The organism is Paraburkholderia panacisoli, assembly GCF_008369935.1.
GTDB classification, from domain to species: domain Bacteria; phylum Pseudomonadota; class Gammaproteobacteria; order Burkholderiales; family Burkholderiaceae; genus Paraburkholderia; species Paraburkholderia panacisoli.
In genome coordinates this window covers 1-57,671 of record NZ_VTUZ01000038.1, presented here as the reverse complement: position 1 = coordinate 57,671, position 57,671 = coordinate 1, and the positions used below count along the sequence as shown (strand labels likewise).

Genomic DNA, 57,671 nt, shown 5'->3' with positions numbered 1-57,671 from the left:
ACGACCCACGTTTCCATCGAGCAGTTGCGGCCAGCTCACCTCTTCGCTTGTCTGATCGATCGGCTTCTTCTCTTCGGCGGTTTGCGTAGCGTCGAGACGTTCGCGGTAGTCGTGAACATATTTCTCCACGTCTTGCGCCGTCAGAATCTGAGCGTCCACCAGTTTTCTCGCGTAGAGAGTTCGGACGCCAGGGTGCCCCGCGATCGAGCGATACATCAACGGTTGCGTAATGTTCGGCGTGTCCTGTTCCTGATGACCATGACGGCGGAAGCAAACCAGATCGATAACGACGCTCTTCTGGAACGTCGCACGAAAATCGATGGCGAGGCGCGTGGCGGCGACAACCGCCTCGGGATCGTCGCCGTTCACATGCAGCACCGGTGCCTCGATCATCTTGGCAATGTCGGTGCAATAGAACGACGATCTGACATCTCGCGGGTCGGACGTGGTGAAGCCCACCTGGTTATTCACCACCACGTGTATCGTGCCGCCCGTGCCATAGCCCCGGGTATTCGACAGGTTCATCGTCTCCATCACAATGCCCTGCCCCGAAATCGCGGCATCGCCGTGGATCTCCACCGGCAGCACCGCACTCGCCCCTTGCCCCAATACTTCGGCGCGCGCGCGAGCAATACCTTGAACAACCGGATTGACGATTTCAAGGTGCGACGGGTTGAACGCGAGTGTCACTTCCGCTGGCCCACTCGCCGTCGGGAGCAAACCGGTAAAGCCTTTGTGATATTTAACGTCGCCTGCCGGAAGGAGATTCGCGGTTTTCCCCTCGAATTCGTCGAACAGCGCGGCCGGCGGCTTCCCGACAATATTGACAAGAACATTCAGACGTCCGCGGTGCGCCATCCCGAGAATCGAGCTTTTGACGCCCTTCGTGGCGCCATACGCAACCAGCTCATCGAGCAGGACAATGAGCGACTCGCCACCCTCGAGCGAGAAGCGCTTCTGCCCGACATAGCGGGTATGCAGGTATTTTTCGAGTCCCTCGGCAGCCGTCAGCCGTTCGAGAATATGCAGTTTGTCACCGCGATCCAGGGTAGTTTTTGAACGCGAGGATTCGAGACGCATTGCCCACCAGTCACGCTGCGCCGGATCGGCCAGATGCACGAACTCAGCACCCAGCGTGCCGCAATACGTCCCTCTCAGCGCCTCCATCAAATCGCCGAGCGTTGCATCGTCTTCCGAAAAATACGCCCCCGACATGCTGAACTTCGTGCTCATGTCCGCATGGGACAGATCGTAGTAGCTGGGATTCAATTCAGGCACCGGCACCGGGGCGGTCCAGCGCAGTGGATCCAGATGCGCATTGCGGGTACCGACCATCCGATAGGCCGAAATCAAGGCCTGCACGGCAACCTGCTTCCGGGCGAAACTCAGTACATCGCTCTCCGAACGCCCGCCGGCCCGCGTCTGCCTCGCCAACTCGACAAACCGTGACACGACCGGCGCGTGCGCGACGTCGTCTGCATCCGATCCATCGACCGCCGGCACACCTTGTAACGCGTCGAAATACCCGCGCCACTCATCCGACACCGTGTTCGGATCAGCAAGGTATGCCTCGTATTGTTCCTCCACATAAGGAGCATTGCCTCCAAACAGAAAGGAGGTATTCCGGTTCCGCATCATCATGATGACTTCGTCCTCAGTCGGGCTCACGCCCGGTATCTGTCACAATTCAGCGAGGGCTGCACCCGTTGCCGCCCAGGCCGCGCCAATGCTTTCACAGGTACACGAAGACAAAGATCCGACTACGGAAGGAGGCAACATCCGGTGCCATCCGGTCCACGTCAACTTGTGCAAAACCTCGTGACTTCTGCCACCAGGTCCCTGTGCTCGCCAGGATCAGCAACCTCCTGGTCGCTGATAAAAACAGTGTATGTTTTGCGGGCCTCTATAGAGACGCTAGCTGCGACGGATTTGGGACATTCTCCGTCCATATCTGGCCATCACGTCAAATGCGTGGCTACGCTTCGGCAATCCTCACGTCGTAGTCCTCGTCGGCGAATGCAATCAGAAACTCTTCGGGCATCAACCATGAGTCAACGCTGACCGTTCTCGTGCCGATGTCGACGTTGACCTTCGCGTCGGCATCGACGCTCTTCATCACATGTTCGATAGACGCAACATCGTCAGAGCGAATTTCGTCTTTCATCGAAAATTTCATGACACTTCTCCAGTAGAGAATTAACGCTGGCAGCACCTGAAGACAGTGGTTACAGATGCAACCTGATATGTGCCGTAAAGGCACGAATAACCTCTTCATTCCGCGATAGAAACATCCATTGCCCGAAGCGAGTCGAAACAAGCAGTCCCGCGTCGAGCAAAACCGCGACATGCGCCGAGACGCTCGACTGGGACAGCCCGCTGCGCGCGTGGATTGCGTTCGCCGGCACTCCGCAGCCAGGATTGGTAGGTCCCCGCACGAAGTATTCGTCTGGCGCCTTTAACCACCTCAAGATCTCGCGTCGGAAAGGGTTGGCGAGCGCCTTATGAATCAGATCTTCATCAAACATGGGTGTCGACGAACACGAGTTCATCTTCGTTAGAACATATCTGGCGCACTGCTCGGTCCCGCAGACTGAATCTGCGTTTCCCGCCCGGTTCGCGACGAAATAAAGGGACCCGTGATCATTCGCGAGTAGCTTTGGCCCGGACCCACCATGGGAAATACATCGGCGTTTTCGTCGATGATCACCTCGAGGAAGGCCGGTCCGTCAAATTCCACGAAGGCTTTCAGTGCGGCCTCAAGTTCGCCGGCCGTTTGAACGCGACGGGCAAATTCAAAGCCATCGGCCTGTGCCGCCATCACAAAGTCCTTGCGGTGCAACGACTTGTCGCTGACGAACATCCGCCCTTCATAAAAGAGACGCTGCCACTGCCGGATCATTCCGTCACCGCGATTGTTGAGCAGCAACACTTTGACGGGGATGCCGTAGGTGCTTGCGGTCTCGAGTTCTCCGGCATTCATCCGAATGCTCCCATCGCCGTCTATGTCGATCACCAGCGCGTCCGGTCGCGCCAGCTGCGCGCCAATCGCCGCAGGCAGCCCGAAGCCCATCGTTCCCATACTTCCAGAGGTCAGAAAGCTTCGAGGTTCGACAAACGAGAAAAACTGCGCCGCCCACATTTGATGCTGGCCGACCCCCGTGCTGATGATTGCCCGTCCGCCCGTGATCTCGCTGAGTTTTTCCACAACCAGCTGCGGCTGTATCACGGGATTGTTCCGGTCGTAGTTCATTCCATACGAGCGCTTGAGTTCCATCACGCGATCGAGCCAGTCCAAACCAGGCAGCGGCGCTGGACTGTGGTCCATCAAAGACCGTAACGCGTCTTTTGCATCGCCCACATGACTCCAGTGCACGCGTTTGACCTTGTTGATCTCCGCTTCGTCGATATCGATGTGAGCGACATGGCGCGCAGCAGGGGCGAATGTTTCAGGCCGGCCGCCGGCGACGCGATCGTCGAATCGGGCGCCCACCGCGATCAGGAAGTCGCAGTCTTCAACTGCGTAATTTGCGCAAGCTGCACCATGCATGCCGAGCATGCCGAGACACAGTGGATGCCTGGCAGGGATCGCACCGAGACCCATGAGCGTCGTCACAATCGGAATGCCGTGTCGCTCGGCGAACTCGCGAAGCTCGGCAGTCGCGCGAGCCGTGATCACACCGCCACCGATATAGAGCAGCGGCCGCTTGCTCTGCCGCAGGAGATCAAAGAAGGCGGTGGCCTTTTCCTCTTCCAGACGCGCAGCTTTCGCCACCATCCGCAGACGATCGGAATAGCCGCGAAAATGCAGCGTTCCTTGTCCGTGATAGGGGCCCGTCCAGTTCTGGATATCTTTGGGCACGTCCACGACCACCGGGCCAGGTCGGCCGCTGCGGGCAACTTCGAAGGCGGTTCGCAGTGTTGGCTCGAGCCTGGTCGGATCGGTTACCAGAAACACGTGCTTCGCGCACGCCGACATGATGTTGAAGACGGGCGCTTCCTGAAACGCATCGCTGCCGATCGCTGCACGCGGCACCTGTCCGCAGATGAGGACAACCGGTATCGAATCGCCATTGCAGTCAGCGATAGGCGTCACGGCGTTGGTCGCGCCTGGGCCGGAAGTCACCATGAAAACGCCCACTTTGCCGCTGGCTCGCGCATAACCCGCGGCCATGAAGCCCGCAGCCTGTTCGTTGGAAGGGACGACGAACCGGATTTGACGCTCGGGATGCGCGGCGTTCATTTCGTTAAAGCGAAATACGGCATCGTACGTCGGCAGAATCGCACCACCGCTATACCCAAACAGCGTGTCGACACCCTGCTCGGCCAGTACACGCAAGATGATGTCGGCCCCCGACAGCGTCTCATTCAGATTCGTTGGCGCCAGATCGGCTGGTGAAGCAATGTTGGGGTTTCGGGTCATAGTTGGCTCTCGGGTAAATCGGCGCTGCCTGCAGCAGCGTCCACAATCAAAGGACGATTTCCTTTCCGACTCGAGAACAGCGTATGTTCGACACCCGCTTATGGACGATCACTCAGACGGGTTCTCCGTCGCTCGCCTGGTCCATCGAGCACGCTTATGAAGGGCTTTTCTTCTGGGTGAATCGTGAGAAAGGACATAACGATTCTGCCAACAATTGCAACGGTGCGGTCTTTTCTTGCGGTGACGTACGGGCCAAATTGAGCTGGATCTGGGCCATGACCGGTGCTCGCGAAATGAACCGAGCGCAAAGAGCAGCCCACCGCATCATTGCAAGCGGGCTACTCTTTACGCTCAGTTGCACTCAGGTGCGCTGCGTAGACAATGACGTTGCAATACGTCTGGCAAACGATTCACCCATGTCCTCGCCGACCAGAGCCAATGCCACCTCGATACCGTCACTGACACCCCGCGACGAGTACAGGTTGCCGTCCCGCATGTAGCGCTGATCGCTGATGACGTGCACCAGCGGATATTCAGCAGACAGACGGTGCGCGTCGCGCCAATGCGTGGTCAACGCACGATGGTCGGCAAGACCCGCGCGCGCAATCAGAAAAGCCCCGTTGGACACCGACGCGAGCCTTCGCACGCTGCGTCCCGTGTCACTGAGCCAGTCCACCAATGCGCGATGCTCCTGACCAGAGCCCACGACCGGAGAGCCAGGCACGACAACGATATCGAATGAGGCATGTGCATCCGACAGGCAATCGGTCGTCCCCACGGCCACGCCATTCGAGCACAGGACGGGCCCCGGCGACGGACCCACCAGATGCTGCTCGTACAACGCCGCGCCGCACAGACGGTTCGCTTCGTGGAAGACGTCCATCGGACCCGTCACTTCCAGCAGACGAAATCCTGCGTAAAGCATCATCGCAACATGCATGTGTTCTCACTCCGTCCGTATCAACGTAAACTGCCATGTCGGGCGAGGCGACTGGTGCCGCGTCCATGAAACCGAGTCTAATCAGCCGGCTCGCGAGAAGAAACACGAGGCTGCCGCGATACCAGGCCAATCAACGCGAGATTTGGGCCAACGGCCCCGCCAGCGCTCACTCATTACACGGATGCAAAAGACAATTACCGGCCCATGCATCCCCGTTTTCAGGCGATTGCGGTAAGCTCGGTCGTCGCTCGTCAATACAGGCCTGTCGGCTCGCTCCGGTCACTCGGGTGAGGCCAGCCGAAGACGCCGGTATCGGGAACGGGCCTACCAACTTCACGAAGGTCACGGCATGAAAGTCGCCATTGTCATATTCGATGGTGTGCAGGCGCTCGATGTTGCGGGGCCTCTCGACGTGTTTGCGGAAGCAAACACGATCCTTTCCGAACAGCAGAAGTACGAAGTTTCCCTTGTGGGCCCTCACGCCGGCACGGTGACCTGTTCGAACGGGATGCAACTTTCGGTGCCGTTCGGCTATACGGATGTCGACACGCAATGGGACCTGCTGCTGGTCGCAGGCGGCCCACATCTGCCCGACGCTCAACCGTCCGGCGACTTCCTGGCCTGGCTGCAAAATCAGGCACGAAACGCGACGCGGTTCGGCTCCGTTTGCAATGGCGCATTCGTGCTTGCCCATGCGGGACTGCTCGACGGCAAGGAAGTGACGACGCACTGGGCGGACGCGGGCCGCCTCGCCCACGAATTCCCGCAGGCATGTGTGCAGCCCGACAAGATCTTCGTTCGTGACGGACGCCTCTTCACATCGGCAGGCGTGACGGCCGGCATCGATCTGTGCCTGTCACTGGTCGCCGAGGACTGGGGGCATGAACTGGCGGTGCGTGTCGCCAAGCGTCTTGTCGTTTACATCCAGCGTGAAGGCGGCCAGTCGCAGTACAGCCCGTACATGGGGACAGGCAGGGACGAAGATCCGATCATCGGCAAGGTGCATCGCTATGTGACTGAGCATATAACCGACGCGCTATCGATCGAACAACTCGCGGGCGCAGTGGCGGTGAGTCGGCGCACTTTCTCGAGAGTATTCGCAAAGTATGCGAAGGTGACGCCGTCCGCATTTGTCGAGCAGGTTCGTGTGGACACCGCGAGAAAGTTGCTCGAAGACACCGATGCACCGCTGAAGACCGTCGCGTTTCAATGCGGTTTCCGCAGCGCCACCCATATGCGCACGACCTTCTCCCGGCGTCTGGACGTCACGCCCAAACAGTATCGCCAACGATTCCGCGGCGAGCCCGGCAATCAGCCGTGGGCAAATACCGGTGTCGACAGGCAAGTTGCTTTTCAACAACTCTCTGCGCTGTGACTGACGTCGATTCACTTCAATGCCTGCCCTCGCTTCCTGATCTTCTGGAACCGGGCCTGTCGGTGATATTTTGCGGAATCAACCCGGGTATGCGCGCGGCGTCGACAGGTCATCACTTTGAAGGCAGAAACAACCGGTTCTGGCGGGTCCTGCATCTTGCAGGTTTTACGCCGGAACAGATTCGTCCGCAAGACGACCACACGGTTATTCAATATGGTTGCGGTCTCACCACCGTGGTCCCGCGAGCGACCGCGCGCGCCGCCGAGTTATCGCGCTCGGAGATCGAACTGGCTGGCGACGCGTTTCGGCGCAAGATCGGGCACTACGCGCCACGATACGTTGCTTTCCTCGGCAAGATGGCTTTCTCGGCCATCACCGGCGCGCGCAACATCGAATGGGGACGACAGGCAGAGCCATTCGGCGGCGCACACGCGTGGGTGTTACCCAATCCAAGCGGACTGAACAGAGCGTTCGACCTCGACGCGCTGGTTACTGCCTACCGGGAAGCTCGCGTTGCCATTGCGTCCACGCCCTGAAGATGCGCGTTTTTGCGCAGCGTGTCGGTCGCGTGTTCCACGAACGCGCGAATCTTGCCGCTCGTGCTTCGCCGCTCCACATGAAGCAGGTTCACCGGGGTCGACTCAGGCTCGAATGACGTCAGCACAGGTTGGAGCCTGCCATCGTCTACTTCAGGCGCTGCCTGGTATGACAGCAACTGGATGATCCCCACGCCGTCGACGGCCGCAAGAACGGCAGCCGCTCCAAGGTCGACAATCATCCTTGGCTGAAGTCTGACACACAGCCTCGAACCGTTGTCGTTGAACACCCACTCGAGCGGAGCCGAGACGCCCGTAAAGGATACGCAGTGGTGCTGCGTCAACTCCTTCGGATGGAGAGGCTCTCCATACGCGGCCAGATAAGAGGGCGCCGCATACGTCCGACGCCGCACGGAGCCCAATGGAATGGCAAATGCCGACGAGTCGCCGAGGTGCCCGATGCGGATCGCAATGTCCACACCTTCTTCCAGAAGCCGCGTGGTTCGATCGATATACACCGCGTTGACACTGACATCCGGATAGCGCAACAGGAACGCGTCGACCAGCGGCGCCACATACCGCTGGCCAAACAGGACGGGGGCGGAAACGGTCAACGTGCCGACGGGATGGAGTGGATCTGCTGCAATATTGGCTTCTGCGTCCGTGATGGTGTCCAGCACCTTCCGGCAGGCTTCGAGGTAGGCCATGCCCGCGTCTGTCGGACGAACCGACCGGGTCGTCCGCGCGAGCAGATGGGTGCCCAGGCGCGATTCCAGAGAATGAACCGCCCGCGACACCGCAGGGGCCGACAATCCGAGTTTGTCGGATGCACCGGTAAAACTGCCCCGGTCGACGATGGCAACGAAAACCTCCATCTCACGTAATTTGTCCATTTCACTTCCCACCTGGATTACCGCATCTACACAGATCGATCTTATGCGCTGTGATCGGCTTGGTGACGGCTTGCATGACCGAATGGCTAATAGAAGACCCAAATTGGCCAACATAGAATGCTTCCGGAATGCCGGAAAGCGATCTCCGATTCATTCAAGACCGTAACACCGGTCTTGCCCCTTTCGAAAAAGACTCTTTCGCGCCGTGATGGTTATCTGGCTGCGAATCGCGATTTGGCAAAAATCGCTTACTCATTGGCCCAATACTCACTCGCTTGGGCGCCTATGAATTCGACCGATCCCGGACAATGACTCCGATCGCCAGGCGTGGGCGATGCAGCGACGAATCGGCCAACGGTTCCGGGTTGCGCGCTCACCAGATCACGTCGTGTAGCCAATCAAACCAAAGAGGTGTCCATGTTTTCCGCCATGCTTGAAGTCAATCCCATTCGCGAACAGTTCGACGCTTATCTCGGCATGGCCAGAATGTTGCGCCCCGAACTCGATAAGGTCGAGGGGTTTATCGACAACACCCGCTATGCCAGTCTGACACGCCCAGGATGGCTTCTTTCGCTGTCGAGCTGGCGCGACGAGAAGTCTCTGGTGCGCTGGCGTACCACGACAGCGCATCACAAGATCCAGCAAGCTGCGCGCGATCGGATATTTTCCGACTATCGCCTGCGCATTGGCCAGATCGTGAGCGACACCCACCTGCCCGCAGGACAAGTCCTGCTCGAGCAACGTCTGGACGTCACTGAGACAGGCCAGGGCACAGCGGTGATGCTGCTCGATGCGAAATGCTCGCCGGAATGGCTCAAGCAGGCTGGTGCAGAACAGGTTGTGGAGTCGCTCGGCGTCGATCTGAGTGCGCCTGGCCTCGTTTCATGGGACGTATTCGACGCACTGCTGGTGCCCGGCGACGTGATCGTGGTGGCGACGTGGCTCGATCAGGCCGCATTTGAGACGTTCGAGCGCGACGCGGTGATCGCGGCCGATTCGCGTCTGCGCAGTATCCGGGTCGTCAGGGAATACGGAATGTTTGATCGCAGGGAAGCGCCGCAATACTTTGAAGAAGTGCGGCCTGCGCGGAGTTGATCGAGGTTGGGATACGAGGTTCGACTGGCGTGCAATTCATTCCGTAATACGAACGATCATGTGTTTCGAAAAGCCATGACGTTGGCACGATTCGCCAACGAAATGGCTCGTGACGCCACCTGGTTTGACTTTCAAAAGTTGCCCCTCCTCTCCACATTTGATCCTATCGAAACATGAGTAGAAACAGGATTCCCATGACTACTGGCAACCCCTCGGCAAGCGGAACGCAAGCGCTGGCCGTCGCACAGGCGCCGGCAGCCCTGCCGGCCCGGGTGACACAGGCTCCCGCGCAGCCGGCGCCCAAACAACACCCAGCGCTGACGCTTCGGCTTGCGTCAGGCCTCGTTGGGATGCTGCTCGCGTCGCTATTGGCCATTCTCAACGAACAGGTCACCGCAGTGTCGCTGGCCGACATTCAGGGTGCGCTGTCGATTGGGCATGACGATGGAACCTGGCTGACCACGCTGTTCGAAGCGGCCAATGTCGCCACGATGGTGTTTGCTCCGTGGTTTGGGATCACGTTCACGCTCAAGCGCTTCACGATAGGCGCCGTACTCGCGACGATGCTGCTTGGAATTCTTTGCCCGTTCGCACCGAACCTGGTGACGCTCTACGTGTTGCGTGTGATGCAAGGCATTGCCGGTGGTTGCCTTCCGCCGATGCTGATCATCGTGGCGCTGCGCTATCTTCCACCCAGAGCGAAGCTATTCGGCCTCGCTGGATACGCACTCACGGCAACCTTTGGACCGGCGCTCGGCACACCGCTCGCAGCGTTATGGACCGAGTATGCCGGATGGCAAATGGCGTTCTGGCAAATCGTGCCGCTGGGCATCATCAGCTGCGTGGCGATTGTGCGCGGACTGCCGGCAGATCCGCTGAAACTCGAACGGCTCGGCGCATTCAACTGGAGCGGTTTTCTGACGGGGTTTCCAGCCGTCGCCATGCTGGTGACCGGTCTTCTACAAGGCGATCGTCTTGACTGGTTCAACTCGGAGTTCATTCGCGTGATGTTCCTGGGTGGCGGATTGCTGCTGGCAACATTCTTTGTCAACGAGTGGTTTCATCCGCTGCCTTTTTTCAAGCTGCAAATGCTGTCGCGCAGAAACTTTGCGCACGGACTGACGACGCTCATAGGCGCAGTCATCCTGCTGGTCGGCGTCGCGGCGATACCCGGCCAATATCTGGCCAGGGTTCACGCATACAGGCCATTGCAAACTGCGCCCCTGTCGTTGCTGGTCGCGATCCCGCTGCTGATCGTGCTGCCTCTGACAGCGGCCGCCCTGAATCTGCGCCGGGTCGATCATCGTTGGGTCATGGCCGGCGGGTTATGCCTGATGATCATCACATGCGTGATGGGAAGCTTCATGACATCCGAGTGGATACGCGAGAACTTCTACCTGCTTCAATCAATCCAGATCGTCGCGCAACCGATGGTGATCCTCGCGATCCTGATGGGTGTCACCACAGGCTTGCCACCGACAGACGGCCCCTTTGCCTCGGCGATGTTCAATTCGATCAAAACGTTTTCAGCGGCCGTGGCAACGGGTCTCATCGAAGGGCTGGGTACGGGCCGCGAACGTTTTCATTCCAACGTGCTCGTGGATCAACTGGGCAATCACGCGCTTGTAACGGGCCAAAGCATCGACCGGGTTCATGGCATCGGCGAACTTGCTCACCGGATCCACGTGCAGGCGCTGGTACTGACCTCGGCGGATCTCTATCGAGTGATGGCAGGTGTTGCCATCGCCCTTCTCTTACTCGTGCCAGTGTTGCCCGTGCGCATTTACCCGCCTTGGTGCACTACGCCTCCCTCTTCCCATTAAGGGGCGATATTCATGACATCCATTACTCGATCGCATCTGAAGACTATTCGTGTTGGCGCTCTGGCTGTCGCCGTCGGCGTTGGCGCATGGGCCTGTTCAGCATTGGTCGGCGGCTCGGCTGCCGAGTCCACCAACGATGCTTACGTCGAAGCCGATTTCACGCTGGTGGCGCCACGTGTCGCGGGCCAGATATCCGCTGTGTTCGTTGAAGACAACCAGTCGGTCAAAGCCGGGCAATTGCTGGTGCGTATCGATGACCGCGACTTCAGAGCGGCACAGTTGAGCGCGGAAGCGGACGTGACGGCTGCAAAGGCGTCCGTTGCCAACTACGACGCCGAGATTGCGCGGCATCCTGCGCTCGTCGATCAGTCGCGCGCGACGCTTAAAGCCGACGACGCGTCGATTCAGTTTGCGCGAGCCAATGCCGCGCGGTATCAGAATCTGTCGGACGCGGGCGCGGGAACGACTCAGGAACAACAGCACGCTACGAGCACGCTCGCCGGGCAACTCGCGCAACAGGCTCGCGACCAGGCCGCGCTGGTCGCGACCGAGCAGGAACTGGACGTACTGCGCACCCAACGCGACAAGGCAGCCGGTGCGCTCGCCCGGGCCGAGGCAGCACTCGACCAGGCCAGACTCAACCTGTCCTACACGGAGATTCACGCGCCGGTCGACGGCAAGGTCGGACGGCGTTCCGCGCGGGTTGGCGCGTTCGTGACGCCGGGGGCACCGATGCTGGCGATCGTGCCGCTTTCCGATGCCTATGTCGTTGCGAACTTCCAGGAAAACCAGATCACCCAAATGCGGCCTGGCGAGAGTGTGCGGATCAAGGTGGACAGCCTTCCCGGCGTGGTGATTCGCGGCCACGTCGACAGTCTTGCTCCGGCAACCGGCGTCAGCTTCGCGCCTATCGCGCCCGACAACGCGACGGGCAACTTCACGAAGGTCGTCCAACGCGTACCGGTCAAGATAAACATTGACCGGGATCAGGAAGCAGCGTCTGCGTTGAGCGTGGGGCTTTCAGTTGAAGCGGAAGTCGCTGTTGGTCGGCACGGCGATGCGTCGGCGGAAGCGGGAGAGAGAAAATGAATGCGAACGGCCTTTCACTCCGAACGTTGGCATTGGAGATACTGGCATGCCTGGTCATGGTGGGTTGCACCCTCGGACCGAATTTCGAACCGCCAATGTCGGCCACGCCGCCGCAAGTGTTCGAGCGCACGCAATCAGCGCAAGCATCGAGCAAAGCCGTCGAAGCCGGGTTCAGTCAGGATTGGTGGACGCTGTTTGACGATCCCGCGTTGAACGCGCTCGAACAGCAACTGGCTGACGCGAACCTCGACGTGGCCGCAGCGTCGGCGCGCCTTCGCCAAAGCCGCGCGGAACAGCGCGTGGCGGGCGCGGCGGAATATCCCACGCTAGATGGCGCTGCGTCGTACAACCGCGAGCGTGGAAGCCCGAACGGCATTCTGTCGCTGCTCGGCGTGACCCCGACCGGCACGCAATCGCAGTCCGCGTCGGGCAACACGCCGCTTGGCGTCGCACCGTTGCCGGGCGCCAAAGGCTCGCCGGCTTACAACCTGTATCAGGCCGGCTTCGACGCATCGTGGGAAATCGATATCTGGGGCCGTGTCCGGCGCGGCGTAGAAGCCGCATCCGCGTTATCCGATGCCTCGTACGAAGACCGGAATGCCGTGTTGTTGTCTGCGCGTGCCGAACTCGCGCGCGACTATATCGAGTTGCGCGATACACAGGCACTACTGCGAATCGCGAGAGAAAACCTGGATATTGCCCGTAATACCACGAAGCTCACGCAGGTACGGGCGCGTGAAGGTGTGACGACGGATCTGGACGTGGCCAATGCTTCCGCACAAGTGGCGTCGATCGAGAGTCTGATTCCGACGCTCGAGTCGCGATCCGACACCACGATCAACGCGATTGGCGTGTTGCTCGCCGAGGAGCCCGGCGCGCTAAAGCAAACGCTCGGCGAACCGCATGAGGTGCCCGAGTTGCCGGGACAGGTGCCCATCGGCTTTCCGTCGGAGCTTGTTCAGCGGCGACCCGACATCAAAAAGGCAGAAGCGGAGCTACATGCGGCGACGGCGTCGATCGGCATGGCAAAAGCCGATTTCTATCCGCGCATATCGCTGAATGGCAGCGCAGGGTTCCAGAGCCTTCAGCTTTCGAGTCTCGCCAATTGGGCATCTGGACAGTTTGTTGTCGGACCTTCTATCACGATGCCGATCTTCGAGGGCGGGCGGCTCAAGGGAACCTTGAATCTGCGCGAAGCGCAACAACAGGAAGCCGCGATCGTCTATAAACACACTGTCCTTGAGGCCTGGCGCGAGGTCGACGATGCCCTCGTTGTCTACGATGCCGAGCAACTACGCCGCGACAAGCTGACGGCAGTCGTTACGCTGAACCAGCGTGCGCTCTCGATCGCGCAGCAGCGCTACAAGGCTGGGGCACTGGACTATCTCGACGTGCTGAATGTGCAGAAACAATTGCTCGACGCACAGAGTCACTTCGAACAAAGCAAGGCGGTGGCGGCCGCGAACCTGATTACCCTGTGTAAAGCGCTTGGCGGTGGGTGGGAGTCGACTTACGGCAATTCACAGGCGTCGCGTTGATTCGAGGGCAGTGGGTTGGTGAACATGTTCCGAGACTATGTATAGGTGATCAAGCGCCAGATAACCGTCGACAAACTTCGTCGCGACAAATCCGCGCAATTTTCTTCTCGCCGATCATCCAGGCAAGCGTCGCTGCTGAGCCATACGCAGTGTCGCCTGCAAGACGTCGAGGTTTGAGATCATGCCGCTGCTTTGGCATTCAAGTGGATACGGATCCGGTACCGCTGCTGGCAGGCAAGAACACTGTACGACAAGAGCGTCTATCTGAATGCCCTGAGGAAGCGGGGCTCGCCTCTCCTCGGTAGCCTGGCGCTTCCTCTCCCCGGAGCTCATAAAGCCAGGTTTCGTCGTCCAGCATCTACAGAAGTTCGACCGCGAGTTAGCAACGCCTCGTGCAGCGTTGTAGATGTCGCCGTTCATCATTCCGTCCGATTAACAGGTTCGGGATAACCATCGATCCAATGAAAAGTTCTGGTGAAAGTTACTTTTGTCCGAAGCGGTGAAAGTCACCCCGGAGATAGTATTCCGGCAGACAAAAAGCCCTCGACGAAATCGGGTCATGGGTTATGGTCAATTACATAATCTTGGAGATAATCACATGAGAGTTGCATTGAGTGTGAAGAAGTATAAATGCCTGGCCGCATGCATGATAGTTGGATTGGGGCTCTCTGGCTGCGGTGCTGGCAATTCGCTGACAAGCACAACGATTAAGGCCGACGACGCCATTTCAAGCGTCTCCACGATTTCGTTTGCAGACCTGGACGGCCCCAAAGTTCAGGCAATCGTCGTAAAGTACAACAACACGCTGAAAGCAGGCAGGCTCTGTGGGCTTGGGCACCTACGACGTGTTTAATTACGCCAATCTTCCGATCGTTTATGACGTGGCGAGCTCGAATGGTGGGCCAACAACGGGAGCTGCGGCAAATGAGCCCTATACAGGATATCCTGGCTTCACGCGTAAAAACGGAACGCCCGGCGCCGCCACGAAGGTCTATGTGAGTTCCACCCCCGCGATCGACCCGAACGGCGTTGGTAATGCAAGCGGCAATTATGTCATTATCGAACTTAACACCGACTACCAACTGTCTGCTTCTGTCGCTGACTGGAGAGAAGGCGTGGCTGGCGGTGTAGAACAGAAGACGGCCATTAGCGTCAACGACAACACCTCCATTAGTCCCAGCACAACACTGAAAAGTAACTACCAGCCCGGCTATTACTATAATATCAGCCCGTTTGGCGATAGCCATTCGGCTACCATGTATAAGGTATATGACGATACCTCATATACTCTCGACGACATTAAAGGCTACAAGCTCTATACGGATAACGTCACACCGTCATATACAGGAACGGCACCAAACGGTCATTCAATCACGTACGCGAACGCAACCATACTCTCTATGGTTGCAGGGAGTTCCTTTCAGGCCACCAACTGCTTCAGCGAGTACGACGGCAAATACCATAATGTCAGCCTGAAGTACAGCATGTACTTACCCCCCGACTATGATCCGAGCAAGAAGTACATGGTCGTACTGCACATTGAGGATGCTGGCGGCTTGGGCGATGACCCGGTGATAAGTCTGACAGAGGCTCAGGCTGCGACAAACTATGCTTCAGACAGGGTACAGCAGCTTGCCAAGGCTCAGGGTTACGGCGGACTGATCGTAGTGATTCCGCAGATACCCCAAGCAGGCCAGAGCATGGCTGACAACCTGACAGGCAACGAATACGTACCCGCGACCTGGCAGCTCATGGATTACATTACCTCGAAATACAATATCGATAGTAATCGCATCTATGCGTCCGGCCAGTCCATGGGCGGTATGCAATTACTGGATATGGCAGCGCAGCGCGACAACTACTTCGCGGGCATTTGGGCGATTGGCTCGCAGTGGGGCAACAACTACAACAAGAGCACCACTTATAACGGCCAAACCTACTACACGTACCCCTACGACGGGAAAATTATCACCAACCCGGATTGGCAAAACTGGTACTACTCCATTTCCGACGACAACATTCTTGCCACCAACATGACCGGCGACGCCACAGCTACCGGGTATTGGAATCAGGCCCAGACTCTCTTCAGCACCCTTGCGAAGGTAAAAATCCCATATACGAGCTGGGATCCGACGACCACATCCACGGCAAACGAGAGCGCCCTGCTTAAGACTTTGGTAGAGACGCCCAGTACTCTGGGCATCTACTGGAATGCGCTTGCAAACGGAGACCATAAATCGACGTGGATCTACGCCCACGGCATCTCTTACAGCTACGATTGGCTCCTCAGTCAAACCAAGCAAAGCGAGGATGCCCGTGGCAAGCTGAATCTCAGCGGCTCCTACGCAAATGGGCTCGGCACCTATGGTTACAACAGCATCAGCTATTAAGCAGATTGTAGTGACGGTCTCATAGAGCAGGCGGCTGTAGCAAAAAGCCTTTCAAAAGGTAAGCAGCGTTCAGGTTCATCGTGGATTTGAACGCTGCTTTTCGTATTCGATCTGCGTTCCCCAACATCCGTTGGGCAGACTGCGACGCCTGGGCCTCGCTCGCAGAGCCCGACGCTGCATCACCCTCTCGATCAGGTGCAGCCGCAGCGGCGCCACCCGCGATGACGTCACGCCGGACACACCTGGTGCCGTACGTTCGATTCGCTGTCGATAAAGCGCTGCTTAGCACCGGCTTCATTATTGTCGCGTCTTCAAGGGCTGCGTAGATAACCACGGGATCATAGATCTTGAAAAATGTCTTGCCGATCTCATCGCATCGGCGCGTCGTGTGCCCGATCATCTGTCCGCAAATGATCCAGAAACAAGATGGCGGATTGGCGGTACATCGATGCCGATCGTGAGCAGGTCTACCGTACGCACCTTCACCGCGCCCGTGCGGCAAGGCGCGCAATGATCCGGTCAGCCATCGCGCGGTCGATGATTTCGAATGAGCGACTCGTGCGCAGGTAGGCATACATGTCGCCAGTCGCGATGTCGAACCACCAACCGCTCAATACCAGCGCACCGGCAGTGACTTGCTGGCGGACGATCGGGTAAGTCATCAGATGCTCAAGCTGCACAAGTACGTTGAGTTGCGACAATTGATCGTGCGGTTTCAGCCTGTCATCCAGCGGACCTTCGTGTTCGAGGCGAAACGCTGCGTTGTTGGCGTGGCACAGCCATTTATCGAGGTTCGGCGTTTTCAGCTTGGCGTTGCGTGTAGACAAGGCCTTCATCGCGCCGCACTCGGAATGCCCGCACACAACAATATTCGCGACTTTCAACACTAGTACTGCGTACTCGATCGCGCTTGCCTCGGAGAGGTCACCGGTTGAAACGCCCTCTGCGGTCGCCGGCGGTACCAGGTTGCCGACGTTGCGCATCGTGAACAGATCGCCCGGATGGGTCGAGGCAAGCAGATCAGGTACAACCCGGCTGTCCGAGCACGTGATGAAGAGCGCGTCAGGCGCTTGCGAAAGTGCCAGTTTGCTGAACTGCTCCGCGTATTGCGGCAGCATTTTCTCGCGGAATTCGACGATGCCCATGATGAGCTTGCGCATGGCTTGCCTCCGAAAGGGCTAGTTGTTTGCCGTCGAGGCCGCCGAACCTCCAAGCCCTTGCGAGTCGGGGATGCGGGCCAACGCCAGGTCCTCCGGAAACGGATGCTTCAAGTCGATCGCGCGATCGAGCAGTGTCAACTCGACGCGCAATGCGTCATGACGATGCTCCGGCAGGGTCTGGATGAGGTTCTCTATCGCCGCGCGCAGACGCCGCGCGATTTGAATGCTGCCCGCGCCGTTTTGTCGTATCTCGCGGAAACTAATATGTACGAAGTCTTCCCAATTGGGTGTCCGCAAGATCACGCGCACCCGCCCCGACCTATCCGCTATCTCTTCGATATGCAAAGACCGTTTGCCCACCATGCGCAATAGTCGATGCAACTGGTCGGTCGCAAGCACCGCCGTGGTGGGATCGTTGATCGCCGCCGACAGCGCCTTCAGCGCAATATCCACCAGGATGCGAAACGCGAACATAGGGTCCTGCTCCATCGTGCGTTCCGTCCCGAAAGCGACAAGTGTGCGCAGGCTGCTGTCGTCGATTGCGTCAGAGTTCCCATACAAATAAAACAAGGGTTCGTCCACCGCGACGAAATCACCGACTTGCGGCACGAATTCGATGACGATGTCAGCACGCCGCGCCTTGGCCACCAGCATTTTCAGATTCACGGCCAGAACGATGCCGGATTTACCGCGCTGACGAACAATGCGCTCAGGTGCGCCTCGCTCTTTGTTTCGTTCCGGCGAGGTGGTTACACCCGTAGCCGGGGCAGGATACACGTCCTCGATGACCGCGATCCCTTGCTCCCCAACGCGAGCCACGAGGCTAACGGGACGCAGAAACTTCGCGGCGTAGTCAATGAGGAAAAGGAAAGCAACGACGGAAGCGAATCCGAACAGCGCTGTAATGAACACTTGAAGCTGGTGTACCTCATTCTCACCCATCCAGCTTAGCGTTCTATTGGCGAACAGCAGCGTGAAAACGAATAGTCCCGAGATGCCACGGATGATGTTATCGCGCAGCAGTGTCGTCGCGATGATCCGCGGGGTGTACTGCCCGCCTGCCACCTGAATTGCGACGAGCAGTGAACCGAACGTAAATACCAGAAATGCCAGGTCTGCGGAAACGATGTCACCGAGCAACGAGCGCGCCCCAGTCATGGACAGCCCAAGAAAGCCGGTTTTCGGATCAAGGGTCCCGTGTCTGATCATCCACCTTCCCACCATTTCAGTCACAGGCTTCACCACGGCATAGATCGCGACTGCGATGAGCGGCACAGTCCACAGCGAAGATCTTAGGTAGCTCTTTAAGCTGTACCAGCGATTCCAGTCCATGCCTGCTCTCTCCCTACGATTCGTATTGCAGCGCACACCAGGGTTGCCCGCGGTTCGCCAGGTGGCAGGCAGACGAGGCTTTCCGGCCAGGGCGCGCACTGCTACCTCTACCCTGCGGTGGCGTCCTTCGGTCGTCGGCTTGACGACCCGTCGGTGTTCAGGCCAGCGCCGCTGGAATGCCCACACCGTCCTGCTTTTGCCGCGATGCACAACGTGCACCGGCGCAAGCAGCGTCGCTTCTGTCGACACCCGCGGCATCGAAGATCCAGCACAGCCAGCAGGTGAGTCGATCAGCCACTCCAGTATTGCCGGATCACGCGGGTCGAGGCCGGATTAATACCGGCCTCGACCTGCTCGATGAACCGAATCCGCCGGTCATGGGTCGAGTTCCGAGGGCGCGGACCAGACTACGGACACGTGAACCTCCCCGATAAAATATGACCCCTGAACTTCAGGCCGGTCAATGAGACCTTAGGCCAACAGGTCACGAACATCGGGCTTCCAGGATGGCGCCTCGATGGGTTCCGGAATGTCGATGGCTGACGGCGTCCGGATGCGAGCAGGGAAGCCACGCTGATCGCAGCGCCGCGCTACGGCCTGGGTCGCTTCAGAGCTTGCGATCGACCTACGACAGCATTCTGCAAATAGCGGTGATGGGCAGTGATTTGCCAGCCGGCCTGAATGTGCGGATGGCCGTTCAACAGTGCGGACTCTTTTGTATGTCGATACCTATTGTCGCCGCACAAAAAAGTGCGTACCCCGAGGTCAAGCGGGTTTAGGCTGTCAAACTTGGTGGCTGTCGCTCATGACTGTTGAAAGTCTGTGCGTGGAATTCCTAGAGTTGTGGTGTCCGCGAAAAAATACATTTAAATGGAATCGGGCAACCTGTGAAATTGAGTGTCGTCGTGCTTGCGGCGATAACGCCGCATATCACGGCCAGCGCGCCGCTGCGGCCGGCCCGGGGACCGCGCCACGCGGCACGCGCCCCCCTGCTCAGGGCCGCCGCCTCCGGCCGCGGTGCCGCCGTCAGCGTTTGTTGCACCGTTTTGCCACCGCGAGCGTGCGAAAGATCGATCCAGGGTTTATACTGAGCCCGTCTCCTCCATGGCTCCACATGGATTCCGGCCCGCCCCAGTGCGGGCTTTTTTCTTGTCCGGGCGTGCGCGCGTGACCGCGCGGGTATTCGCCTCATCGGCGGCTGTCGGACCCGTTGCAGCCGTCCGCCTCACGACGGATTCGGCGTTAGCGTCGAAAGCACAGAGGTCATTCAGTGCTTCATCACAGCCGGCCATTCATCGGCCATTGCCGACGTTCAGGCGTCGCCGTTCGCGAGGCGGCTCCAGGCCGCTTTTCTGCCATTCGGATCTCCGTCGCCCTGAATGTCGCGTTCACTGCCAGCGGATGCGTACTCTCGACCCCATTCAGACGTACGACGGTCTTTAGCATGAGTGACAGAAAACTGAGCTACAACTGCCGTTCACCTTCATGTTGGCGTTCCGCCTCACGGCGTCGTGCCACTCAGCACAGCGTGAAAGAACTTTTCCGCGTCTCTCGGTCGGCAACCAGACTGACCACGACAGTAAAAATAGCCGTACATAGGCTGATAAGACTGTCGAAGTTTCCTCCATAGACAGCTTGTTCCGACTCGAGCCGATCAGCTCGACGGGCTGCCGTTCAGAAAACTGACACAATCATTCAGAAAAGCAATCTCCAATGTGACAATATTTCGCTCCGCATCTTATTGGCGGGCTCCTCCCGTCACAGCAGCGACGAGTCGCCAAGCCCACGTTTTGCCCAATAGTGAGAAAGTTAGGACTCCGTTACAGATATTGATCTTGTCGGACATCATCATTCAATTCGAAAGAGGCCGAAAGGCTTTCGTCGGCTGCGTCACATGACTCACGCGACATGGACATTTTTCCGACCCGTGTTGGACACACAGCAAGCCTAACTTTCTCTCCGTTGTAACGCGCGGTAATACAAAGCCGCACTCGGCAAGCGACGCATCACGCTCGTCGCCGCTCTCGGCGTGCCTGTGTCAATCCCCGTTTGGAGAGATCCATGAAGCCTATTGATAACGTCCCACGAAAGGCCCTCCTGCAAGCCCTTCTGACATGCGGCGCAGCTGCGCTCGCGGTCGGCACCGCACTCTACCCAACCATTTCCGCCAGTCAGCAGGCTGATGCTGCCTCCATTCACACAGCCTCGCCGATCAAGCATGTGATCGTCATCGTGGGCGAAAATCGTACCTTCGATCATGTGTTCGGCGCCTATACGCCGCGGCGTGGGCAAACAGTCTCGAACCTTCTCTCCAAAGGCATCATCACGCAGGACGGCAAACCCGGGCCCAATTTCATTGCAGCCGCACAGTACACCGCTCACGCCGACAACTCCAACCGTTTCGAGCTGAGCCCTCCCGGCAAGAAGCCTTATAACGTACTGCCGGCACCCAATACGGGCTTTGTGGCGACCGCTCCGAGCGACACCAGTCCTCCGCCTTTCGCCACCCTTGTGGCGGCTACGGCCGCGGAGGGGGCCGCACTCAAGCCGCAGGATCTCGTCCATCTGACGACCGGCGCTTCAGGCTTGCCGCAATTGGTACCGGATACACGTTTCGGCGCAAACACCTTCAACCTGCCGAACGGTCCCTATCAGATTTCCCGTGTGGGGCCGGACTATGATCAGTACATGAACAGCCCCGTGCACCGCTTCTATCAGAACTGGCAGCAATCGGACTGCAACGTCTCGCATGCGACGTACGACAACCCAAGCGGCTGCAAAATGGACCTGTTTGCGTGGGTCGAGACGTCGATCGGCGCCGGCTCGAACGGCAAGCCGAAGGCAGCCAACTTCACGGACCAGACCACGGGAGAAGGCTCGACAGCACTCGGCTATTACAACGTGAATACCGGCGACATGCCATATTTCAACGAGCTCGCGCGTCAATATACGATCAGCGACAACTACCATCAGCCGGTGATGGGTGGCACGGGTGCGAACAGCATCATGATTGGTACGGCTGACGCGCTCTACTATACCGACGGCAACGGTCACGCCACGACCCCGCCCGCAGATCAGATCGAAAATCCGCATCCGCTGGCAGGCACCAACAACTGGTACACGCAGGACGGTTACTCGGGTGGTACCTACAGCAACTGCTCCGACCCGAAGCAGCCTGGGGTCGGCGCGATCCGCCACTACCTCGGCACGCTGCCCTATCATCCCGACCCGAACTGCGCGACCAATACTTACTATCTGCTCAACAACTACAACCCAGGCTATAACGGCGACGGCAGCGTAAATACGAGTAGCGTCTTCACGATTCCGCCTTCACCGGTACGCACGATCGCGGATTCCCTGCTGGCAAAAAACATCTCGTGGAAGTATTACGGTGAAGGCTGGAAGACGTTCGTTAGCAAGCCATCCACGAGCGTCTACTGCAATATCTGCAATCCGTTCCTCTACGAAACTGCGATCATGAGCAATCCGTCGCTTGTCGCTGCACACTTACAGGACACGACTGATCTCTATTCGGATATCACGGCCGGAACATTGCCGGCCGTGTCGTTCGTGAAGCCGGGCGGTCTGCTCGACGGACATCCCGAATCGTCGAAGTTCGGGCTGTATGAGGCGTTCGTGCACAAGCTTGTCGAAGCGGTCCAGGCCAACCCGGCGCTGTGGGCGTCCACAGCGATCCTGATCACCACCGACGAAGGCGGCGGCTACTACGATTCGGGCTACATCCAGCCGGTGGATTTCTTCGGCGACGGTCCCCGCATTCCGCTGATCGTGGTGTCGCCGTATTCCCGCGGTGGCCGCGTGGTGCATGAATATTCGGATCATGCGTCGATCGTCAAGTTCATCGATCGCAACTGGTCGCTGGCTCCGATCACGCAGCGCAGCCGCGACAATCTGCCGAATCCGGTGCAACTCTCGGGCAACCCGTACGTACCGACCAACGCGCCGGCCATCGGCGATCTCTTCGACTCGTTCCAATTCGACCGACACCAGGACGATCATCACAGCGACAATGGACAGGGTAATAACGGTGGCTTCGGCTGGTGGCCGTTCTGAAAAGACTTGAACCCGTCAAAGCAGGTGGCAAATTCCGCGGCATGGCACGTGGCTGTGCCGCGGAAATCGTCGCGGTGGTTTCTGCCCGGTGGCCATGCCTTTGTTCCACGCATGTGATCTGTGGTCATGACGCCTCCGGTTTCGACGGCCGCCTTTTTCAATTGATGACCATCATCGGTTTCTTGCCGACGACTTGCGCGCTCAATCCAGGCGCGACCGAACAGGTCACGCAGCTGGGTCAATATGCGTCCAAGACCACGCCGCTGATCGCTCAACATGGCGACGATATGAAGGCGCAGGGCCTGCGTCCTGCGCAAGCGCTGCAGCGCGCCCAACCCGCCCTACAGCGTGAGGCGCATGAGCTCGATGCACGCGAGGCCTTACAGGACGGCGAACGCGCGGCACGCTCGCAATTGCGCGGATACGTGTACGACATCCGCTCCGAGATGAAATACGTCAGCCAGCAGAAAAACGTGCCCGGACCGCAGCGCCAGCAAGCTTCTGCATTGCTCAAATCGATGAGCTCACAGGTTGAGTACGCACCGTGGTGGGTGCGCATACTCAGTGCAGTGTGCCTTGGTGCTGAAACTATGGTCGGATCCCGGCGAGTCGTTCGAACGCGGCGAGTGCCTCGGCCGTCAGCACCTGACACCCGGACAGGGAGCAAGGTCCGAACTCGTCGGCTCCGTGCTGATAGGCACGGCGGGCTTGACGGGGCTGCCTGTCAGCACGACCCACATTATTACGTCCGGCATTGCGAGCACGATGGCCGCGAGCGGGCAAGGCGTTCACCGAACAATGCTGTTCAGGATCGCGATGACCTGGCTCATCACGCTTCCCGTCACCATCACCCTAGCGGGCATGCTGTTTTATGTACTTGCATGACGACCCGGATTTGCACTCCCAGACCGCCGAAAAAACCGTCGTGAGCGAAAAGCCACTGCCGGCGGGGTTGTCGCCAAACCGATGTTTTCCGACACGAGGAACGCCTGCCGAGCAATAGTGACTCAGATCGGGCAAAACGCGTACGGCAAACGGTGTCGGATAGGCGTGGTAACCGGAAACGTCGCTCATCACGTTTTCCGACGGAATTTTTCGGCGGTTCCGGCTTACGCCCCACATAGTTGAGCCGGCTGCCAGATTGCACATATACTAAAGCGAAGCGCGACCATGCGAAAATTGGTTGAGCAGTTCTAGTGCCAGCGCTCCTGAGCGCGGGCATCGCGGCCGCTACTCTTATTGGACTATGGTCCAATACCGCAGTTGGCAGTTGCGCCGATTGTCAGCATCGTGTGAGCCTTGAGGTACCGTACCAAGGAGGCAGGGATGACTAGCGAACAGGTGTACTGGGTTTTCACCGTTACCGTCGATCAGATGGACAAGTTCACGCCGCTGATACCCAAGCTTGTGGCCGCGACAGAGAAGGAGCCGGGCGCGCTGCAGTTTGAGTTCAACATCGGGGACGACCAGAAGACGGTTGACATCTTCGAACGCTACTCGGATTCGAAGCCGGCCCTCTTCCACCAAACGGAAAGCTTCGGCCCATTGTCGAAGGAGTTCTTCGCTGTGGCTAAGCTGACTCGCTGGGTGATCTATGGCACGCCCTCGGATGAGTTCAAGAAGGCGAACGTCGACTTCCACCCGATTTATATGACACGATTCGATGGTTTTGTCAGGTGACGGGATCGACTTCTGGGCTTAAGGTCGCGAGTTTGGTAGCGGACATCAAACTGGCCCGTGTTACGTTCGACGCGCAGCGGTAGCAATATCTCCTTCAGGTCTCGGCCTTGCATGTTTGCAACGGCCGACGGCGGTCTTCCGGGTTCGGTCATGAAGCGACATTCTCGCTCACGCCGAGAGGATGTACCTAACTGGGCGAACTTAATCTGGCTGACGAATAGACGATCGCCCTACGCGCCGTAGTCGGGAGTGCTACTGATCCCCAGAGACAAATTTCCAGTCTTGAGCGAGCGGACCGTGCTCGCGTTCATTTCAACCGGCCACGTGTCGCCAGCGCTCGTCGCCACGTCCCGCTCTTTATCGCCTTCGCGTCAACCTTCCGACAAAGGTCGCTCAGCAACCATTGCGCGACCGTTTCTGGGCCAGTTTCAGACTTGAAACAGCGATGAGTGCTGCCGCGACGCGTTCGGGCGAAGATGGAGGATACTTGCGTAGCAGCAAGCCAACGCATCCAGCCAGGATTCTGCACATGAAGACACTTTATCTACTGACTCTTTGCGCTGCATTGGGCCCACTGCCCGGCGGCCACGTTTCCGATGTACCCGCAAAGGACAAGCAACCATCGTGACCCATCATCCTTCACACAATTCCCTGCTGCACAATCTGCCTGCACGCGGATGAGCAACGTCGAGCTCTTTCATTACCTGCTGTTGTTGATCTGCGGCGCGGGCGCGCTCTCCTGGCTCGCCGAGCGCGTTGCGATCCCGCCCGCCGTCGTGCTGCTGCTCGGTGGCTGCGTGATCGCGGTCGCGGGCAAGCGCGCGCCCGACATGGACCCGAACCTGATGCTCGCGGCCGTGTTGCCGCCGCTCCTGATGTCGAGTTCGTTCTACACGGCATGGAAGGAATTCCGCGAGGAACTCGGCACGATCGTTTCTCTTGTGCTGGGCGCAGTGACGGTCACGACCGCCGCGGTCGCCGTTGCCGTGCATGCGTTCAACCCGGGTCTGCCGTGGCCCGCATGCTTCGCGCTGGGCGCGATCGTCTCGCCGCCCGATGCGGTCGCCGCGAAGGCGATCCTGCAGCGCCACCCGCTGCCGGCGCGGCTCGTGGTCGTGCTCGAAGGCGAGAGCCTCCTGAACGACGCGTCAGGCCTGCTGCTCTACCAGATGGCGGTCTCGGCCGCGCTTGCCGCCAGCATCACGGTTGCGAGCGCAACGGGCCTGTTCTTCTCGCTGACACTGATCGGCGTCTTGGCCGGCCTCGCGTGCGGCCAGGCGCTATGCTGGGTGTTGCAGCGCCTCTCCGATACGATGCTCGGCATCGTCCTGACCTTCGTGATGGCCTGGGCGAGCTATGGGGTTGCGGAGGCGGTCGGCGGCTCGGGTGTGCTGTCTGTCGTCACCTGCGGTCTCGTGCTCGGCATCCGCCAGCATCGCGTGTTCGACGCCGGCATGCGCATCAAGGCAAAGGCGACCTGGGAGGCGATCGTGTTCGCGCTCGACGCGCTCGTCTTCATCCTGATTGGCCTCGCGCTGCACGGCATCCTGGCGCGCGTGAATTACGATGTCGCCGTCTTGATGGCCGGCTTGCGTGTCGCGCTGCCTGCCACAGCGGCTGCGATTGCAGTCCGCCTCCTGTGGGTGTTTGCTGCGATCTGGTTGCCGAGCCGCATGCTCGCGAAGCGTGCGGGCAACCGGCCATGGTCGGCCGGCGAAGCCGTCGTGCTGGGATGGGCGGGCATGCGCGGCGTCGTGAGTCTCGCGGCCGCTCTCGCGTTGCCGGGCAATTTCCAGGGCCGCGACCTGATCGTCTTCAGTACCTTCCTGCTCATCATTGCGACGCTCGTCGTGCAGGGCGGCAGTCTTGCGCCGCTCATCCGTCTGCTGAAGCTGCGCCCGGTCGCGCGACAGACTATGTCCGAGCACGAGACGCGCGCGCGCACCTTCGGGGCTTCGCTCGCCGTACTCGAAGAGATGGGCAGGCACGTGTCCGGTATCGAACGCGCAACGCTCGAGCGCCTGCTCGTCGAATACCGGATCCGCGTCACGGCGAACGAAAACGCGTATGCACTGGGAGCGGAACAGGTCGAAGACCGCGCGCACTCTCTGCGAGTCGAACTCAAGCTGGTCAGCGTGTCGCGCGAGGCGCTCCTTGGCCTGCATCGCGGGGGCAAGGTCGACGATGGGGTCTTGCATCGCATCGAATCCGAACTCGATCTCGAAGAGCTTCGCCTGTTGCGCCTGCTCGAACCGTAAAGGCTGCCCGCCGGGCGCGTCACCTTCGAAGATTCAATTCACGGACTGTGCGTCGACGCAGCCGTCGCCCGAAGCGATCTGATTCAGGAAAACGGCCCCAAGCAGATCGACTTCACGACGGATCTCTATCGCCGTCTCGATGAGGCGCTGGCGCCGGAGATGGTCATCGCATCAAGTTCGTCGGACCTGACGATGAGCAAGATTCAATCCGCCTGCCCAAACCATCCAGATTGATTTCCGTGGCATTGAAGTAACCCGGTCTGCAAGTGCCTTGAGTTTCTTCTTGCCCATGGCGTCGCGCGCGGCTTGCGCCTTCTTGCTCAATTGGGCTCTGTCGCAGTAAGGCAAAGCGGTCGAATAACGACCATATGCGTAGGATAGCTTATGAAATTAACGAGTAAAATTGCCGGGCGACTGACGGCGCACTCTTGCCCGAAACTTTCAACTGTCCTTTCTTGATCATGTGCATCAATTCGATGCCACTTAGAATCACGCGTGCGCAGTTGAAATTCTTGAATCCGAGCATCGGTCGGGTTCGTCGTTTGATGGCCCGATGGTCCTGCTCCACGATGTTGTTCAAATACTTGACCTGACGAACCGTGATGGACATCTCTCGCTCGGTGTTCACCGCGTTAAGCGCGGCCAGATTGGACCGTTCTCTCGAGCACCTGAAAACCGTCAATGTGCCGCATTCCCAGGTCGGTAATAGCGCATACCAGACCCGAGCGTCGACGATGTTTAAAGTTGCAGTTTGCTTGCCTGCCTGACCAGAGTGGCAAATGAACCCGCCTGCATTTTTCTCATGATATGGGCGCGATGCATCTGCACGGTGTATTCGGTGATACCAAGGACTGCCGCCGCCTGCTTGTTGAGCAGGCCGCTTGAGATTAACGGCAAAAGCTCCTGCTCGCGAGGCGTCAGCGATTGATAGAGAGCATGAAGCATCGCTGCATCTTCCGCCTCCTTGCGAAGAACCTGCGCCCTGGCGAATGCCGCATCAACCGCACGCATCAATGCATCTTCATTGAGGGGCTTTATGAGGAAGTCAACAGCCCCGCCCTTCATGGCCAGGACCGAGGACCGCACATCTCCCCTTCCGGTAATGAAAATGACGGGAATCGCATCCCTGCTGACAATCTTCTGGACTTCCAGCCCACTCATGCCTGGCATTCTCAAATCCAGGATCAGACATGCAACGACACCTTGACGCGGTGTGTCCAGAAACTCTCTGCTGGAGTCGAATGTATGTACGTCTCTTCCGTTTGCGCGCAATAGCGCGGCGAGTGCTTCTCGCACACCACTGTCGTCGTCGACCACATAGATTAATTCGCTCGCGGATTCCATGGAACACCTCTATATTTTTGGTGAAAACCCTTCGTAACGTCGGCGCGATCGGTCCACGATCAGGAGACCAATCTCTTCATGCATTGCAAGTACCACATCGCCGCAAGGCCGCACCCAAAGCCTTCGAAGCTTGTGAGGGCGTGACGTGTACGCCGATGTTGGATCGTCATTCCGAATAAATTAGCTATTCTTACGAACTGCGCGTTCAGCATTGCTTTAATCAACAAGTTCTCAGTACCCGCGAGACACATCGCCTGAATCACGTCACATCCGACATATCAATCGGAAGGCTGAAGCTGAAGGTCACGCCCTGCGCCTCATTGCGCACGACCCAAATGCTGCCACCATGTGCTTCGATGATCGACTGACAGATCGTGCGGTCCGGTGTCGTCCAGCGTTCGGAGAGCAACTACACTTTCCTTCACGACCGTATCCGGGATGCGGCGTAAGCCGTTTGATAGCGCTCCTCGGCCGTCTTGGCTAGTAGCTTCATCACGATATGCGAAACCTGGGACACCACGTGCTCAGTCCGCTCGCTCGGCGCAACGGGCTGACGTGCAATATGGCAATGGACCCACTCCATCGGCTCGGACGCCGCAAACGGCAGCGCACCTCAATTTCGGCCCTGATCTCCTGAAGCAGATCACACTCTCATGGTCGGGCTTTGCGTGCCAGGCGGGAATACACACCACGATCCGTCATCGTGTCTGAAGAAAAAAAACGCCAGCACGCCGGTCGGATGTAACGCTTCGACGCGCACATAGCGTCTCTGATTCGTATCCATGCGACTAAACCGTGTGACGTGAGCCGGCCGCGCCGCAGTGGGCGCCAGCCACTTGTCGACCAGCAAGCGCAGGGATCTCTGACCGGGGTTCATCGTCTTCTCCATCAACCTCTTTCACATCACGCAATGGCGAGCGCTTTTCTGCTACGAAACTGAGCGCGAAAACAAGCTCGCGGCTCGCCTTCGCGCAGTTAAATGCATCGGTCATGCCAGCATCGTCGCTGTCGCATCAAGTCATTGATTTTATGTATATTTTTGTCGGATTACTGTCGCTTCAACGGGTGCTGCCTGCGCAAAGCGTTCGATTTCCGGACGGTGCCGTATTTCGCGCATAGAATTTAGACACCAGGTCCGCGCCGGCATGGCGACTGCGTCATGGTCGATCGCTGATGGTCATAGCCGGCGCGTTCAGGCATGGCCCGACGGACAGGTTCCGATCGCGCCCCAGCCTGCGCTAGACGTGAGGCGTTCGAAACCGCTTCGTCGAACCGCCGATCGCGGCTCGGCGCTCGCGACGCGCGTCCGGGGGCCGCGGGCTATCGACTGAGGCAATCGCGCACCAAGAAAAAAAACGCAAAAAGGCAACGCGAACCCTCTGATCCGGTGAGGTATTCGTGCCCAAGCGGAGACAGCATGAAAGAGACAGGCACGCCAATGGACTGGTTTTCCAGTCCCGATCGGGACGCCAGCGTCATGGCGGCGTGGGAGCGTTTGATTCAAGGTGACAAGCGCCCCTCGGGTGCCCTCCGTGGCGTCGTTGACGATTCCTGGCATCGCTGCCTTGATGGCCGGGTGGCTCCCGATGCGGCAGGCGCCCCACTACCGCTTGAAGAAGGGGCTCTGTTCGACTTGCGCGTCAGGAACGACCGCTTGATGCGTGCCAGCGTACCGCTTATCGAACAGACACGAGAGTTAGTTTCGCAGACGGGGACCATTCTGCTGCTCGCGGATCCGGACGGCATGATCCTCGAACTGGCCGGCGACACGCGCCTCGTTGAACCCGCAGGCGAGATCCGGTTGATACCTGGGTGTAACTGGACCGAGCTCAGTTGCGGCACCAACGCGATCGGCACCGCCCTCGCGCTGCAGCAACCGGTCCAGATCCATGGTTCGGAGCACTTCTGCGCGGGTATCAAGCAGTGGACATGCTCTGCTACGGTGATCCGCGATCCGCTCGACGGCACTGTACTCGGCGTACTTGATGCCTCGGGGCTTGCGCAAACCTACAGCCAGCATAGCCTGGCGTTTATCGTCTCGATGGCCGGGCGTATCGAGAGCCGGCTCGGGAAGTTAGCAATGGAGCGCCGTCTGTGCCTGATGGAGCGTTGCATGGCTTACTGCTCCGGTCGTACGGACGGCGTCGTCGTGGTGGACGAGTCCGGACGTCTCGTCAGAACCAACCCGCAGGCGTCAGCCGCCTTTGCGCGGCTTGGCGTACCAGGCGCACTGGACAACGCTTTTCCGATCCCGGACATCGCCAGGATTGCCGGTGGCTCCATGTCGCCGCAATCACCGCCGTGGTTGCGCCTCGCACGAATTGAACGCGTTGCTGAAGGCGCCGACACGCTCGGCTTCATGTTGATTGCGCCGGCTGCCAGTCGGCGCGCCGCTTCGTTGTCCCAGGCGATCCCGCTCGCTGAACCCACACCTCGGGCGGCGTTCTCTCGCATTGTCGGCACGGGCCCTGCACTGCGGGCGGCTATCCAGAAGGCGCAGCAGCTGGCTAAAGCCTCGGTCCCGATACTGCTCCTGGGCGAAACCGGCGTTGGCAAGGAGTTGTTCGCGCAAGGCATTCACCAGGCCAGTTCGAGGGCAGACGGTCCCTTCGTCGCGCTGAACTGCGGTGGCTTGTCCCGCGATTTGTTGAGCAGTGAGCTGTTTGGTTATGCCGAAGGCGCGTTTACCGGCGCACGCAGGTCAGGCATGACAGGGAAAATCGAAGCGGCGAATCACGGCACGCTGTTCCTCGACGAGATCGGCGAAATGCCACTCGACATCCAGCCGCATCTGCTGCGCGTGTTGGAAGAGGGGGAGATCTACCGGTTGGGCGAGAACGCGCCTCGCAAGGTCGGCTTCCGTCTGATCGCCGCCACGCATCGCGACCTGCGTGCAGACGTCGCTGACGGGAAGTTCCGCATGGATCTGTATTACCGGCTGGCCGTCACGAACATCTCGATACCGCCGCTGCGCGAACTCAAGACGGATTTGCCTGAGATGATCGAACACTGGTTGAGTGTCTCGCGCGAGCGGTACGGCGTAACCCATGCCGTCTTCGACGACGTGGCGTATGGATGCCTGCTCAACTACACCTGGCCAGGTAACGTCCGCGAGATGCGAAATGCGATCGAGGGCGCGGTACTCATGGCCCGCGACGGAATCATTACAGTCGCCGAGCTGCCGCCCGAAATCGGTGCTTTGGCCATTTCTGCTGGGGATGTTCGGGATACGGCGTCGTCTGGGATGTCTGCGCTTGCGCGCCAAAAGGTCCGCTCGCTGGAAATGGCGGAAGCAGAGTCGATTCGCTTTGCGATCCAGCAATGCCAGGGCAACCTGACCGAGGCGGCCACGCAGCTAGGCATAGCTAAAAGCACGCTATATCAGAAGCTCCGGAAGTACGCCATTGTGCGCGACCTTGGGATCATCCGACGTGTCAGCCGATGACGTTGAACGCGACGGTCTACTGACTCTCGCACGTCACGCTTCCCGTCAGGCCTGCGTGGTTGTGTCGCGATATAGTCGGCAAGACGAAAAACACCCTATGATAAGGATTACTACATCATCAGAGAATAGAAGGTTGGCACGGTGAACCCCAGTAAGTAGTCCATAGGATATATGCGAAGCAACGTCAATTTTGGTAACGGGTCGGAAATTCAGTAGCCTGCTCCCTGTGAGGCACCGACCTCGTACGCTGATCCCGTTAAGGCGCTGGCGTGCTCCTCCGCAACCGAAGCGATGATCGAAATGGCGTCCAGAATATGCTGACGAGAAATGTTGAGATAGGGGATTGCCCGCACGCCGTCCACGCAAACGGAGCGATTTATGAGCACGGCTCGTCGCGTTGATCTTCACCAGCAGGTCGTCTCGCCCTTCTGGGCGGACGAGCTTCCATCAAATGGGGCGATCAGTCAGGCACCGTCCAGGTGCGGGGTTACAGGGTTGCCCCGTCTCCTCCCACAAAAATCTTTCACCTCCCCGCTTGACAATCTATCTACGAGTAGATAAAGTTCGATCCATGGAAACGACAACGACAGTGCGCGAACAGATCCTCGACCACGCAGTCACGCTCATCATGCTGCGCGGCTACAACGGTTTTAGTTACCGTGATCTGTCCAGTCTGGTCGGCGTAAAGACCTCGAGCATCCACTACTACTTTCCGTCGAAAGACGATCTGGTGCTGGAAGCGGTCAACGAGTACAGCAAAGAGGTACTCAACGCAGTCCACGCTATCGACCCTTCGTTGCCGGCCGATGCGAAGCTCAGCAAGTACACGAAGATGTTCGGCAGGACCCTCGGTGACGGCAATCAGATCTGCCTGTGCGGCATGCTTGCTGCGGACATCGAGTCGCTGCCCGAGAACATCCGGCATGCGGTGCAGGCGTTTTTCAAGGCGAACGAAAACTGGCTGGCCAAGGTTCTCGCGCAAGGTGCGCAGGAAAAGACGCTGGCGGTGAACGGCAAACCGGAAAGCGCGGCACGTGCGCTATACGCGGCTTTTCAGGGCAGCGTACTGGCAAGCCGGTTGTTTCATACCAGGGCTCGGCTGGAAGATGTCGAAGCCTCGGTGAGAACTACGCGATAAAGCAGTCGAACGCGAGGTGGCATGCCACCTCTTTGCTTGACCCGCTTATCTATCTTTGCATAGATAGATAAGCGCCAGATGTGAAGTGGAAACACTAGTTTTTTTATACACGAATCTATCTACTAGTAGATAACTAAATTTGGCAACCCAACCTCTATAAAGGAGTTTCACCATGTCCCTCGAAAAAGTCCTCTACCGCGCCCATGCCCACGCGACCGGCGGCCGTGACGGCCATGCTGTCGTCCCCGCAGGCAATCTCAACTTCAAGCTGATCACGCCTAAAGAACTGGGTGGTGCGGGCGGCGAAGGCGCCAACCCGGAACAACTGTTTGCCGCCGGCTACAGCGCATGCTTCCTCGGCGCGATGAAGTTCGTCGCCGCACGCGACAAGATCGCCATCCCGGCTGACGTTGCGATTGACGGCAGCGTCGGCATCGGTGCGATTCCGAACGGCTTCGGCATCGAAGTCGAACTGAAGATTTCGTTGCCCGGCATGGCGCGTGAAGCGGCGCAGACGCTGGTCGACAAGGCGCACATCGTCTGCCCGTACTCGAACGCGACCCGCGGAAACATCGACGTCACGCTGACGATCGCCTAACCCACACGCCCCATCAATCCAAGAACTGGAATCTGCCATGAAGACCTTCAAGCCTTTGCTGCTCGCCGTGGCGCTGGCCGCCAGCACCACCTTCGCAGTTGCTGCTACCCCGGTGGCACCCGTCACGCCCGATCAGGTGACGAGCCAGTTCCTCCATGCCTTGAACAGCGGCACCGGACCGGCGATCAACACCTTGACCCCGGCGCAAGCGCGCCAAGTGCTGATCGGTGCGCAGAACAGCGTCAAGGTCGATCTGTCGGGCATCGAGGTGTCGAACAAGACCATCGAGCAGGACGGCATCACGGTGCCGATCACGATCGTCCGACCGCAAGGCGCAACGGGTACGTTGCCGGTCTTCATGTTCTTCCATGGCGGTGGCTGGATCCTTGGCGACTTCCAGACCCATGAGCGCCTGGTGCGTGACCTCGTTGTGCAATCCGGCGCCGTGGCGGTGTTCGTCGACTACACGCCCTCGCCCGAAGCGCGCTACCCGGTGGCGATCAACCAGGCGTACGCGGCGACCAGGTGGGTCGCGGCACATGGCAACGACATCGGCGTGGATGGCAGCCGTCTCGCGGTGGTGGGCAACAGCGTGGGCGGCAACATGGCGGCGGTTGTCGCACTGATGGCGAAGGATAAGCAAGGTCCCGCGATCCGCTTTCAAGGTTTGATGTGGCCGGTCACGGACAACGACTTCAACGACGGCTCGTACAACGCCTATCCGGAAGGTCACTTCCTGACCCGTCCGATGATGAAGTGGTTCTGGGACGCGTACACCAAGGATCCGAAGCAGCGTAACGAGATTTACGCGTCGCCGTTGCATGCTTCGCTGGATCAGTTGAAGGGTCTGCCGCCGGCTCTGATTCAGGTCGCGCAGTTCGACGTGCTGCGTGATGAAGGCGAGGCTTACGGCCGCAAACTCGACGCAGCGGGCGATGAGGCGACCACGGCGCGCTACAACGGCACCATCCATGACTTCGGTTTGCTCAACGCACTCGCCGAAGACGCACCGACGAAGGCCGCGATCAAACAGCTCGCCAACGAGTTGCAGTCGCGCCTGAAGTAAGACCCTGGCAAGACCCGGCTAATCCGCGGCCGCGGCGCAGTCGTCAAGCAACACTGTGCCGCCCTCCTCGCACTGGGGAGCCACCGGAATCGCAAGACAACGCACATTGGAGTGAATCTCATGAACCGCAATCTCATCGCATCCCTTCTGGTCGTCGCTACCGCGGCAGTGGCAGCACCCGCATTCGCTGGCAGCGGCTACGGCCCGGCGCCGTCGTATAACCCGCTTTTCGGCGCCCCGGCGTCGCAACGTGGCCAGAACGCGCAGACCGTCGCCGCAGAGCAGGCCGCGTACGGCGAGAATGGCAATGCATACGGCGGTGTGGCAAGCGTGCTGTCGAATTCAGGTAGCCGCGCTCAGCGTGTGAGCGGGCAAGCGCTCTTCGCGCATCGCTAAGCGGCCGCGATGATTGGGCCGCTTACGGAGTTCTGGTATAGGTGCGCGGATCGATGCCGCATGTCCCGGACCGGACTCCCCGCGGCGGCGCCCTTCGGTTCAGGACTCTGGTTCCAGTGGCCCGACCAGCATGAGCGGGCCGCCCTGGAAGCGCTGCGTCGGATCATCGAGGTCCGCGTCTGGCGCCTTGACCGGGAACAGATATTCGAACTCAACGGAGCTGTCCTGCGGACCGGAGTCAGGCGTGTTGAGCGTGGCGAGCCTGGTGCCGGTCATATTGCTTCCAGTATTCCGGCTTGGCGCAGCGAAGGGTCGAGGGCACGGGCGGCTCGTGCAGGAAGTTATCGCTCGCGCGTCCCGCGAAATGACAAACTTTGACGTTGAGAATCGCTTGCTGATGGAAGACGGTACGGTCAAGACTGTTCACTTGATAGGTCATGCCATGCAGAGTTCATCAGGCGAGCCCGAGTTTGTTGGGGCCGTGATGGACGTCACCGAGCAGAAGTGGGCGCTGGCCGAGCGCGCGCGGCTCGAGCAGCGGCTGCGCCAGGCCGAAAAGATGGAAGCAGTTGGCCGGCTCGCCGGCGGCATCGCGCACGATTTCAACAATGTTCTGGCGGGTGTATTCGCCTACGGTGAAATGGTCCTTGACGAAGCGCCCGAGGGCTCACCGCTCAGGCGCTATGCGCAGAACGTGCTCACCGCCGCGTCCCGTGGCCGCGAGCTGGTCGAGCAGATCCTTGCCTTCAGCCGCAGTCAGCGCGGCAAGCGCGCGCCCGTCGACGTTGCTCCTGTCGTGGCCGAGACGCTCGAGCTGATCCGAGGATCCCTGCCCGCCAACATTCGCCTCGAGTCGAACGCTCCCGATTTACCTCTCGTTGTACTCGGCGACGCCACCCAGCTGCACCAGATCGTAATGAACCTGTGCAGTAATGCGATTCAAGCCATGCGCACAGGCGGCACCTTGCGCGTGACACTGGAAGCCGCAGAGTTCCCCGGTGAGCAAGCGCTCTCGCACGGAACGCTTGACCCGGGCCGTTACGTGCGCCTGATCGTCGCGGACAGTGGATGCGGCATGGACGAGGCAACCATCGTTCGCATTTTTGAGCCCTTCTTCACCACCAAGGAGATCGGCCAGGGCACCGGTCTTGGCCTGTCACTTGTCTACGCGATCATTACTGACTCAGGTGGCGCAATCGACGTGAAGAGTGCGCCTCAACAGGGGAGCACCTTCACGATTTACCTGAGGGGGTAATCGCGTTTCCCAAACAGGTGTTGCTGTCGATCCCGCCCTGCTTCGTTCCCATTACGCGGCAACGGCCAGCATCGACCGACGACACACAGCAGAGGCACGAGCACACGCATATTGAGCGCGAGTCTGTTCGTCCTCGGCATCGTCGGTGGCAAGCAGATAGACGAGGTCGCGCTGGTGATATTCGCGGTCCTGCCCAGTAATCTCGGCCGCTTCGGCGTCGGTCAGGTTCTGGATGCTCTGCTGCGTGATGAAATGGAACTTCACCCAGAAGCTCTCCATGCTGCGCCTCCTACTCCAATTTGAGGTGACGGCACGCATCAAAATCACGGGGATTACGCCGCTGCGCGAACACCTCCTACCAGCCGCTGCACGGTTTCGTCAGTATCCCAGAGCGCGTTCGCGATATAGCGGAAGTTGACTAGCGCCGCGTGATATCCGTCGCCTTCCGGCACCTTCGGACCTGCCACCGCGTCGCGTACAACCGCAACTTCGAAGCCCTGCTCCAGCAGATCCCGGAGATGGGACTCGACGCATAGGTTGGCGGCCATGCCTACAAGAATCACCTGATCGACGCGCTGCTTGCGCAACTGCAGAACGAGGTCGTTGGCTTGTGGGCCGTACAGCTTGTGCGTTGAGCAGATAATGGTTTTTCCATCCTCGATGTACTGCTTGAAGTCTGGCATAAAATCTGCCCCCGAACCCTGAAAGCCGTCCAGCGTCAGCGCGCCAGGTCGGTCAAACATGCCCAAGGCATGCTGAAACTTCTCGGCGGGACCGTGCACTTTCCATGTGTGATCATGGGGAAAATAATAGTGAGGAGAGATGGCGACGGTGATACCCGCCCGCTTCGCAGCCTGGAACAGGCGGATAAGGTTGGGCACGAGATTGTGCTCCGTCACACTTTCGCCGACGACCTCCCAGCTACGCCCTTCGGGACTCATGAAGTCGATTTGCGGGTCGATGACCACCAGCGCCGTCCGCTGGAGATCCAGTGTCATATCGCTCTTCGGCAAGGCCGGTTCAACGGGATCTGCGTAGCAATTGTGGTTGTTGCACATGGGAATTAACTCTCAGATTGCATGGGTTAGCTGCCGGCACCGAAAAGCAATGTCAGCCATCGAGCCGACGGGCTTTCAACTGCGAATGAACGCCAACAGGTCGGCGTTGAATTTTTCCTTATGCGTGTCCGTCAATCCATGCGGCGCGCCGGGATAGACGATCAGCCTGGAGTTTTTGATCAGCCTTGCCGAAGCGCGTCCGGCGGCATCGATGGGGACAATCTGGTCATCGTCGCCGTGGATAATCAGGGTAGGCACGTCGATCTTTTTCAGGTCGTCGGTAAAGTCGGTTTCCGAGAACGCCTTGATCGAGTCATAAGTATTCTTGTGTCCGCCCTGCATGCCTTGAGCCCACCATGCGTCGATCAGCCCCTGCGAAGGCTTTGCTCCGGGACGGTTGAAGCCATAGAACGGACCGGCGGGCACATCTTTGTAGAACTGGGACCGATTGGCGAGCTGCGCGGCGCGCAGGCCATCGAAAACTTCAATTGACAAGCCAAGCGGGTTGGCGGGCGTCTTGAGCATCAAAGGCGGCACTGCTGAAACCAGCACGACTTTGGAGACCCGTCGCGTACCGTGCCGGCCGATATAGCGAGCCACCTCGCCCCCGCCCGTGGAGAAACCCACGAGTACGGCATCGCGCAGGTCAAGGGTGTTGAACACGGCAGCCAAATCGTCGGCATAAGTGTCCATCTCGTTGCCATTCCAGGACTGGCTTGAACGGCCGTGGCCACGACGATCATGTGCGACTGCACGATACCCGTCCGACGCAACGAACATCATCTGAGATTCCCAGCTGTCCGAACTGAGTGGCCAGCCATGACAAAACACGATGGGGCGACCAGCGCCCCAGTCCTTGCAATAGAGCTGCGTGCCGTCGTTTGTCGCGATGTAACTGCCTGAGGCCTTTCCGCCTGCCTTTGCATGATGCGCCTCCTTTGCTGACGGAGCTGCCATTGCCGGGCTCGGCAAGCTCGCCTCGACAAGAGAGCCAGCTGCGGCAGCGCTGCCGAGTAGTAAGTCACGCCGCGCCACGCCCTTGGTGAGGCTGCGATTATTTGAAGACATGGGTAATACTCCTTTCTTGACCGCACTCGGCGGCGTCGGATGGTCGCTCATTTACGTGAGCGCATTGCTTGTAAATAGCCGACTAGTCGGATGTTTAATAGGACATGAAATCAGTACAACAGCCGCGTTGCGCTCGACTTTAATACGTAGACCCCTCCTCGAAAGCCTCGACAATAACGGCCACGACCTGAAGGGAATTAGTGTCCACACAAAGCTCCTGACGCAACTTCGCCTCATCCAGACTCACGACAATCATGTCCCTCTCAGCGCTTCATGATGCCCCCGCCCCACGCGGATCACAGCGTGGACATCGCCACGGCGGTTGGCGAACGAAATCCGTCACAGCGGCTCTGTGGCATTCTCGGCAAAGACGTGCGCCCACGCATCGTTGTGGTCGAACGCGCGGACGCCATCGGTCCGGATCTGGGGACCGAAACAGCGTCGACTCGCGCCAGATAGCGACGTGATGCAGGCGCGGTTCGCGCTCGCCGTGGATCCTTGGCCTGCTTGACATGCAAGTCGAGGCATAACACGCTGCCATTGAGTTGCGACGCGCGCATCTGGACGAGGTTAGCGATGGGCTGCTCGATGGTGCCGCTCTTGAGCAGCATGTAGAGTTCCAGAAGCTTCGTGGACAGTTCCGGGGATTGCTGAAAGTAGTTAAGACCTTGCGTCATGTTTTCCCCTCATGAGTAGGCGGGCGTTGAACTCACCGAACCTGCGTCGAAACATTCTCCGCAGAAACTACATGGAGAGAATCCTAGACTTCGACACAAGGTGCCGGTAGTGTCGCCACGGCGCACACTCTGTTGTCGCGTCGGCACCAATTGGCGCGCCATGCATCGTCGCGGCCTGGGGACGCACAATTGTCCGGAATTGGTTGTCCCAGGCGAGTCAAGGTGTAAGCAAGCTTGGCCCCGCAGCTTCAAATGCGGAAGGTGGCACGCGCACCGAAAACTCCGATGGCGAGTGCCTGCTGGTAAGCATCGGCGTGAAGCCGGGTGGGAGCAAGGAGCGCGTGGCAATCGCCGACGGCTATCGCGAGTCAAAGGATTCGTGGCGTGCATGGCAGGCCAGCCCTCTACCTCACGCGAAGTCATACTGCCTGTCGCGGACCTGAGAGGCCGCATTGCACACATCGGGGTGCGAAGCAATCGTCGTCTTGTCGACCTGAGCAATGCTCGCCGCCAATTGCTGTTTCGCGACATCCAGCGCGGCGACGGCTACGAGTACGATGTCCTTCGCATGCCGGGCTGACGATATGGCGATCGCCCGGCATCTCGGAGAAGCTCTGTCCAGCGTTGTTTTCCTATTCTTCAATTGGCGTAGGTGGGATCAGAGCCCTGTCTATGAGCGGCATAGCCATTCTTCTATACCGATGCGGCCGAGGCGCGCCTCGCCCAACGGCACCAGGGAATGCTCCTCAACACGAGCGTCGAAGTATCGGTCCTCGAGGTCTGACCTCACGCGGGTCGCCGACCGCCTTCAGATAGCGGGCTGCGATTTCGTTGAATGGCGCGCGCTCCGGGCCGGCGATCTCGACGATGCCGTTTTGTGGCGCCGCGAGCGCCACATCGGCAAGCATGCCAGCGACGTCGTCGGCCGCGATCAGCTGGAACAGGCCTGGCGAAATCCTGACTGTGTTTCCATCCGCACTGGAATCAGCAATGCCGCCAGGAAATTCCAGGAACTGGGTCGAGCGGATAACGGTGGAGGGAATGCCGGAGGCCTCGATCAGCTTCTCCTGGGCGACCTTCGCGCGAAAGTATCCATTGTCTGGCGTTCGGTCGGTCCCGACAATGGATAGTGCCACATGGTGCCCGACACCCGCTGTGGCCGCAGATCTGATGTCGTAATGGGCATCGCTAAACACGAACGTCACCATATGAGATTCGGGCGGAGGGATCTGCTGCGCGCGGCCCGCGAGGTGATGGTTTCACCCGATGAGTCCGGGGATGGCTATGAAACATACTGAGCAATACTCTGGACCAGGTCACGCGCGAATCGAAAGGTTTTTCGGGCTGCTTGCCGAGGACCACGCAGCTAATGAATTCAGACTTGGATGCGTGATAGGCAACCTTTCGCTGGAACTTGCCAATACCAGCACTGAGGTACGAATCGCCCTAAAGCGCATCCCGGAACGATGGGAAAGATCAATCGCAGCTTGTCTGGCAGAGGCGAAGACGCGCGGAACGCATCGTCGTTCGGGGTGTCGTCACTCGATGGTCGATAACGTCGTCATCGTCGTCAGACACTGCAGATCGAGCGCCCTCGTGTGTCGGTCATGTAGTCGATGAACACACGGATTCGGGCAGGAAGATGCTTGCGGCTGAGATAGCAGAGGTAATGGCCGCCGTCTTCGGGTGCGTGCTGCGCGAGACAACTGATCAACTGGCCTTCGCCAAGCAGATCGCACACCTGATAGGCCGGCAACTGCGCGATGCCCAGCCCGTCGAGCACTGCCTGCAGGATCAGATCCACGTCGTTGAACGTATGTTGCGCGACGGGCTGGCGCCGCTGCGCAAGACCGTCGACCTTGAATTCCCACTCCCTGACGCGGCCCGACGCCGTGCGGAAGTTGATGCAGCTATGGTCGAGCAAGTCGTCGACGTGGTGCGGCAAGCCGTGAATCCGTGCATAGGCGGGCGATGCGCAGACGATCATCTGCATCGGAATCAGCTGCCGCGCGACGATTCCGCTGTCTTCCATGCGTCCGTCTCGAAACGAGACGTCGATGCGATCGGCAGTGAAGTCGGCGGGCCGATCGTTCAGCAGCAGTTCCAGCATGATCTCGGGATATTGTGTGTGAAAACTGCGCAGCAGCGGCGCGACGATCTTGCGGCCGAAGCCGGGCGTGGCGCCGATGCGCAAATGACCGCGAGGCGGCCCATTGCGCAGCTCCCGCATGTCCTCGAGCGCCTGGGCGATGCGCTCTATGCCCGGCTGACAGTTCGCGTAGAAAAGCTCTCCTTCGCGCGTGAGCGACGTGCTGCGCGTTGTGCGCTGAAAAAGACGCGCATTGAGCTGAGCCTCGAGTTTCTGTACGTTGCGGCTAACCGAGGATCGGCCGATGCCAAGGCGATCACCGGCGCGGGCAAAGCTGCCTTCATTGGCGACGGCCAGAAAGGAAACGACGCCGGCGTAACTGGTCGCAAAGCTGCTTGCGAACGGATCGTCCGCGCCGGCAACGAGGCGGCGTGATGGGTAGTCTGACATGGCAGCGCGAGTCGTGGAGTCCATGCACGACTAGACGTACGAGCGCCGCCATTTGTGACAAGGTCCGTCGTTCTCTATTGAGGACGCAAGCGTCGGCATGCGCTCGGGCTTACTTCTCCGGCACGAGAACGGGCGCCCCCTTGTCCTTCAGCAGCAGCACGATGAACTTTGCCGGTTGAGTCTGGCTTGCGTTGCGTCCGACGGTATGAATATCGTTCGGGCCCTCATAGAAGGTCTGTCCGGGCGTCAGCGTGACTTCCTTGCCGCCCTTGACTTGCATCACGATCGATCCTTCCAGCACATAGACGAACGCATGCGCATTATGTCGATGGACAGGATCGACGGCACCCGGCGGATAGACGACAGTGATCATCAAGGCTTCCTTGCCCGGATAGTCGTCGAGCGGCTTCGTCATCAATGGCGTGACGATGGCTGCCGGCGGCGCGGCGCGGGTCTCGCCCATCAATGCGCAGACGACGACGGACACGGCAAGTGCAGCGTTTTTCAAGCGAAGCATGGTGGTGTGTTCCTCAAATGACGTGGCCCGCGCGCGGGCCGAAGATAAAGACGGACAGCACAAGCCCGCCGATCAGGCGAGATTGGCCTTGTCGAGGCCGAACGCCTTGTCCGCGGAACCCGGCACGGTCTTGAACGCGACGTTTGTGCGGTTCCATCCATTGATGGCCATGATTTCGAACGTCAGGTCCGACAGTTCCTTCTCGGCAAACTGGGTACGCACGCGCTCATAGATATCGTCGGGCACGCCGTGTTCGGGAAGCTTCGTCAGCACTTCCGTCCAGGCGAGCGCGGCACGTTCGCGTGGCGCAAAGCGCGTCGATTCGCGCCACGTCGCGAGATGATGGAGGCGCAGTTCCCGCTCGCCGTGGATGCGCGCTTCCTTCACGTGCATGTCGAGGCAAAATCCACAACCATTGAGCTCCGACGCCCGGATCGACACGAGATCACGGATCGATTCTTCGATTGCGCTGTCCTTCAGCAGATTGCGGAGTTCGAGGAACTTCTTGAACAGATCCGGCGATTGCTGAATGTAGTTGATACGTTGCGTCATGATTTCTCCTGGCGACGATTGTGAGCACCCGGGCTTCGCGGGCGCTGCTGGCGGCCATCGGCCGCAGGAAGTCATCGTAGGTGGGCGCGGCGTGTCGCGGCAGGCGTGCGAACGGGCTCACCGTGTTGTACGCGAGGTACCAATCAACGAGTCGAGGCGCGTGCGCGCCCGAGAGTGATCGGCGTTCAACCGTTGGAGTGTGCCGCCGCGATGCGTACGAGCTTATCAGGGTTGCGCTGTACAAGAATACGAACAATGTGCTCGCCGTCCGTTTCGAACGACTGTGCCGATTCGAGCTTGCCTTCGATAAAGCGCAGCAGCGCCCACTGACCGTTGAGCACCACGAGCTTGACGCTGAGTTCGCTGCCGTAACGCAGCGACGGCGCGTAGAAAAGCTGCGCGATGCGCCGGCCCCCCACCATCGGTTGTGGGGAGCTCGGGACTTTGCCGCCGCCGTCCCCAATCAGCATCGCGTCTTCGGCCAGCAACGCGTTGATCGCATGGAAGTCGCCGCCCTCCAGCGCCTGCGCGAAGGTCCGCAGGAGGCGAAGATGCGTCTCGCGCGGCACTTCGTAGCGCGGGCGTTCGTCGCGTAGTTGCGCTTTTGCACGGCTTACCAGTTGCCGGCACGCCGCCTCCGTCTTGCCGATGGCCTCAGCGACTTCGCCGTAGTCCGCGTCGAACACCTCGCGGAGCAGGAAGGCTGCCCGCGCTTCCGGCATCAGCCGCTCGAGCAGCGCCAGAAATGCCACAGAGACGTCGTCTGCACGCTCCGTGACCTCTTCGGGTGTAGCCGGTGAGTGGGTCATCTCCGGCTCGGGCAACCAGATGCCCGTGTAGTGTTCGCGCTGAATCTTCGCCGCTCGCAGACGGTCGATGGACATCCGTGTCGTGACCGCGACGAGCCACGCTTCCGCGTTATCGATGCTCTCGCGGGCCGCCGCATGCCAACGCAGCCAGACGTCCTGCACGATATCTTCAGCTTCGGCCACAGATCCCAGCATTCGATAGGCAATCTTCTGCAATCGGGGGCGGAGCCCGTTAAAGGCATGCGCGTCGTCGTCCATGAACAGACTTCCTCTCGCGTTTGGCACAAGCGCCGCCCGAACAGCGTGCTGGCAGTTGCATTTTGCCACGGATGGGACAACGCACCGAGACGTTCGACATTGCGCTTTTGATCTACAGAAATCAAGCGATTGCGGTTCCATTGGTCAAGGCGATGGGCGGGCATTCACGGCCAAAAAGCGAGCTTCACGGTCGAAATCCCCAATCGAACCGAACGTATTGAAACACCGCCGAATGGTAGCCGCGTGGAGAGAGCGAAGGCAGCACTCGATGCCCGTTGACAGGATATAAGAGACGTCCGAGGGGCCGAGGTCCTCGATTGGTCAATGGCCGGACATGGCCCACGTGCTGCCGGATACGGTTGGCATATGTGATCGAACAGCACCTCTGGCTGTGATTGGCTGGACCCGCCTCTTTATAGATGGTCCGTCCCGCTTTCATCGTATCGATCCGGCGAAAATGCAGTTCCTCCTGGCTGACCGTCGCCGGGAAGCAGGAATGTTGCGAAGAGCAGGTCAAGCCGCACTCCCGACATCGAGCGGCGCGCCGGTTTTCTGCTGAATTTCCTCGACCGTCACGCCATCGGCCAGCTCGACGAGCTTCAGGCCGTTGTCGCTGACATCGATCACGCCCAGATCCGTGATGATCCGATCCACGACGCCCACGCCCGTTAGCGGCAAAGTGCATTCTTCGAGAATCTTGTGCTGATCGCCGTTCGCGACGTGCTCCATCAGCACGACCACGCGCTTGATGCCCACCACCAGATCCATCGCGCACATCGGATTGAAGTGGCGCGCGGTGCGCCGGTAGATCAGGTTGCCCGATTTGTCGGCCTTGCATGCCTTGACCAGCGTGACGTCGGCCGTCAGCGAGTGTTCGAGCACGTAGCGGTGCTCGCCGAACTGGCGGGTTTCCTTGCCCTCGGCGATCAGCGTGCCGAAGCCGGTGTTGGCCCATTCCCCTCCAGCCGCAGGCACCGGCATTGACCGGTGCCTGCGGCTGGAGGACTACACCGGCACCACCTCCCCGCAGCCGGCAATGACATGCATATAGCGCGAAGGCGGCATGGAATCGACCGTGGCCTGGACCGCTTCGGTGCACAGGGACGGACACTTGGCCAGCGCATCAACATATCGCTCGACGTTGGGCAGGTTTTCCCACATCGACGCAAGCCCCAGATATGCCATCCGGACCAGGTTGACACCCCACAGCACATCGCCGAGCGAGAATGATTCCCCCCTGAAATACGGAGATGACGAACCAAGCGCATGGTCGAGGTCCGTCAAGAGGCCCGCGACGTGCTGACGTGCGGCGCGCTGAAATCCCGCATCGTGGCAGACCGACTTGCCGCCCCGCTCCTTCGCGATCTTCGCGCGATAGGCCGCAACGAGCTCCGCATCGTCGGCATTGGCGTCAATCATGGCTTCGAGCGCCTTGATCTTGTAGTCGTAGACCGTTTCCATCGCCGTCTTTAGCGCTTCAGGCCGCAGGTCGGCATCGGGATGAAAGCCGTAGAGCAAGGTGCCGTTCGGGATCTGATCGACGATGCTCACCTGGTGCATCACGTGGACACGCACATCGGCATCCTCCGGCACGAGATCAACGGGATCGCGCGACACCGCATCGAGATAGCAGCAGATCCGTTTGGAATCGGCAATGACACGGCCAGCCTCGTAGTCCACAAGCAACGGGACCACGCAGGGATCAAAGCCTTCGGTCTCCACCGAAGTACGCCCGCTATAGCCGCTGACAAGGTCCCGTCCCACTTCCCGGCCTGCAAGCAACCGCAGTCGGACGTAAGGCGGATGGTAGTGCTCGGCTGGAACCACGCCCTCCGGACCCATCGAACCGAGGATCATCATATTGTTCGAACGGTACGGCAACTGCTTCTCGAACAATACCGTGCGCACTTTCTGTGAGCAGAGCGAACTGGCCGCGTGGAACAGTTCGAAGCGCGGGCTGGCGTCACTACCCACAAGAGAGATTCGCGCGGGGTCCGCGATGGCGGCACGGGCACCGGCCGTCATATTCATCAATTTGTCATGGCTCATTGCTGATTTCCTGGCACTCAGGTTTGGCGGTATCGTTCATCGTTGTCTCCTGGTAGTGGGGTTGACGTCTATCGACGCTTGTGGGCGCTGCCCGTTCGGAGCATCAGCTCCATCTGCTGTGCGATCTGCAGCAGCGCACCGTCGTCGCCGGGCTTCGCAACGATCTGCAATGCAGCGGGAAGGCTGCGTTCGCCGGTCGCGAGAGGAATCGAAATGGCAGGAAATCCCGCGACATTGAACGGTGCCGTATAGGTCATCAGCGCCTCTCGGACCGTGCCGGTCCAGGCGCCAATGCTCACGGTGCCGGCATCGAGATGCGGTGCGGTGCACGGGCATGTCGGCAGCACGAGATAGTCAACCGTCGACATCACCTCGTGCAGCCTTGTCGTGAAACTTCGCCTGGTCTGCTGGGCCGCCGCATAGGCGCGCAGGTCCATGGTTTCGGCGCGTTTCAACCGGTCGACGGTTTCCGGGTTGTAGCGCGTCGAGATACGGTCCCAGTCGTTGCGGCGGAAATGCTCGATGCCGCCTTCGATCAGGACGATGCTCGCGAAGGCACCGAATACCGCATCGAACAGACCGGACGTGCTGACGTTCACGCAGGCAAAATCTTGCGCCAGCCGCTTCATCGCGCCATCAAATGCCGCCGCAATTTCCGGACTGAGTGGAACCGGTGCGATGTCACGAATGACGCCCAGCCGTGCGGACAGCCACGCATCGCTCTCGGGAACCTTGATGTCCATGGCATCGGCGAGCAACAGCACGTCATCGACCTGCTCGCCGAGCAGACCAACGTGGTCGCAAGTGGGCGCCAGGGGGAACACGCCGCGCGTGGATAACGTGCCGAGCGTGGGCTTGTATCCGACGATACCGCACAGCGCGGCGGGAATCCGGACCGAGCCGCCGGTATCCGTGCCCACGCCCGCCCTGATGGCACCGTGCGCAATCGCCGCCGCGGCGCCACCACTGGAACCCCCGGGTATGCGCGCATGGTCCAGCGGATTCAGGGTATCGCCAAACCTGGCGCTGGCGGTTGTCACGCCCCACGCGAATTCGTGCGTGGTAGTCTTGCCGATGATGATCGCGCCGCGTTCCACCAGTGCTTTCACGATGTCGGCATCGGCGTGGGGCAGATGGCCGAGATAGGCTGCGGAACCGTAGCGGGTCTCCATGCCCTTGGTGTCGATCAGATCCTTGACCGCGATGGGCAGTCCTTCCAATGCCCGCTGCCGGCTTTCGCCATAGCGGCGATCGCTTTCCGCGGCCGCCTTCAGCGCACGGTCCCAATCGATCGCCGAGAATGCATTGAGCAGCTGCTTGCTGGCTTCCGCGCGTTCGAGTGCCTGCTCCGTCAATGCCGTCGCGGTGATCTGCCGCGTGGCAAGGGCATCCAGCGCGTTGCGCAAGCCCATGGAATGCGGGGCCGTCGTTCGGGATGGGCGCCGGATGCCATGCTGGTCGAGCGACACGACAGCCGTCGGCAGTATGTCGTGGCCCCGGAAGATCGCGTCTTGTGGCAGGCAGTTCAGCTGGTTCATGTATTCCACTCCATGGTGACGTTGCGGTTGGCTTATCCCTGGGAGGAAACGATAGTTGATCGGCTCGGTCTTGGAAGCTGGCTGGCGCCGAACACAGCGTCCACGAATATGGAACGCCCGGCGGGCCACACGGGGCGTGGCCCGCGTAGCATTCGAGCGAGAGGAGGTAGTGCCGGGTCAGCGGCCGTCGAACGCGGTGACCTTGGGCAGCTCTGCGGCGAGGAAATCGACCAGCGACCGCACCGCGGGAAGCAGTCCGGTCCGATAGGGCATGAGGGCGGAGATGCGCGCATCCGCGGCGATCCAGCCGGGCAGTACTTGCCGCAGCACGCCAGCCTGCAGCTCGGACCGGCAGATATACCCGGGCAGGGCTGCCACGCCAACGTTGGCGCAGGCTGCCTCCTTCAGGGACATCATGCTGTTGCTCTGGAATCTTGGCTCGATCGGGAGGATGACGAGCCTGTCGTCGGGGCCGCGCAGTTGCCACTGCAGCGGCCCTTTGCGCACCATCGAGACGATGGCATGGGATGCAAGTTGCTCCGGTTCCTCCAGGCGTGGCATCCGTTCGAGGTAGTCGGCACCCGCAAACAGGTACCATGGCGCCCTGACAATGGGCCGTTGGACCAGGTTGGAATCCTGCAGTGCCGAGGTATGTCCGCGCAGCGCCAGGTCGAAGCCCTCGCCGACAACGTCGACGAGCCTGTCCGTGGCGATTTCCACGATGCTGACCTTGGGATGGCTGCTCAGGAAGGTCGGCAGGACCTGGCGCAGCGCAAACTGCGCAAGCTCGACCGCTACCGTCACGCGAATGATCCCGCTGGGTTCCGCGAGCCTCTGGCGCATTGCCTGTTCCGCGACGTCGGCGCTCTGCAGCAAGGCGACAGCGTACTGGTAGAACTCAGCGCCTACGTCGGTCAAGGCAAACTGGCGCGAGGTCCGGTTGATCAGGCGAACGCCCAGCGAAGCCTCCAGCTCCTTGACCCTGTGACTTAACGTGGACTTGGGCAGCCCCAGGCTGTTGCCGGCAGACGTAAAACCACCGCGGTCGACCACTTGCACGAAGTGAAAAACGTCTTTCAGGTCCAGCATCTGGCTGCCTTGATAGCGGTTGGGTTGGGCCAATGGTGTGTGCTTTCCATCGATGGTACTGCAAGGGGTGCGCGCAGTGCCACGGTCGAACGCCCCCAATGACCGCCATTGCCGTGGCCGGCGCCCGCTCGCGCCGCGACCGTCAATGCGCCCGAACCCCACGGATCGCGGCAAACCTGGCAGCAAACGACACCACGTCGCCGTAGACCGGCGCGGCGTTCCTTTGGCGCCGGCCGTGACCGGTTCCAATCGGCACGACTCGGTTGCCTTCGAAGACCTGCTCGATGCAATACCGGCGGTGCCATGCCTGCCCGGCCGACTGCGAAGCCGCCCTGACAAACTGCACGCCGACAAGGGGTACGACATCGCAAGGAGCCGTCGGCATCTGCGCAAGCGAGGCATCTGCCAACAACGACCGCCTTGGCAAACATCGCTGGGTTGTCGAGCGCACGCATGCGCAGCTTGCCGGCTTCGGCAAACTGCGCATGCGCTTCGACCGTCGCCCCGATATCCATCTCGCTCAGCCCAGGCTCGCCTGCGCTGTCATCTGCTCCCGATTCGTTGAGGAGTTTTATTAGTGGTCCTTAGCTTGACAGACAGCTACATCCGGAATGCTGCTGGTTACACGGGCTGATATCACCCGCCAACAACTGTTGCTCAAACAATTGCGGACCGAGGCTGTGACGCAGCATTGCGATCAAAGAGGGAAGCACAGTTCAACCCAATACTTGTTGCCTTGCGGCCGATTCTGCACGTCGAACTCGCGCTGATACTTGAACACAATGCCGGCCGCCGGCGACCACATGTATCGTAGTTGCGGCCCGACTGCGATAGCTTTTCCGCGAAACCCACCCCCTGCTACGGGCATGCCGTCGACCTTGTCATCGGTGAACTGCTTCAGCACATATCCCTGAAGTCCGAGCTGGAACTTGCTGTTAAGCGAATAGCCAACAAGATACTCAAGTGCTGCAACAGCGCCAGAGTGATATCGAGTCGCTGAATTCGGTGAACTGATTTCTACGAGCGTGGTGGTAGAGACTTCAACTGCGGGCGTGGGGAACCATGTCGTACTGAGTTGCGGCGTTAGCGCATATACATTCCGGCCAGTGTTCGCCACTCGGTTCGGCGAGTAGGACCCGCTCGGCACTGAAATTTCGGTGGTGAGGTAGGCGAAGAATGATCGCGATGGATTTGAATAACCGATGTACAAGGGCTCAACGATGATGTCTCCAATTCCATTGCGCTTGTCGCTGCCGCCTGGCGTGTCCGTCCGAATATGAACGAGCGGGACGATTACGCCACTAGACAGAGTAAAGGGGCCAAATTTAGTGCCCCATGTGTGAACGATACGCGGGGCGTCAATAAACGCCTTCAACTGGAACCCGGGCACGAGACCTTCTCCATGCGGGCCAGCGAACTTTCCGGCATCGTAGTAGAGCGTGTAATTGTAAAACTGGGTTTCACCAGGCGGTGGCAAAATTCCGTTCAATACGGTATTGACGCCAACAGGGTAACTGATCTGACCATTCTCGGTTGCCTCGGCGTTCGAGGCCAGCAAGCATGCGAGCGCAACCACCGCAGAAAACTTCGCGGGCACTTTAATCACGTCTCCTCCGTCTCCGTATTCTATTTTTCGGCTGAGGGCTCGGGGCATCCGCATCAGCCGGTGAAGCGCACCTGCCATAACGATTCGACATCTCCACAACCTGCCGAAACTCGCTGACGATGGCTATCGCCTGTTCGCGCTTTTCCAGGTCAAGGAGCGGCCTGGACGGTTCCGCGTGTCAGTGATCGACGAACGAGACGAACTCGTCCAGTTCCAGCTTGCGAAGTGCCATGTTGTTTTCCGGAATACTGTTGTCTGCATAGCCGAGTGACATTCCGGCCACGATCATCTCCCCGTCGGGAATGGCAAGGCCTTCACGAAGGACCGCCGATTGCAGCGACCAGATCTGCTGCGGGCAGGTGTCCAGCCCCCGGGCGCGCGCGGCCAGCATGATGTTCTGGAGAAAGCAGCCGTAGCAGATGAAGCTGGCCCATTCCAGGCGCCGGTCCATGGTGAAGATCAGTCCCACTGGCGCATCGAAGAACCGGAACTGCCGTTCGACGTCGCGCCGGCGCCCGACGATATCGCTCCTGTGCACGCCCTGCGCATCGCCCAGCATCCCGCGAAACGTATTGAAGCGCGACGAGAATGGCGCCGGTAATTCCTTTGGAAAGAACGGGTAGTCGGGCGCCAGTCCCTCAGGATCGGCGCGATACGCCTCCACCGCAGCTCCCGCAATCTTCTCGCGAGCCTTTCCGGTCAGCACATAGCAGCGCCAGGGCTGCGTGTTGCTCGAACTCGGCGCGTATTTCGCGACCGACAGGATGTCCCTGACAGTCTCGATCGGCACCGGCTGGTCAAGGAAGCCGCGCTTGCTGTGGCGTCCGCGAATCAGCGCTTCTGTAATCTGGATTGCCTCCATCTTCATGTCTCCGTTCTCGTGGTGGGGGGTCGCTACGGTGGAAAGGATCATAGACACGTCCCCTGCCTTGTGAAGAGGGCAAAACTTGAAAGCTTCGTCCGGAAACAACGAACGACAGGCGCCCATTCGCACACGTCCAGCGTCCAAATTCCTGGACGCTCTGTTCCCCAATCCCGCGCGCACGTGCGAACCCGATTCGCCTATCTTCCTACTCGGGATCGGAGCCCCGATCGCATACGAAAACACGGTGGAGAAGTGGAATGAACCAGTTGAAATGCTTGCCGCAGGAAGAGATTGTCTGGGGACACGGCGTGCTGAAAACCGTCGCCCCCTCCATGGGGAACTACGGCATCCGCCGTCCGATGACGTTCACAGTGGAATTCCTTGAGGCATTGAACCGCGAGCACCTGCAGCCTGCCATCGGCGACGGCGTGGGCACCTTCACCGGCCTGCCGCCGCATGTGCCCGATTTCGCTGTACGCGACGGACTGCGTGCATGCATCGAGGCCAATGCAGGATCGATCATCGCCGTCGGCGGCGGCTCTGTACTAGACGCCGCAAAGGCAGTTTCCTACCAGCATTTCCAGCAGACAGGCCGCTACCTGCCCATTGCCGCGATTCCGACGACCCTGTCGGGTTCCGAGTTCTCCCACTACTTCGGCGTGACGGAAACGGACGGTCCCCAGAAGTTCAAGCGCAGTTATGCCGTGCGCGAAACGACACCCAGGCTGGTGGTGATCGATCCCCGGATGATTGTCGACACGCCACGTATGCTGCTGCTGAGTTCGGCCATCAAGGGAATCGACCATGCGGTGGAAGGCATGCGCCGAGTCGACGTGGATCACCCTCACGCCATTCTGGCCGCCAGGGGCGTGGAGCGCTTTCTTGCCGTGCTGGAGAAGTGGCCGCGCAAGCTCGAAACGCGCGAGGCCATCGCGGGAGGCCACGTGTCGACCGACGACCTGTTGCAGCTTCAGCTCGCTGCGTGGCAGTGTTACTTCTATCCTGCTTCGGTCATCTACGGCCTGAGCCATCGTATCGGGCACATGCTCGGCGGGACGTTCGGGGTACCGCACAGCGTGACATCGTGCATTGCTCTGGCGCCGGTTATCCGCGCCTGCGCCGATGCCTATGGCCGAAAGCTTGAGATTTTCTCCACGGACCGTGGCAGCCGCACGGCCGCCGCATTCCTCGCTGACCGCATTGAGGCAACCGTGGACGCACTGGAATTGCCGAGCCGGCTCGGCGACCTCGATTTCGATCGGGCGAAGCTTCCCGAGATGGCGGCCCTGCTCAAGCAGAACTATCCCTCCGAGGTCAGCGACCTTGGCGAGGATGCCGGCACGAAGCTGGATTGGCTGCTGGAGAGCCTGTGGTAATGACCGGACAGCCATCCTACCGCTTCCCGCAGCCCGTCGGCCTGCGCCACGCGCTCGATGCCCTCGCCAGTCGGCAGATCACCGCAACAGGCCTGACGCAGATGGAGTCGATGCTGCGGACCGCCGCCGTTCCACAAAACTTGCCCGCCCCCACCACCACAAGGAGTCCAAAGTGAACGATACCGTCAAGCCCTCATCCCCGGCACCGGCCGGAACGCCAGCCGGGCATACGCCATACAGTGACTGGCTACAGACAGACGTGCTCCACTCGCTGCAGCACCCGGTCAGCGATCATCCCGGCGAGCACGCCTGGATCGTATCGGCGCAGGTGTCCGAGCTCTACTGGATGCTGATCATCAAGGAAATGCAGGCCGCGCAGGCGCAATTGCGTGCCGATGACCTGACCGGGGCCTGCCGGACGCTGCGGCGCGTCGTCGCCCACCACGAGCCGCTCAATGCCACATGGCGCTCCATCGCGTGGATGACGCCCGTCGACCTGCTGGCCATCCTGTCCTGCGTGGGCCCGAAGTTCGGCAAAGACACCGCCCTCCAGGGCTGGACGTACCGGCAGATGGTCTACCTGCTCGGCATCAAGCAGGGGGAGCACCTGCAGCACTTCCTGCCGCAACCCCGGCGCTGGGAACAACTCAGCAGGGCGTTGGCAGAGCCGAGCCTGTATGACGACGTGCTCGCCCACCTGAGCCGCAAGGGCTTCGCCGTGCCGGCGGTGGTACTCGACCGCGATTTCAGTGTGCCCTACTCGCCGGACAAGGCGGTCGAGAACGTCTGGCGCGACGTCTACGCCGACCCGGACAAGCACCGGGAGCTGCAGCAGCTCGGCGAGACGCTGGCCGATATCGCGGAGGGATTCTCCGAGTGGAAGCACCTGCACCTGATGGCGACGCGCCGGACGTTCGGCGCCCGGCCGGCCTACTTCGGCACCGAGGGCATTGCCTGGCTCCTGCCGACCATGAACGAGATCCCATTCCCGGAACTCTGGTCTGCGCGCGGCATCATCGGCGATCCACCTGCGGTGTGTCCGCACGCGCGCGGGCAGGGAAACGCTCGGGCTGCGGAATAACGCGCTCAAGACGATCACGGAAACAGTCTACGATCACAAGATCGCGGCGCTCGAGTCGATGATCGTCGATGCCGGGGACGCAGGAGTTGTTGCCGCCTGCCGCACCAGGATCGCGAAGAAACTCGGCGGCATTGCGGTTCGCCGCGATGCCGCATTCCAGCGCACCGCACGCCATCACGTCGAAGGCGTGTTGACGGCGCTGGACCGCACGCCGGGTTCCGCACCAGCCCCGTATCTCGCGGGATGCGCGTTCGCCCTTGGGGATGTGCTTTGGGGTGTCAACCTGGTGCGGCTGGCGTATCTGGGGCTCACGTCGAGGTGCGACGACCTGCCCAACGTTGCCCGCTATTTCGATGCACCGGTCAAGCGCCATTCCCTCTGCACGGAGACGGTCCGCGCCATGATCGACTTGCTACCGCCATCGCGCCAGATCGATGCCATGGCAAGCTGCATGGAGACAGCGCCAACCTGAGCGGTTGCCATCGTGTCGTCGGCCTGTGCCGACGCAAGAATCGGGCGGAGACTGCGAGTCTCCGCCCTTTTTTTACTATCAGGCTTTTTACTTTCAGGCTGCCACGTGCTGCGGCTGGACGTGCAAGGCACGGGCGATGGTCGTCACCCTGCGGCCCTGGAACCGGGCAACCGCCAGGTGATCGTCGTCGGGCTTCACCGCGTCACGCTGCGAGACGTGAGTCGCGCCGTACGGGGTGCCGGCCTTGAACATCGCCGCGTCGGCATAGCCCAGCGGCACGATGATCAGGCCCAGGTGCGCCATGGGCGCATAAGTCGCCAGCAGCGTGGCTTCATTGCCGCCGTGGCGCGAGGACGTCGAGCCGAAGACCGAGCCCACCTTGCCATTCAGTTTTCCCGCGAACCAGAGGCCGCCGAGCCCGTCGATATACGCCTTGAGTTCGGCCGAGATCGACCCGAACCGCGTCGGCGTGCCGAACACGATGGCGTCAGCCCACTCGGCATCGGCTTCGGTCGGGGCCTCGTATTTCGTGTTCATCTCCGTGGCGTTCTCGAGCCAGCCCGGCGCCTGTCGCATGACGTCGGGGCCGACAACCTCCCGCACACGCCGCATGCGGACTTCTGCGCCAACCTCGAGGGCTCCCTCGGCGACAGCCTTGGCCAGCATCTCGGTGGAGCTGTTTCGTGAGTAGAAAACAACCAGTACTTTCGGCTTTTGCATGGTGATCCCCGGCAACGTCATACAGAGATGGGCTCGAGCCGGCCCAGCAGCTCGTCCTTGCGATCCGCCAGCCACGGCGGGAGCTGGAACTCCTCGCCAAAATGGCCGGGCTCTTCATCGATCGCGAAGCCGATGTCGGTGGTGGTCGCCTCGAACATCACGCCGCCGGGCATCTTGAAGTACATCGAGCGGAAGTAGTTGCGGTGCACCGATTCGGACGTGTCGATGTAGCCCAGGGCAAACATTCTCTCCTTCAGGATCGCCTGCTGTTCCACGTTGTCCACCGCGAAGGCCACATGGTGGACCGTGCCTTCGCCGTAGATCGACGAACCCTGGTGCCGGTCCGGCTCATGCAGGAACTCGACGATCATGCCCGGGCCGCCGTTGTACGTCTCGAAGCGGTAGTAGGATCCCGCCTGGCCTGCGTTCCGGAAACCGATCGCTTCGCTCATGAAGCGGATCGATTCGGCGACTTCCCGCAGCGACAGCGTGATGCTGTGGACGCCGCGGATGGCATGGGCTTCGGGGATATCGCTGGCAACGCAAGCCGGACGCGAATCGAGATCCGTTTCGACGAGATCGAACTCGATGCCGCACGGATGTTGGAACCGCTGGCGGCGCTCTCCGAAGCGCTCGACGATCTCGCTATCGTACGGCACGTCCATGGCATCGAAACGGCTGCGCCAGAATTCGAGCGAGCCCTTGGGAACCGAGTAGTTGATGACCCGCACCTGGCCCGATCCCGGACGCGCCATGACGCCCCGCTGACGGAACGGGAACGACGTCACCAGCGTCCCTGGATCGCCATTCGCGTTGCCATAGTAAAGGTGGTAGATGGGATCCTCGCCGTCGAGCAGCACGGTCTTCTTCACGAGGCTCTGCCCGAGCAGCTTGACGTAGAAGTCCACGTCCTCCTGTGCGTGCCTCACGCCGAGGGTCAGGTGATGAAATCCCTTGAGCATTAACATTGTCCTCTCCAGTTTGAAATAGGCATGTAGAAACAGCGCATAGCCGCTCCTGTGCAACAGCTTATGACGGCAGATGCCGATTGGGCAGCCGTCACGGGTTGTACGCAGGGTTCGGCAAACCTGGACAATGCCGCCCTGTGAGGCGCGGTGCGCGCGGTGGCGCCGGAGGGCGCAATTCCCGAGGCCGTCGGCATTGAAGGTTCAGCGCGCCTGGACAGTAAGCGGGTTACCTTCGGAGGTAACCGTCGTTCTAGATGGGGCGCGTCCGTAATGGGGTGGTTCCAGCGCCTTGCGCATGCGGTATGTGGTGCCCGGTCTCGTACCGGCACGGATAGAAGTTGGTCCGGGCAACTGCCCCGGATTTCAGCGCCCGGCCTCAATGCTGTTAGAACACTCGTGTGATACGGAGGAGTCCAGAATATCTGATCGGGCAGGTTATTCACTGCCGGCCAGCGTCGTGGTCATAACCGGCGACCCGCCGGCCGGCCGTGGATAACTTGCCGCGCTAGCCAACGGGAGATGACTGACGAATCTTGACACGAGGAGTCATATCGACAGGACAACTGTCAGGTCGCCGTGAGTCTGTGGGTCGCAACGCAACGCGGCAGCCTGCAGTCGGGGATTCCGTGGCTACTGGCCAAGCATGGTGAGCGCCTCGCGCACCGGCGCAAGCGAGACAGTGATACTCCCGCCGAGCGGCGTGTTCATTTCCAGGATCAGAAAAATTGCGATGGATGTGGATACCGCGCCCAGAAAAAACGTCGTGGTGACAGTCGTGTTGGGGGACGTGAACAGGCCAAACGAGCCGAAGATGATGCACAGCCACAACACTAGCGTTATGAGTAGTGACATGGGGGTTGAGCCTGCTGCTTGCAGCAGCGCAAGCTCTCGCATCGCCAGCCCTTCGCTGGCGAGTTGGATGGCGACCGCCTGTAGCCGACGTTGCTCTTCGCTGTGCGGCGAGAGTTCCGCCAGCCTGCGTTGAATGTTTTCCCCCCGTCTAAGCTCCTCGGGACTACGCATGCTTGCCAACTGATCCGGGTCGCCAGAAGTGGCCTTCTGGATTCCCCTGGCGACGAACTGCTTCAGCAAGGTACGGATCTCCTGCGTCTCCGGCCCATATTGGGCCAGTGTGCGATCGAGCAGAATGATATGGGTGGCGTCGCGTACGACCGCAGTGTTCGCGGTATCGAACGAACTTTTCGCCGACGAGATCAGCAGTCCCAGCACTATCGCGGCCATCGTGGCTATCAATCCGATCGTCAGTTTGATGACACCGACCGATTCATCGCTGAGATGGCGCTCGGGCAACAGGGAGTGCAGATACAATCCGAGCAGTGCGCTACCAAACACGCATGCAAACACAATGACGGCAATGCCTAGATGGTGCACCGTTCGATTCTCCGTTTCTGTATGTAAGCGTGGTTGCCTTCTCTGTATGCCTTGCCGCTGCTTTCGCGCTCTGATGCCGATCTGGTGCGATTGCTGTGCCTGGTGAGTGCAGCCGCTTGCGGCCCGGAACACGTCCCAGCGCGACAATGGTTACGCTAGAGCGGATTCGTCGGTGGATGAGCTTCAATTTGTCGAGCGCCCCGGTGGCAATCAGGGATCATATCTCACTCAACCTCGTCCTCGGCGGACGCCCCAACGATTATGGGAATATGCCCATACTGGCCGGCGGCCAGGGTCCGAACGGCCGGTAGCTGGGCGCAACAGGGCAGCGGCATGCGTGCGCGGACGGAAGCGGAAAAGGCGGCCCGACGCGTGCTGATCTCCCGTGTTGACAAGCTGCGCTCGTGCTTCTGGCAAGACGCCTATGCGTACCTTCCTCGATTCACTCGAACTCGCCAGGGAGAAACTGATTCCTCACTGAATCGCCTTTCTCAATTCGCTTCTCCGACTATGTGGCGTATCCGTTGAGTCTTCGACACCTGGAAGAGATGATGGCGGAGCGCGGAATTTCGGTCGACCATTCAACCGTGCATCGCTGGGCCATCAAGGTGTTGCCGGTTCTGGAGAAGCAGCCAGTTTTCGCCGAAAACCGCACACGGACCATGAACCCGGATTCGGCTATTGTTAGATCACGCGTAGTGGTTCCTGGCAGCGTAGCTGAGAGGCCTCTGGTGCATCCGACACCGGTTGGATTGCCCGTGGAGAAGACTGGCTCTGGTCATGATCAGTCGCACATTTTGGTGAGCCTTGCTTCCCGCTGGAAAGATTTGTTTTGCCTATGACGTGACCAGGCCAGGGCCACCGCGCGCATGGTGATGCCCAACTGTGGAGGTCGCGATGTCACAGGAACTCCCGATGCTCGATCCATTAGCCGCCTTCGTGGACGTCGGCAGCGAACACATGCATGTTTCGGTGGGCGGCAACAGGCCGGAGGTGTTCGGTACCGTTACGTCGCAGCTGCACGCGTTGCGCGACTGGCTGCTCGCACAGGGCGTGCATTCGGTCGCGGTGGAAGCGACCGGCGTTTACTGGTTACCGTTGTACGGTGTACTCGAAAGTGCCGGTCTGGACGTGCGCATGGTCAATGGCAGGCAGACACGCAACCTGCCGGGCAGGAAGACCGATATGGCTG

Annotated in this window: 50 protein-coding genes and 8 pseudogenes (1 of these 58 running past the window's edge); 25 read left to right on the top strand and 33 right to left on the bottom strand. The window is 59.9% G+C overall.

The genetic code is table 11. The annotated features are described in order from the left end of the window. From FVF58_RS37820 to FVF58_RS37800, 5 genes are all read right to left on the bottom strand, one after another. Window positions 1–1,641 carry the 5' portion of a 2-oxoglutarate dehydrogenase E1 component gene (locus FVF58_RS37820; protein WP_149674822.1) on the bottom strand. The gene continues 1,185 nt to the left of window position 1, outside the view, so 1,641 of the gene's 2,826 nt are visible here — the first part of the coding sequence; the start codon lies at window positions 1,639–1,641; its stop codon lies beyond the left edge, outside the window. A 334-nt stretch (window positions 1,642–1,975) separates the two neighbouring features. Beyond that, window positions 1,976–2,176 (bottom strand): copper chaperone, encoded by a 201-nt coding sequence (locus FVF58_RS37815; RefSeq protein WP_149674782.1) that lies wholly within the window; start codon window positions 2,174–2,176, stop codon window positions 1,976–1,978. 49 nt (window positions 2,177–2,225) lie between these two features. Further along, window positions 2,226–2,525 (bottom strand): ArsR/SmtB family transcription factor, encoded by a 300-nt coding sequence (locus tag FVF58_RS37810; protein ID WP_149674781.1) that lies wholly within the window; start codon window positions 2,523–2,525, stop codon window positions 2,226–2,228. Window positions 2,526–2,554: 29 nt separating this feature from the next. Continuing rightward, window positions 2,555–4,420, bottom strand: a complete 1,866-nt coding sequence (gene ilvB, locus FVF58_RS37805) for a biosynthetic-type acetolactate synthase large subunit (protein WP_149674780.1) — start codon at window positions 4,418–4,420, stop codon at window positions 2,555–2,557. Window positions 4,421–4,781: 361 nt separating this feature from the next. Beyond that, entirely contained in the window at window positions 4,782–5,360 is a 579-nt protein-coding gene (locus FVF58_RS37800; RefSeq protein WP_149674779.1) for an AraC family transcriptional regulator, read from the bottom strand. Window positions 5,361–5,709: 349 nt separating this feature from the next. On the opposite strand from FVF58_RS37800, the gene FVF58_RS37795 reads away from it, so the two are divergent. After that, the gene (locus FVF58_RS37795) at window positions 5,710–6,735 is read left to right on the top strand and encodes a GlxA family transcriptional regulator (RefSeq protein ID WP_149674778.1); all 1,026 of its coding nucleotides are present in this window, start codon (window positions 5,710–5,712) and stop codon (window positions 6,733–6,735) included. Then, the gene (mug, locus tag FVF58_RS37790) at window positions 6,732–7,271 is read left to right on the top strand and encodes a G/U mismatch-specific DNA glycosylase (RefSeq protein WP_149674821.1); all 540 of its coding nucleotides are present in this window, start codon (window positions 6,732–6,734) and stop codon (window positions 7,269–7,271) included. The genes FVF58_RS37795 and mug overlap by 4 nt, the downstream gene beginning before the upstream one ends. Here the strand turns inward: mug and FVF58_RS37785 are convergent. Next, the gene (locus FVF58_RS37785) at window positions 7,232–8,164 is read right to left on the bottom strand and encodes a LysR family transcriptional regulator (RefSeq protein WP_149674777.1); all 933 of its coding nucleotides are present in this window, start codon (window positions 8,162–8,164) and stop codon (window positions 7,232–7,234) included. The genes mug and FVF58_RS37785 overlap by 40 nt on opposite strands. Window positions 8,165–8,581: 417 nt before the next feature. Here FVF58_RS37785 and FVF58_RS37780 point away from each other — a divergent pair, with 417 nt between their 5' ends. From FVF58_RS37780 to FVF58_RS37750, 6 genes are all read left to right on the top strand, one after another. After that, a complete protein-coding gene (locus FVF58_RS37780; protein WP_149674820.1) occupies window positions 8,582–9,259 on the top strand; it encodes an antibiotic biosynthesis monooxygenase family protein in 678 nt (225 codons plus the stop codon). 194 nt (window positions 9,260–9,453) lie between these two features. Next, window positions 9,454–11,082, top strand: a complete 1,629-nt coding sequence (locus FVF58_RS37775) for an MFS transporter (protein ID WP_149674776.1) — start codon at window positions 9,454–9,456, stop codon at window positions 11,080–11,082. Window positions 11,083–11,094: 12 nt separating this feature from the next. Continuing rightward, window positions 11,095–12,171, top strand: a complete 1,077-nt coding sequence (locus FVF58_RS37770) for an HlyD family secretion protein (protein WP_149674775.1) — start codon at window positions 11,095–11,097, stop codon at window positions 12,169–12,171. Then, complete coding sequence (locus tag FVF58_RS37765) at window positions 12,168–13,709, top strand: efflux transporter outer membrane subunit (protein WP_149674774.1); 1,542 nt, start codon at window positions 12,168–12,170, stop codon at window positions 13,707–13,709. Before FVF58_RS37770 ends, FVF58_RS37765 begins: the two co-directional genes overlap by 4 nt. Before the next feature lie 598 nt (window positions 13,710–14,307). Further along, the gene (locus tag FVF58_RS37755; RefSeq protein ID WP_149674773.1) at window positions 14,308–14,562 is read left to right on the top strand and encodes a hypothetical protein; all 255 of its coding nucleotides are present in this window, start codon (window positions 14,308–14,310) and stop codon (window positions 14,560–14,562) included. Next, window positions 14,540–16,099: a hypothetical protein gene (locus FVF58_RS37750; RefSeq protein ID WP_149674772.1), complete on the top strand. Its 1,560-nt coding sequence runs from the start codon at window positions 14,540–14,542 to the stop codon at window positions 16,097–16,099. The genes FVF58_RS37755 and FVF58_RS37750 overlap by 23 nt, the downstream gene beginning before the upstream one ends. A gap of 482 nt (window positions 16,100–16,581) precedes the next feature. Here FVF58_RS37750 and FVF58_RS37740 read toward each other — a convergent pair whose 3' ends face one another. Beyond that, the gene (locus tag FVF58_RS37740; RefSeq protein ID WP_149674771.1) at window positions 16,582–17,259 is read right to left on the bottom strand and encodes a carbonic anhydrase; all 678 of its coding nucleotides are present in this window, start codon (window positions 17,257–17,259) and stop codon (window positions 16,582–16,584) included. Window positions 17,260–17,277: 18 nt separating this feature from the next. After that, a complete protein-coding gene (locus tag FVF58_RS37735) occupies window positions 17,278–18,591 on the bottom strand; it encodes a DUF2254 domain-containing protein (protein ID WP_149674770.1) in 1,314 nt (437 codons plus the stop codon). A gap of 2,061 nt (window positions 18,592–20,652) precedes the next feature. Here FVF58_RS37735 and FVF58_RS37730 point away from each other — a divergent pair. After that, a complete protein-coding gene (locus FVF58_RS37730) occupies window positions 20,653–22,665 on the top strand; it encodes an alkaline phosphatase family protein (RefSeq protein ID WP_149674769.1) in 2,013 nt (670 codons plus the stop codon). Here FVF58_RS37730 and FVF58_RS37725 read toward each other — a convergent pair. Further along, complete coding sequence (locus tag FVF58_RS37725) at window positions 22,611–23,000, bottom strand: hypothetical protein (RefSeq protein ID WP_149674768.1); 390 nt, start codon at window positions 22,998–23,000, stop codon at window positions 22,611–22,613. The two genes, FVF58_RS37730 and FVF58_RS37725, sit on opposite strands and share 55 nt — an antisense overlap. A 244-nt stretch (window positions 23,001–23,244) precedes the next feature. On the opposite strand from FVF58_RS37725, the gene FVF58_RS37720 reads away from it, so the two are divergent. The 4 genes from FVF58_RS37720 to FVF58_RS54530 all read left to right on the top strand — a co-directional run bounded on the left by FVF58_RS37720 (window position 23,245) and on the right by FVF58_RS54530 (window position 26,837). Continuing rightward, window positions 23,245–23,550 carry an inorganic phosphate transporter gene (locus FVF58_RS37720; protein WP_246217369.1) on the top strand — a complete coding sequence of 102 codons (306 nt, stop codon included), beginning with the start codon at window positions 23,245–23,247 and terminating at the stop codon, window positions 23,548–23,550. A 441-nt stretch (window positions 23,551–23,991) separates the two neighbouring features. Next, window positions 23,992–24,345 carry a hypothetical protein gene (locus FVF58_RS37715; protein WP_149674766.1) on the top strand — a complete coding sequence of 118 codons (354 nt, stop codon included), beginning with the start codon at window positions 23,992–23,994 and terminating at the stop codon, window positions 24,343–24,345. A 677-nt stretch (window positions 24,346–25,022) separates the two neighbouring features. Next, window positions 25,023–26,603, top strand: coding sequence for a cation:proton antiporter (locus FVF58_RS37710; protein WP_149674765.1), 1,581 nt, complete (start codon window positions 25,023–25,025; stop codon window positions 26,601–26,603). Window positions 26,604–26,606: 3 nt separating this feature from the next. After that, window positions 26,607–26,837 carry a 3-hydroxyacyl-CoA dehydrogenase NAD-binding domain-containing protein gene (locus FVF58_RS54530; RefSeq protein WP_342802430.1) on the top strand — a complete coding sequence of 77 codons (231 nt, stop codon included), beginning with the start codon at window positions 26,607–26,609 and terminating at the stop codon, window positions 26,835–26,837. A 148-nt stretch (window positions 26,838–26,985) separates the two neighbouring features. On the opposite strand, the pseudogene FVF58_RS37700 reads toward FVF58_RS54530, so the two are convergent. From FVF58_RS37700 to FVF58_RS37685, 4 genes and pseudogenes are all read right to left on the bottom strand, one after another. Then, window positions 26,986–27,255, bottom strand: a pseudogene (locus FVF58_RS37700) (DDE-type integrase/transposase/recombinase); the annotation flags it as partial. An 86-nt stretch (window positions 27,256–27,341) separates the two neighbouring features. After that, window positions 27,342–27,947, bottom strand: a complete 606-nt coding sequence (locus FVF58_RS37690) for a response regulator transcription factor (RefSeq protein ID WP_149674764.1) — start codon at window positions 27,945–27,947, stop codon at window positions 27,342–27,344. A gap of 259 nt (window positions 27,948–28,206) precedes the next feature. After that, window positions 28,207–28,356, bottom strand: a complete 150-nt coding sequence (locus FVF58_RS51830; RefSeq protein ID WP_188131058.1) for an ATP-binding protein — start codon at window positions 28,354–28,356, stop codon at window positions 28,207–28,209. A 234-nt stretch (window positions 28,357–28,590) separates the two neighbouring features. After that, entirely contained in the window at window positions 28,591–28,824 is a 234-nt protein-coding gene (locus FVF58_RS37685; RefSeq protein ID WP_149674763.1) for a hypothetical protein, read from the bottom strand. Between the two features lie 540 nt (window positions 28,825–29,364). On the opposite strand from FVF58_RS37685, the gene FVF58_RS37680 reads away from it, so the two are divergent. From FVF58_RS37680 to FVF58_RS37655, 5 genes are all read left to right on the top strand, one after another. Beyond that, window positions 29,365–31,392 (top strand): sigma-54-dependent Fis family transcriptional regulator, encoded by a 2,028-nt coding sequence (locus FVF58_RS37680; protein WP_246217364.1) that lies wholly within the window; start codon window positions 29,365–29,367, stop codon window positions 31,390–31,392. A 571-nt stretch (window positions 31,393–31,963) separates the two neighbouring features. Continuing rightward, window positions 31,964–32,530 carry a TetR/AcrR family transcriptional regulator gene (locus FVF58_RS37670; RefSeq protein ID WP_149674762.1) on the top strand — a complete coding sequence of 189 codons (567 nt, stop codon included), beginning with the start codon at window positions 31,964–31,966 and terminating at the stop codon, window positions 32,528–32,530. A gap of 172 nt (window positions 32,531–32,702) precedes the next feature. After that, window positions 32,703–33,128, top strand: coding sequence for an organic hydroperoxide resistance protein (locus tag FVF58_RS37665; RefSeq protein ID WP_149674761.1), 426 nt, complete (start codon window positions 32,703–32,705; stop codon window positions 33,126–33,128). Window positions 33,129–33,165: 37 nt separating this feature from the next. Then, entirely contained in the window at window positions 33,166–34,194 is a 1,029-nt protein-coding gene (locus FVF58_RS37660) for an alpha/beta hydrolase (RefSeq protein ID WP_149674760.1), read from the top strand. A 120-nt stretch (window positions 34,195–34,314) separates the two neighbouring features. After that, window positions 34,315–34,590 carry a hypothetical protein gene (locus FVF58_RS37655; protein ID WP_149674759.1) on the top strand — a complete coding sequence of 92 codons (276 nt, stop codon included), beginning with the start codon at window positions 34,315–34,317 and terminating at the stop codon, window positions 34,588–34,590. Window positions 34,591–34,689: 99 nt separating this feature from the next. Here FVF58_RS37655 and FVF58_RS51825 read toward each other — a convergent pair whose 3' ends face one another. Then, window positions 34,690–34,866, bottom strand: a complete 177-nt coding sequence (locus tag FVF58_RS51825; RefSeq protein ID WP_425469005.1) for a hypothetical protein — start codon at window positions 34,864–34,866, stop codon at window positions 34,690–34,692. Between the two features lie 55 nt (window positions 34,867–34,921). Here FVF58_RS51825 and FVF58_RS37650 point away from each other — a divergent pair, with 55 nt between their 5' ends. Further along, window positions 34,922–35,845, top strand: coding sequence for a two-component system sensor histidine kinase NtrB (locus tag FVF58_RS37650; RefSeq protein WP_188131057.1), 924 nt, complete (start codon window positions 34,922–34,924; stop codon window positions 35,843–35,845). A 138-nt stretch (window positions 35,846–35,983) separates the two neighbouring features. Here the strand turns inward: FVF58_RS37650 and FVF58_RS54940 are convergent. The 6 genes and pseudogenes from FVF58_RS54940 to FVF58_RS37620 form a co-directional block, all read right to left on the bottom strand. Then, window positions 35,984–36,121: pseudogene (locus FVF58_RS54940) on the bottom strand (catalase); the annotation flags it as partial. A gap of 56 nt (window positions 36,122–36,177) precedes the next feature. Next, window positions 36,178–36,903 (bottom strand): cysteine hydrolase family protein, encoded by a 726-nt coding sequence (locus FVF58_RS37640; RefSeq protein ID WP_149674757.1) that lies wholly within the window; start codon window positions 36,901–36,903, stop codon window positions 36,178–36,180. A 75-nt stretch (window positions 36,904–36,978) separates the two neighbouring features. Continuing rightward, window positions 36,979–37,971 (bottom strand): alpha/beta fold hydrolase, encoded by a 993-nt coding sequence (locus FVF58_RS37635; protein ID WP_149674756.1) that lies wholly within the window; start codon window positions 37,969–37,971, stop codon window positions 36,979–36,981. Between the two features lie 433 nt (window positions 37,972–38,404). Next, a pseudogene (locus tag FVF58_RS37630) lies at window positions 38,405–38,648 on the bottom strand (carboxymuconolactone decarboxylase family protein); the annotation flags it as partial. A 409-nt stretch (window positions 38,649–39,057) separates the two neighbouring features. Further along, complete coding sequence (locus FVF58_RS55215) at window positions 39,058–39,291, bottom strand: hypothetical protein (protein ID WP_484217519.1); 234 nt, start codon at window positions 39,289–39,291, stop codon at window positions 39,058–39,060. Window positions 39,292–39,318: 27 nt separating this feature from the next. Beyond that, window positions 39,319–39,811: pseudogene (locus tag FVF58_RS37620) on the bottom strand (SDR family oxidoreductase); the annotation flags it as partial. Between the two features lie 103 nt (window positions 39,812–39,914). Here FVF58_RS37620 and FVF58_RS54935 point away from each other — a divergent pair. Next, window positions 39,915–40,163, top strand: a pseudogene (locus tag FVF58_RS54935) (LmrA/YxaF family transcription factor); the annotation flags it as partial. 23 nt (window positions 40,164–40,186) lie between these two features. Here FVF58_RS54935 and FVF58_RS37610 read toward each other — a convergent pair. The 8 genes and pseudogenes from FVF58_RS37610 to FVF58_RS37575 form a co-directional block, all read right to left on the bottom strand. After that, window positions 40,187–41,187: pseudogene (locus FVF58_RS37610) on the bottom strand (LysR family transcriptional regulator). A 109-nt stretch (window positions 41,188–41,296) separates the two neighbouring features. Further along, window positions 41,297–41,704: a cupin domain-containing protein gene (locus tag FVF58_RS37605; protein ID WP_149674754.1), complete on the bottom strand. Its 408-nt coding sequence runs from the start codon at window positions 41,702–41,704 to the stop codon at window positions 41,297–41,299. Between the two features lie 72 nt (window positions 41,705–41,776). Next, a complete protein-coding gene (locus FVF58_RS37600; protein WP_149674753.1) occupies window positions 41,777–42,256 on the bottom strand; it encodes a carboxymuconolactone decarboxylase family protein in 480 nt (159 codons plus the stop codon). A 185-nt stretch (window positions 42,257–42,441) separates the two neighbouring features. Further along, window positions 42,442–43,323, bottom strand: coding sequence for an RNA polymerase sigma-70 factor (locus tag FVF58_RS37595; RefSeq protein WP_149674752.1), 882 nt, complete (start codon window positions 43,321–43,323; stop codon window positions 42,442–42,444). A 513-nt stretch (window positions 43,324–43,836) separates the two neighbouring features. Next, window positions 43,837–44,277: pseudogene (locus tag FVF58_RS53360) on the bottom strand (CoA-transferase); the annotation flags it as partial. Between the two features lie 51 nt (window positions 44,278–44,328). Beyond that, window positions 44,329–45,372 carry a glutathione S-transferase family protein gene (locus tag FVF58_RS37585; RefSeq protein WP_149674751.1) on the bottom strand — a complete coding sequence of 348 codons (1,044 nt, stop codon included), beginning with the start codon at window positions 45,370–45,372 and terminating at the stop codon, window positions 44,329–44,331. Window positions 45,373–45,440: 68 nt separating this feature from the next. Beyond that, window positions 45,441–47,039: an amidase gene (locus tag FVF58_RS37580; protein ID WP_246217363.1), complete on the bottom strand. Its 1,599-nt coding sequence runs from the start codon at window positions 47,037–47,039 to the stop codon at window positions 45,441–45,443. A 48-nt stretch (window positions 47,040–47,087) separates the two neighbouring features. Beyond that, complete coding sequence (locus FVF58_RS37575; protein ID WP_149674817.1) at window positions 47,088–47,999, bottom strand: LysR substrate-binding domain-containing protein; 912 nt, start codon at window positions 47,997–47,999, stop codon at window positions 47,088–47,090. A gap of 151 nt (window positions 48,000–48,150) precedes the next feature. Between FVF58_RS37575 and FVF58_RS37570 the strand changes: the two are divergent. After that, window positions 48,151–48,577, top strand: a pseudogene (locus tag FVF58_RS37570) (transposase); the annotation flags it as partial. Between the two features lie 119 nt (window positions 48,578–48,696). Here FVF58_RS37570 and FVF58_RS37565 read toward each other — a convergent pair. Beyond that, the gene (locus tag FVF58_RS37565) at window positions 48,697–49,605 is read right to left on the bottom strand and encodes a SphA family protein (protein WP_149674750.1); all 909 of its coding nucleotides are present in this window, start codon (window positions 49,603–49,605) and stop codon (window positions 48,697–48,699) included. A 178-nt stretch (window positions 49,606–49,783) separates the two neighbouring features. Then, window positions 49,784–50,467, bottom strand: a complete 684-nt coding sequence (locus FVF58_RS37560; RefSeq protein ID WP_149674816.1) for a nitroreductase — start codon at window positions 50,465–50,467, stop codon at window positions 49,784–49,786. 260 nt (window positions 50,468–50,727) lie between these two features. Here FVF58_RS37560 and FVF58_RS37555 point away from each other — a divergent pair, with 260 nt between their 5' ends. From FVF58_RS37555 to FVF58_RS37545, 3 genes are all read left to right on the top strand, one after another. Next, window positions 50,728–51,846: an iron-containing alcohol dehydrogenase gene (locus tag FVF58_RS37555; protein ID WP_149674749.1), complete on the top strand. Its 1,119-nt coding sequence runs from the start codon at window positions 50,728–50,730 to the stop codon at window positions 51,844–51,846. Between the two features lie 172 nt (window positions 51,847–52,018). Beyond that, entirely contained in the window at window positions 52,019–52,927 is a 909-nt protein-coding gene (locus tag FVF58_RS37550; protein WP_149674748.1) for a tryptophan 2,3-dioxygenase, read from the top strand. Between the two features lie 58 nt (window positions 52,928–52,985). Continuing rightward, window positions 52,986–53,399, top strand: coding sequence for a glutathione S-transferase family protein (locus FVF58_RS37545; protein WP_149674747.1), 414 nt, complete (start codon window positions 52,986–52,988; stop codon window positions 53,397–53,399). Between the two features lie 93 nt (window positions 53,400–53,492). Here the strand turns inward: FVF58_RS37545 and wrbA are convergent, their stop codons facing one another. From wrbA to FVF58_RS37530, 3 genes are all read right to left on the bottom strand, one after another. Continuing rightward, entirely contained in the window at window positions 53,493–54,119 is a 627-nt protein-coding gene (gene wrbA, locus FVF58_RS37540) for an NAD(P)H:quinone oxidoreductase (protein WP_149674746.1), read from the bottom strand. 17 nt (window positions 54,120–54,136) lie between these two features. Beyond that, complete coding sequence (locus tag FVF58_RS37535) at window positions 54,137–55,087, bottom strand: ring-cleaving dioxygenase (RefSeq protein WP_045239060.1); 951 nt, start codon at window positions 55,085–55,087, stop codon at window positions 54,137–54,139. Between the two features lie 630 nt (window positions 55,088–55,717). Then, a complete protein-coding gene (locus FVF58_RS37530; protein WP_149674745.1) occupies window positions 55,718–56,479 on the bottom strand; it encodes a bestrophin-like domain in 762 nt (253 codons plus the stop codon). A gap of 897 nt (window positions 56,480–57,376) precedes the next feature. Between FVF58_RS37530 and FVF58_RS37520 the strand changes: the two genes are divergently transcribed. Next, a partial coding sequence (locus tag FVF58_RS37520; RefSeq protein WP_149674744.1) for an IS110 family transposase occupies window positions 57,377–57,671 on the top strand: 295 nt, incomplete at its 3' end.

Bases quoted from the DNA above. Each gene is read 5' to 3' on its own strand.
- FVF58_RS37780 (WP_149674820.1), top strand. From the start codon at position 8,582: ATGTTTTCCGCCATGCTTGAAGTCAATCCCATTCGCGAACAGTTCGAC.
- FVF58_RS37715 (WP_149674766.1), top strand. From the start codon at position 23,992: ATGACTAGCGAACAGGTGTACTGGGTTTTCACCGTTACCGTCGATCAG.
- FVF58_RS37665 (WP_149674761.1), top strand. From the start codon at position 32,703: ATGTCCCTCGAAAAAGTCCTCTACCGCGCCCATGCCCACGCGACCGGC.
- FVF58_RS37775 (WP_149674776.1), top strand. From the start codon at position 9,454: ATGACTACTGGCAACCCCTCGGCAAGCGGAACGCAAGCGCTGGCCGTC.
- FVF58_RS37685 (WP_149674763.1), bottom strand. From the start codon at position 28,824: ATGAACCCCGGTCAGAGATCCCTGCGCTTGCTGGTCGACAAGTGGCTG.
- ilvB (WP_149674780.1), bottom strand. From the start codon at position 4,420: ATGACCCGAAACCCCAACATTGCTTCACCAGCCGATCTGGCGCCAACG.
- FVF58_RS37710 (WP_149674765.1), top strand. From the start codon at position 25,023: ATGAGCAACGTCGAGCTCTTTCATTACCTGCTGTTGTTGATCTGCGGC.
- FVF58_RS37595 (WP_149674752.1), bottom strand. From the start codon at position 43,323: ATGGACGACGACGCGCATGCCTTTAACGGGCTCCGCCCCCGATTGCAG.
- FVF58_RS37770 (WP_149674775.1), top strand. From the start codon at position 11,095: ATGACATCCATTACTCGATCGCATCTGAAGACTATTCGTGTTGGCGCT.
- FVF58_RS37560 (WP_149674816.1), bottom strand. From the start codon at position 50,467: ATGGAGGCAATCCAGATTACAGAAGCGCTGATTCGCGGACGCCACAGC.
- FVF58_RS37640 (WP_149674757.1), bottom strand. From the start codon at position 36,903: ATGTGCAACAACCACAATTGCTACGCAGATCCCGTTGAACCGGCCTTG.
- FVF58_RS37535 (WP_045239060.1), bottom strand. From the start codon at position 55,087: ATGTTAATGCTCAAGGGATTTCATCACCTGACCCTCGGCGTGAGGCAC.
- FVF58_RS37690 (WP_149674764.1), bottom strand. From the start codon at position 27,947: ATGGAATCCGCGAGCGAATTAATCTATGTGGTCGACGACGACAGTGGT.
- FVF58_RS37810 (WP_149674781.1), bottom strand. From the start codon at position 2,525: ATGTTTGATGAAGATCTGATTCATAAGGCGCTCGCCAACCCTTTCCGA.
- FVF58_RS37785 (WP_149674777.1), bottom strand. From the start codon at position 8,164: ATGGACAAATTACGTGAGATGGAGGTTTTCGTTGCCATCGTCGACCGG.
- FVF58_RS37635 (WP_149674756.1), bottom strand. From the start codon at position 37,971: ATGTCTTCAAATAATCGCAGCCTCACCAAGGGCGTGGCGCGGCGTGAC.
- wrbA (WP_149674746.1), bottom strand. From the start codon at position 54,119: ATGCAAAAGCCGAAAGTACTGGTTGTTTTCTACTCACGAAACAGCTCC.
- FVF58_RS37740 (WP_149674771.1), bottom strand. From the start codon at position 17,259: ATGCGCAAGCTCATCATGGGCATCGTCGAATTCCGCGAGAAAATGCTG.
- FVF58_RS37800 (WP_149674779.1), bottom strand. From the start codon at position 5,360: ATGCATGTTGCGATGATGCTTTACGCAGGATTTCGTCTGCTGGAAGTG.
- FVF58_RS37765 (WP_149674774.1), top strand. From the start codon at position 12,168: ATGAATGCGAACGGCCTTTCACTCCGAACGTTGGCATTGGAGATACTG.
- FVF58_RS37605 (WP_149674754.1), bottom strand. From the start codon at position 41,704: ATGCTTCGCTTGAAAAACGCTGCACTTGCCGTGTCCGTCGTCGTCTGC.
- FVF58_RS37670 (WP_149674762.1), top strand. From the start codon at position 31,964: ATGGAAACGACAACGACAGTGCGCGAACAGATCCTCGACCACGCAGTC.
- FVF58_RS51825 (WP_425469005.1), bottom strand. From the start codon at position 34,866: ATGACCGGCACCAGGCTCGCCACGCTCAACACGCCTGACTCCGGTCCG.
- FVF58_RS37655 (WP_149674759.1), top strand. From the start codon at position 34,315: ATGAACCGCAATCTCATCGCATCCCTTCTGGTCGTCGCTACCGCGGCA.
- FVF58_RS37680 (WP_246217364.1), top strand. From the start codon at position 29,365: ATGAAAGAGACAGGCACGCCAATGGACTGGTTTTCCAGTCCCGATCGG.
- FVF58_RS37600 (WP_149674753.1), bottom strand. From the start codon at position 42,256: ATGACGCAACGTATCAACTACATTCAGCAATCGCCGGATCTGTTCAAG.
- FVF58_RS37575 (WP_149674817.1), bottom strand. From the start codon at position 47,999: ATGCTGGACCTGAAAGACGTTTTTCACTTCGTGCAAGTGGTCGACCGC.
- FVF58_RS37555 (WP_149674749.1), top strand. From the start codon at position 50,728: ATGAACCAGTTGAAATGCTTGCCGCAGGAAGAGATTGTCTGGGGACAC.
- FVF58_RS37815 (WP_149674782.1), bottom strand. From the start codon at position 2,176: ATGAAATTTTCGATGAAAGACGAAATTCGCTCTGACGATGTTGCGTCT.
- FVF58_RS37585 (WP_149674751.1), bottom strand. From the start codon at position 45,372: ATGAGCCATGACAAATTGATGAATATGACGGCCGGTGCCCGTGCCGCC.
- FVF58_RS37795 (WP_149674778.1), top strand. From the start codon at position 5,710: ATGAAAGTCGCCATTGTCATATTCGATGGTGTGCAGGCGCTCGATGTT.
- FVF58_RS37545 (WP_149674747.1), top strand. From the start codon at position 52,986: ATGATCGTCGATGCCGGGGACGCAGGAGTTGTTGCCGCCTGCCGCACC.
- FVF58_RS37735 (WP_149674770.1), bottom strand. From the start codon at position 18,591: ATGGACTGGAATCGCTGGTACAGCTTAAAGAGCTACCTAAGATCTTCG.
- FVF58_RS37660 (WP_149674760.1), top strand. From the start codon at position 33,166: ATGAAGACCTTCAAGCCTTTGCTGCTCGCCGTGGCGCTGGCCGCCAGC.
- FVF58_RS37755 (WP_149674773.1), top strand. From the start codon at position 14,308: ATGAGAGTTGCATTGAGTGTGAAGAAGTATAAATGCCTGGCCGCATGC.
- FVF58_RS37730 (WP_149674769.1), top strand. From the start codon at position 20,653: ATGAAGCCTATTGATAACGTCCCACGAAAGGCCCTCCTGCAAGCCCTT.